Below are 57278 nucleotides of genomic sequence, written 5' to 3'. Positions count from 1 at the left end.
GAGCAGGTTGGCCGCCTTGTCCGGACCCAGCGCCTCCACCAGCACGTTGCGCAGATACTCGTCGGTCGCCCCGAAGTTGGCACGGGCCGCGCACTCCTCCTGGAACTGCGACACCACCTTCTCCACTTCCTCGTGGCTCAGGTTATTGAGCCCGGCCATGGCCAGGCTGAGTTTCTGCACCTCCTTGGGACCGAGGTACTTGAAGACCTCGATCGCTTCTGCCTGACCAAGACTGAACAGCAGTACGGAACTGCGGCGAACACCGACATCACTCATCAGAGCTGATCCATTCCTTGATAATCTGTGCGGCCATGCGAGGATCGGATTTCACGAGCTCGCGAACATTCTGCATATTAGCCTCGAATGCACGACGCTGAAGCTCTTTCGGTGACGGATTGTCACTGTCTTCCTCTACCTCGCCCTCTTCGCTTTCCTCTCCCGCTACCGCCAGCAGACGGCCACTGCTGGCGGCGGCCGCCGCCTCAAGATCATCCTCCGGCACAGGCGGTGGCGGCGGATTCACCACATCACGCATGATAGGCCGCACCACACCGAACAGCAGGTACAGAATGGCCAGCAGCAACAGGCCGTATTTCACCAGATCGGCAGCATTATTGCTGGCAAAATCCAGTACCTTATCCTGTACCGTCAGTACCGGAGCCGCATCGGCAAAGCTGGCATTGACCACATTGACCGAATCGCCACGTGCGGCATTGAAGCCGACCGCTTCCTTGACCAGATTATTGATCTGGCCGAACTCCTTTTCTGTCAGTGGTGTCGCCTTCAGCACCCCCTGATTGTCGGGCACCATCTTGTAGTTCACCACTACCGCCGCGGTCAGGCGCTTGATAACACCTTTCTGCGACTTGGTATGCTGGATGGTCTTGTCGACTTCGTAGTTGGTGGTGATTTCGCGGCTCAGCGAGCCGGAGGCGGTGCCCATCGGCAAGCCGGACAGGGTGGCTGTACCGGGGGCGGCGCCAGGCGGCAGTGTCAGCGGTGCCGAGGCGAGCGACGGCGGCTGATTGGTCAGCGCTCCGGGCACGCCGGACGGCAGGTTGGCGTCGCGCCCCAGCGTCTCGCTGATTTGCTGGCTGCGGGTTGCAGAAGGATTGGGTGTCGAATTGGGGCGGAAGCTCTCCGAGGTCTGCTCCGACTCGGAAAAATCCACGTTGGCCGTTACCTGGGCGCGGGCATTGCCCTTGCCGAAAATCGGCTCGAGAATGGTTTCGACCCGCTTGGTGTAGTCGGCCTCGATCTGGCGCACATAGTCCAGCTGACGGCGATCGAGCGAGCCGTTATTCTGGTCCGGCACCGTGGACAGCAGATTGCCGTCCTGATCGACGATAGATACATTGCGCAGCGGCAGGTTGGGTACCGAGCTGGATACCAGATGCATGATGCCGGCAATCTGCCCGCCATCCAGAATCCGCCCCGGGCGCAGGGTCAGCATCACCGACGCCGTCGGCTGCTGCTGGTCACGCACGAATACCGTCTGCTTCGGCATCGCCAGATGCACGCGCGCACTCTCGACCACGGCAACCGCCTCGATGGTACGGGCCAATTCACCCTCGATCGAACGCTGGTAATTGACCTGCTCGGCAAACTGGCTGATACCGAATTTCTGCTTGTCCATCAGCTCGAAACCGACGCCGCCGGCCTTGGGCAGGCCTTGTGTGGCAAGCTTCAGGCGGGTTTCATAGACGCGCTCGCTTGGTACTGAAATCACACCGCCATCACCGATCTGGTACGGCACGTTCATCTGCTGCAGGGCGGCGGTAACCTGGCCGCCGTCACTGTCGGCCAGACCGGTAAACAGTACTTTGTAGGGAGGTTCGCGATTGAATACCAGCAGGGCAAGCGCGATGGACAACACTGCGGCGATGGCAGTGAAGAACAGGATTTTCTTGTTATTGGGAAGGGCATTGAAACGTGTCAACATTTCGTTGACACGCCCCTTCCAGGCAGGCGCAGTATTATCGACCAATTCAGCCATACAGTGGTTATTTCATTATTGATCTTACCGCCGCAGGCCCGAAGCTCGAAACAGACGGCGCTACACTTGCGTATTCATGATTTCCTGATAGGCCGAAACCAGCTTGTTGCGGGCCTGAACCATGGTCTGGAAGCTCAGACTTGCTTTTTGCATCGACACCATGACGTCCTGGATGTTAACGCCTTCCTCTCCCAGCTCAAACTGCTTTTGCAGCTCAAGCGAAGTGCTTTGCACCTGGTTGACTTGCTCCAGCGTGCTCTTGAGTACATCAGAAAAATCGACTTCCGGAGCGGCCTTGTCTGCCGCTGGTGCCTGCCCCGCGGCCAGCGATGACATGGCGCGCAGCTCGCCCAGGAGCTGATTGATACCCTGCGTGGACATAGTAACCTCTTGCAGTGAGGCCGGCGGCGTCAGGCCGGACCGGCGTCTTCTTCACGATAACGTTGCAACTTGTAGCGCAACGTCCTTTCGCTAATGCCAAGGCGTTCTGCAGCCAGTTTCCTGACACCGCCGCACGCTTGCAGCGCATCAAGGATGTGACGCTTTTCCACCGCCTTCATGCCCAGATCGGACTCGTCGACGGTGCTGTCCGTTGTTACCGGCAGCACCATCGCCGATGGCGACAGCATCAGGTCGACGGCAGAAACTTCCGGCCCGGCGGCAAGAATTGCCGCCCGCTGCATCACATTGTCCAGCTCGCGGATGTTACCTTCCCAACTATAGGCCGTCAATTCACGCTCCGCGTCCTTGCCCAGAGCCAGACGCGGCTTGGAAACGGCATTAGCGTGCTTATCCAGCAATTTTCGCGCCAGCGGCAAAATGTCTTCAGTGCGCTCACCCAGCGCCGGTACTGCCAGCGGGAACACGTTGAGGCGGAAAAACAGGTCTTCGCGGAAGCGGCCGGCCGCGACTTCTTCCTGCACCTCGCGGTTGCTGGTGGCCAGCACGCGGATATCCAGCTTGATGGTACGCGTGCCGCCGACGCGCTCCACCTCGCGCTCCTGCAGCACGCGCAACAGCTTGGCCTGCAGGGGCAGCGGCATTTCGGTGATTTCGTCGAGCAGGATGGTGCCACCCTGCGCCTGTTCGAACTTGCCGGGCAGCACGTTGGCCGCACCGGTGAAGGCGCCCTTCTCGTGGCCGAACAGGGTCGATTCCAGCAGGTTGTCGGGAATCGCCGCACAGTTGACGGCGACGAATGGCGCCGCGCTGCGTCGCGAGTGGCGATGGATGAAGCGGGCCAGCACTTCCTTGCCGGCGCCGCTGGGGCCGCTGATCAGCACGCTGGCGTCGCTGGGCGCCACCTGCCGCGCGATGGCCAGCAAGCGTTTCATCGGCGCGGAATAGGCCTGCAGCTCTTCGTCGCCTTCCGGCTCCGGCAGCAGGTACTTCTCTACCTCGGCAATCAGCTGCTGCGGTTCGAACGGCTTCAGCAGGTAGTGGCTGGCACCGGCGCGCAGCAGGTCAATCGCGCGCTCGATCACGCCGTAGGCGGTCATCAGCACGAAGGGCAAGGCCGGATAGGCGGCCTTGACCTGCCGGAACAGGGTGTAGCCGTCCATCGGCTGCATCTGGGCATCCGACACCACCAGGCCGACCGCGTTGTCGCGCAACACCTGCAGGGCCGACTGACCGTCCGCCGCCTCCAGCACCGCGTAACCGGACAGCACCAGGGTATCGACCAGCGCTTCGCGCAGGTCGGCATCATCTTCCACAACCAGGACAGGCAAATATTTCATGGGTAACCGATGTAATTCATGACAGGACAGGACCAGCCGCCGGACAACAGCTCAGTCCTGATGCTGGCGCTGGCCGCACAGCGCGACCAGGCGCGCGGCAATATTGTTGAGTGGCAACACTTCATGGGCAGCACCGAGGGCAATGGCCTCCTTGGGCATGCCGAACACCACGCAGGACGCCTCGTCCTGCGCAATATTATGGGCGCCGGCTTCTTTCAGCTCACCCATGCCGGAGGCGCCATCACGCCCCATGCCGGTCAGGATCACGCCGATGGCATTGCGGCCGATAACGTTGGCCGCAGCGCGGAACATCACGTCCACCGACGGCTTGTGACGGTTGACCGGCGGCCCCTGGTGCAGGCCGATGGCGTAGCCGATGGTGCTGGCCGGCTTGATCAGCAGGTGGGAATGCCCCGGCGCGATATAGACCACGCCCGGTTGCAAGCGCTCGCCGTCTTCCGCCTCCTTGACCCGCAGCTTGCACAGCGAATCCAGCCGTGCGGCAAAGGATTTGGTGAACATTTCCGGCATGTGCTGGGTGATGATGATCGGCGGCATCTGCTCCGGCAGCGCGGTCAGCAACACCCGCAGCGCTTCGGTGCCACCGGTGGACGAACCGATGGCGATGACCGTCTGGCGCCCCAGAGCCAGCCGGCCAGGCTGGCGCGGCAGGATGGCGTCGGCAGTGTGACTGGGCGCGACTTCCAGCGGTTTGAAATCCAGCCCTTCTTTACGCGGCATGACCATGTTTTCCCCTTTTGGCGGCGCCTGGGCGCGGCGTCAGGTTTTGTTATATTGCAGGCAACTGCGCCCTGGCCTTGTCCAGCCAGTGGCGCGACGCCTGCTCCAGCAAGGTGAATACTGCATCAAAGCCGGCTTCCCCGCTGTAGTAGGGATCCGGCACCTCGGCATCCGCCAGCATCAGCGCCAGTTCGCCCGGCCAGTCCGCCGGCATTTGCCACCGCAACTGTGCCAAATGATCGTAACCGGCAACCAGGATCAGATCAAACTGCCGCCAGTCTTGCGGCTGGAACGGCCGTGCCCGCAACGCACCCATGTCGACGCCGTGGCGCAGCGCGGCCGCCACCGTGCGCGGATCTGCCGCTTCACCGGCATGCCAGGCCGAGGTGCCGGCGGAATCGACCACGATCTGCGCCGCCAGACCGGCGCGGCCAACGTCACGCACGAAGATGGCATGTGCGGTCGGCGAGCGGCAGATGTTGCCGGTACACACGAACAGCACCCGGAAACGGGCAGACGGCTGAGCATTGTTTGTCATGATTACAGCGGATTGATCCATGCCTGTTCTTTTAATACTTTCAACTGATCGCGCAGGCTGGCGGCTTTTTCGAATTCGAGATTGCGCGCCGCTTCCAGCATTTCCTTTTCGATACGCCTGATTTCCTTGGCCAGCGCTTTTTCATCGAGCACCACCGTCGACAGCGCGCTCTTGCGCTTCGCGACACCTGCATTATCACCGTAAACGCCGTCAATCAGATCACGTACTTTCTTGTTGATGCCCTGCGGCACAATACCGTTGGCCGCATTAAATGCCAATTGTTTATTTCGGCGACGCTCGGTTTCATCAATAGCCCGCTTCATGCTATTGGTAATTTTATCCGCATAAAGAATGGCGCGACCCTGCAAATTACGTGCGGCACGGCCGATGGTTTGAATCAGGCTACGCTCGCTGCGCAAAAAGCCTTCCTTGTCGGCATCCAGAATCGCCACCAGCGACACCTCCGGAATATCCAGCCCCTCGCGCAGCAGGTTGATGCCGATCAGCACGTCGAACATGCCCAACCGCAGGTCGCGGATGATCTCCACCCGCTCCACGGTGTCGATATCGGAGTGCAGATAGCGCACCTTCAGCGCGTGCTCGGTGTAGTAGTCGGCCAGCTGCTCCGCCATGCGCTTGGTCAGCGTGGTCACCAGCACCCGCTCGTTGCGGTCCATACGCAGGCGGATTTCCGACAGCAGATCATCGACCTGCGTCGCCACCGGCCGGATCTCGATCTCCGGATCGACCAGCCCGGTTGGCCGCACCACCTGCTCCACCACCTGGCCGGCATGGCTGGTCTCGTAGTCCGCCGGGGTGGCGGACACGAAGATGGTCTGCGGCAGCAGGCGTTCGAACTCGTGGAATTTCAGCGGCCGGTTGTCCGCCGCCGACGGCAGGCGGAAGCCGTACTCGACCAGGTTCTGCTTGCGCGCGGCGTCGCCCTTGTACATCGCGCCGACCTGCGACACGGTGACGTGGCTCTCGTCGATGAACATCAGCGCGTTCTTCGGCAGGTAGTCGATCAGCGTCGGCGGCGCATCGCCCGGTGCGCGGCCGGAAAAGTGGCGCGAGTAGTTCTCGATGCCCTTGCAGAAGCCCATCTCGTACAGCATTTCCAGGTCGAAGCGGGTGCGCTGCTCGATGCGCTGCGCCTCCACCAGCTTGCCTTCCTTCTGGTACCACTCGATGCGCTGGCGCAGCTCCAGCTTGATCTGCTCGCAGGCGCGCAGCACGGTGTCGCGCGGCGTCACGTAGTGGCTGCCGGGATAGACGGTAAAGCGGCCGACACGCTGCTTGGTGGCGCCGGTCAGCGGGTCGAACAGGGTCAGCGTTTCGATCTCGTCGTCGAACATGCTGACGCGCACCGCCAGCTCGGCACTTTCCGCCGGGAAGATGTCGATCACGTCGCCGCGCACGCGGAAACCGCCACGCGAGAAGTCGACATCGGCACGGTCGTACTGCATGGTCACCAGCCGCGCGATAATGTCGCGCTGCGTAATGGTCTCGCCTTCCTTCAGGTGCAGGATCATCTGGTGGTATTCGGCCGGATCGCCGATACCGTAGATCGCCGACACGGTGGCGACGATGATGCAGTCCGGCCGTTCGAGGATGGACTTGGTCGCCGACAGCCGCATCTGCTCGATATGTTCGTTGATGCTGGAGTCCTTCTCGATGAACAGGTCCCGGCTCGGCACATAGGCCTCCGGCTGGTAGTAATCGTAGTAGGACACGAAATACTCGACCGCATTCTCCGGAAAGAACTCGCGCATTTCTGCGTACAGCTGTGCGGCCAACGTTTTGTTGTGCGCCATGATGATGGCCGGACGGCCGGTGCGGGCGATGACATTAGCCATGGTGAAGGTCTTGCCGGAACCCGTCACCCCCAGCAGGGTCTGGAATGACAGGCCGTCATCCAGCCCCTCCACCAGCGAGGCAATCGCCGTCGGCTGGTCACCGGCCGGTGGAAACGGCTGGTGCAAATGGAACGGACTCTCCGGAAAAACAATATTCATCGACATTCACCCATTCGTCACGCCAGGGATAGCTGGTCCAATTGTTTTTCATGGCATAAATAGAAAATCAATCCGGACAAATCCATTCTGGCGATTTAAAATAAAATCTGATTTTGTTACGCACACACCACGCATCGGAGCCACAAAAAGATGCTGAAGAATTTATTTATTGCTTGCGTGCTGGCGCTTGGCAGCAGCGCCATCATGGCCGCACAGCCGACAAGCTATCACCCGTCGGAAGCCGCCCAGCCGCACTTAAGCTCGCACTCGGTCGCCATCGTCGACGGCACGACCGGGCAGATGGTATTCGAAAAGAATGCCCGGCAAAAGTTGCCGATTGCCTCCATCACCAAATTGATGACCGCGATGGTGGTACTGGATACCGGCCTGCCGCTGGATACCCCGCTGACCATCGGCGACGAGGAAATTGATCGCCTGAAGAATACCGGCTCACGGCTGGCCGTCGGCTCCACACTGACGCGCCGCGAGATGCTGCTGCTGGCGCTGATGTCGTCGGAGAACCGCGCCGCGGCCGTGCTGTCGCGCTACTACCCCGGTGGCCGTCCCGCCTTCATCGAGCGCATGAACCAGAAGGCACGCGCCATCGGCATGCAGAACGCCAGTTTCTACGATTCGACCGGGCTGGATGTACGCAACAGCGCCACGGCGATGGACTTGGTACGCATGGTCAAGGCCGCCAACCAGTACCCGCTGATCCGTCAGTTCACCACCACGACCGAGTACTTCGCCCAACCGACCGCCACCCGCACGCTGCATTACAAGAACAGCAATGCGCTGGTGCGTGAAGGACAGTGGACGATCGAGCTGTCCAAGACCGGCTTCATCAACGAAGCCGGTGGCTGCCTGGTGATGGAAGCCGAAGTCGGCAGCCAGAAGCTGGTTTTCGTGCTGCTGGCCGCCAACAGCACGGCGGCCCGGGTGCGTGACGCCCGCTCAATCAAGACCTGGCTGGAGTCCATTCCGCACACCTGGCTCGCGGGCTGAACCGCGCCAAGGTTGGCCGCAAGCAAAAACCCGATGCCTGGCACCGGGTTTTTTCATGCGCGCTCAGCGCGCAAAGGCAATCAGGTGGTCCAGCTCCAGGCGGATGCCGATCGCCTCGCCGATGGCGTGGTTGTGATGGCTAGGTACCTGCGCCAGCACCTGCTGCCCGGACGGCAGCTGCAGCGTGTACATGAACTCGGAACCCATGAACACCTTGCCCTTGACGGTGGCAGTCAGTGTGCTGTGGTCGTCGTGCACCACGTCATCCGGACGTAACAGCACGTCTACCTGCGCGCCGACCTGGTAGGCCAGCGGCGTCAGGCTGCAGTACTCGCCCACCTCCAGCGTCACGCACTGCGGTCCGCTGATCACCGCCGGCACGAAGGCACCCTGGCCGATGAAATCGGCGACATAGCGGCTGGCCGGTTCGTGGTACAGCTGGTACGGCGATGCCCACTGCTGCAGGTGGCCTTGGTGCATCACGCCGACCTTGTCGGCCATGGCGAACGCCTCCTGCTGGTCATGGGTGACCATGATCGCGGTCATGCCCTGCTCTTTCAGGATGCCGCGCACCTCGTGCGACAGGCGCTGGCGCAGGTCGACGTCGAGATTCGAAAACGGCTCGTCCAGCAGCAAGAGCCGTGGCCGCGGCGCCAGCGCGCGCGCCAGCGCCACCCGCTGCTGCTGACCGCCGGACAGCTCGTGCGGATAGGACCCGGCCAGCGCCGACAGGCCGACCACGTCCAGCATCAGCCCGACGCGCGCCTTGCGCTCGGCATCGGCAAGGCCGCGCAGGCCGAAGCCAACGTTGGCCGCAACGTCCAGGTGCGGGAACAGCGCATAGTCCTGGAATACCATCCCCACCGCACGCAAGTGTGCCGGCTTGCTGTAGCCGGGGGTGGCGATACGTTCGCCATTGAGCCGGATCTCGCCACTGCGCAGCGATTCAAAGCCGGCAATACAGCGCAGCACCGTGGTCTTGCCACAGCCGGAGCTGCCCAGCAGACAGGCGATCTCGCCCTCCGCCAACTGGAACGACATATTATCGATCACCGGTTTGCCGGCATAAGCCTGGCTGACCGCATTCAACTGAAGCAAAGCATCCATCAAGCAACATCCTTTTGACGTGACAGCAGCAAGGTGGGAACCAGGCCGACCAACACCAGCGCCACTGCCGGCAATGCCGCCTGGTCAAACACCCCTTCCGACGTCAATCCGTAAATCCTGACCGCCAGCGTGTCCCAGCCGAACGGGCGCGTCATCATGGTGATCGGCATCTCTTTCATCACATCGACAAACACCATCAGCACCCCGGTCAGCAGGCCGCCCTGCAACAGCGGCAGATGCACATGGCGCAACAGCACAAAGCCGGAATAGCCGAGATTGCGCGCCGCTTCTTCCTGGCTGCGCGTGATACGATTCATCGCCGCATCCACCGCCGAATAACCGACCGCCAGAAAGCGTGACACGTAGGCCAGCAACATTACGGCCAGCGTACCCTTCAGCACGGCGGTAATGCCCTGCCCGGCAAAAAAACGGTCGATCAGTACATTATCCAGCCAGGCAATCGGCACGAAGATGCCGACTGCCAGCACGGTGCCGGGCATCGCATAGCCCAGCGTTGCCACCCGTGCCAGCAGGCGCACCAGCGCGCCACCATCACGGCGGCGGGTATAGGACAGCAGCAAGGCAATGCCGACGATCATCAGCGCCGACATCATCGACAGCGTCACCGAGCGCAGGGTGTAGCCAAACAGCGCCTCGTTCCACTCCTGCCCCAACGCACCCCACGACCACACCAGCAGCTGGCCGAACGGCAGCACGAAGGCCAGCAGCAGCACCAGCAGCGCATAGCCGCTGGCCAGCCAGGCACGCACCCCGGCCAGCCGCAAGCGCGGCAGCGGCGCCGCGCGGCCGGCCTGCACATAGGCGCGACGACCGCGCGCATACTGCTCCAGCGCTACCATCACGAAAATCAGCACCACCAGCAGCGACGCCAGCTGCTTGGCAGTATCCAGCGAGAACAGCGAGAACCACGCCTTGTAGATGGCGGTGGTGAAGGCATCGAAGTTGAAAATCGACACGGTACCGAAATCGGCCAGCGTTTCCATCAGCGCCAGGATCAGGCCGCCCATGATCCACGGTCGCGCCATCGGCAGTGCGATGCGCCAGAAGCCGGCGCTGCGCGACAGGCCCAGCGTTTGCCCTACCTCCAGCGCGCGGCGCCCCATGGTGGAGAAGGCATTACGCGCCAGCAGGTAGACGTAGGGATAGAACGCCAGGCTCATCACCAGCACCAGGCCGCCGGTGGAGCGGATTGGCGGAAACCAGCGGCTATTGTCGAAATGCGTGCGCAGCAGGGTTTGCACCGGGCCGGAAAAGTCGAACAGCCCGACCTGGGTAAAGGCCATCACGTAGGCCGGCATCGCCAGCGGCAGCATCAGCGCCCAGTTGAAGTGCTTGCGCCCTGGAAAATCGTACACCGCCACCAGCCAGGCCAGCGGCACGCCCAGCAACAGCACGCCGATGGCCACACCCAGCACCAGCCACAGCGTGTTGTTCAGCAGCTCCGGCAGGGTATAGTCAAGCAGGTGCCGCCAGATCACCGGGTCCGGCGTCAGCGACGACAACACGATCACGGCGAGAGGGATCAGCGTCAGCAGGCTGATCAGCAAGGCGACAAGCGGCCAGCGCCAGCGCCGGAAAACGGATGGCATAGAGAAATGAAGGCGAAAATCAAAAGGCGGATTATCCGCCTTTAGTCCTTGCGGCTCAAACGGCATTCACGGGCCTCGCAAAGAAAAAAGGGCGCCACGGCGCCCTCGGATCGATACCACTGCGGGATTACTTGTAGCCGACGCGGTCCATCAGCATCACAGCTTCGGCCTGTTTCGAGCCAGCCACTTTGACGTTGATCAGGTTGTGCTTGAAGCTGCCCCACGATGCCACCAGCGCATCGGCCTTCACTTTCGGGTTGGCCGGGTACTCGAGGTTGACGTCGGCGAACATGTTCTGTGCCTTGTCGGACGACAGCCACTCCAGCAGTTTCACCGCGCCCTTCACGTTCTTGGCGTAGCGCACGACACCGGCGCCGGACACATTGACGTGGGTACCCTTGCCAGCCTGGTTAGCCCAGAACGGACTGACCGGGAAGCCCGGGTTCTTGGCAACGATACGGCCGTAGTAGTAGGTGTTGGCCAGACCGACATCACACTGGCCGACGGCGATCGCCTCCAGCATTGCGGTATCGTTGCCGAACGGTGCGGTCGCCAGGTTATTGACCCAGCCCTTGACCATGCGTTCGGCAGCAACCGGGCCGATATCGGCAATCATGGTGGCAACCAGCGACTGGTTGTAGACGTTCTTCGAGCTGCGCAGGCACAGCTTGCCCTTCCACTTCGGGCTGGCCAGGTCTTCATAGGAAGACAGCTCTGCCGGCTTGACGGCATTCTTGTTGTAGAAAATGGTACGGGCGCGAACCGACAGGCCGTACCAGTTGTTGTCCGGATCGCGCAGGTTGGCCGGAATGTTGCCGTTCAGCACTGCCGACTTGATCGGCTGGAACAGGCCCATGTCTTCGGCCTTCCACAGGTTGCCGGCATCCACAGTCAGGAAGATGTCGGCCGGGGAGTTGCTGCCTTCCGCCTTCAGGCGCTCCATCAGCGGGCCTTCCTTGTCGGAAATGACCTTGATGGCAACACCGGTTTCCTTGCTGTAGGCGTCGAACAGCGGCTTGATCAGCTGTTCGGCACGGGAGCTGTACACCACGATTTCTTCCGCAGCGGCGGATCCAGCGAAGACAGCCAGCAGCGAGGCAAGCAATACCTTTTTGTTCACAGTCACACTCCTTTAAAGCCCGTTGTCAGGCATGGCATAGATGATAGCGATTGTAATAAAGACAAGAATCGTTATCAACACCAATTTGCAACAAAACCATCTGCATCTGCCAGGCCCCGGTACGGAGCGCTGCACAGACAAAGGTTGGCCGCAAGGCGGCACTGCGGCCAACCTTGGCGCATGTGACACACTCAGCGCACCGGAAAACGCACCCAGTCACCGGCCTCCACCTTGCCACGGGCATTGCGCAGCAGTGCTACCGCCAGCCGTGGCTGCACCTGCAGCAGCTCGACATCGCCGATCACACGCTCCGGCAGACCCAGCACCACGCCGTCACCACGGCGGATCTCGGTCCGCGGTTGCTGCTTGTAGACGATGAGGCGATCGGCGCTGGCCAGCCCGTCCAGCGCACCGGCGCCCAGATAGATGCGATCACCATCCACCCGTACCACCCGCGCTGCGAACGGCAGACAGTGCATGGTGCTCGCCAGCTTGCCGGCGATGCCGTCCAGCAGCGTCGCCACGCTGCGGCCGTAGTCGTTCTGCTGGAAGCGGCCCAGGTCGAAAACATGTAGCGAGCTGTCGTGCACGGTGCCACGCGCGGTCGTGGCCGCCGTGACCGAGGCCAGCACGCCACCGGTCAGCGCGTCGTACAGCCAGTATTCGATGGCAAAGCGGCGCTCCACCGGCACTACCCGTGCCGAAGCGCCGAACAAGCCGGCCAGCGGCCCGGTGTAGTACAGCCCGGCCTCGCTACCGCTGCTGTTGCCAAACACGCCCAGTCGCGGCTCCTTGCGGCTGACGCCGGTATCCAGTACCCGCCCGGCCAGCACGAACTGCACCTCCTCGCGGCGACCGATGTCGCGCACGGCGTCGCTGGCCTGCCACGGCTCCTGTACCTTGCCACCGGGAAACAGCGACACGTTGCCGGCATCCAGCGCACGTACGTCGCGCAACGCATTCAGCCGCCGCGATAGCTCGGACGGTAACCAGGTCGCCAGATTGCCGAGATCGCCGGCATCCTGCGGTTGCGATACCTCGAAATAGGTGCTGACCAGCCGCCGCGTCAGGAAGCGCCCGGCCGGGGTCGCCGGGCGGGCGCAGACCTGGCCACCAGGCGTCATACTGCCGGGGGCGGCCACCGGTTCGTCAGTATCGACCTCCACCGTGACGAACAGCAGCCCGTCGCGCTGGTTTTCCCGCAGCACACGCGGCGTGCCGGGCAGTGTCAGCGGCCCGGTCATACCCGACTCGGCCAGCTCGCCGTTATCGAGCCGCGACGAGGCCTGCAGCGTGCCGGCATGGGTCATTGCCATCTGCCGCACGGCATCCTCGATTGCCTGCTGCCGCGCCGCAACGCGGCCGGACTCCAGCGAGGCGACGCCTTCGGCACGATACACCTCGGCAGTTGCCGGCCCTGCCAGCAAAAACGCCGCCCACAGGGCGGCGTACCAGAATGGTTTAGTCTTCATCTGCACCGTCAATGCGAAACATAGTAGTCGCCACCATAGACACAACCGCTATCGGTACATCCCAGCTTGCTGCCGTCGGCGGCAGGCAATACCCGCGCTGCGGTTGCCACGTTGCCGGTGGTCACCAGCGCACTACGATAAGCCTTGAAGAAGCCTTCGTCCAATACCACTTCGCCGATGGTCTCGCTGCTGCCGTCGGCCTTGAATTCGGTGGACAGCAGGCGCACGCCGCGCAGGTAGGCATCGACAAAGGTACGGTAGCTGTCGTTGGCCGCAATCATGTTGCCGACGGTACTGCTGCCGGACAGCTTGAAGCCCTGCACCTGTTCCGCCACCGCGCGATAGGCATCCAACTGCGAGGCGCGCATTGCCAGCAGGCGGCGCTGTACCGGCGACAGGCTGCGACTGGCAGGCGGTGCGCCATAGCCGACCACACGGATGCGCAGGGCATTGTATTTTTCCGCTTCCTTGGCCGGCGGCTCGGACAGCGGACCGACATAGCCGCCGCCCATCATCACGCCTCCGGGCGCCATCACCGGCTGTCGGGAGATGCCCGGCTGCTCATGGCTTCCTGCCACGGCAGGGGCATCGGCAACCACCATCCAGCCCTCGCCGGCAGCCGCCGGCGCCGCGGACGACGCGCAGGCAGTCAGGGACACCAGCGCCAGCAGACTTGCAGTCAAAACCGTTTTTTTCATTGCGTTCTCCGCCTACTGATTACATGTCGTGTTATTGCGTCATCGGTTTATCGGCCATTGCCGCATAATCTTTAATGAATGGCCGGATACGCCGCAGCCCGCGCCGGCTGGCACATCGCCGCCGGCCTCATGGTAAACTGCGCGCCTCAACTCTCCGGAAACCATGGCCATGAAGAAGATTGCCGCCCTCGCCCTGCTGTTGCTGCCCCTGCTGGCCAGCGCCGCGCCCAAAGTGGAGCTGCAGACCAACAAGGGTCTGATCACCGTCGAGCTGGCGCCGCAAAGCGCACCCAAGACCGTCGACAACTTCACCCGCTACGTCAAGGCCGGCCATTACGACAACACCGTGTTCCACCGCGTGATTGACGGCTTCATGATCCAGGGTGGCGGTTTTACCATCGACGGCGGTGCGCTGTCACAAAAACCGACACGCGCACCGATCGCCAACGAGGCCGACAACGGCCTGAAGAACGTGATCGGCAGCATCGCCATGGCGCGCACCAACGATCCGCACTCGGCGACCTCGCAATTCTTCATCAACCTGGTCAACAACGATTTTCTGGATTTCCGCAGCAAGACGCCGCCAGGCTGGGGTTACACCGTATTCGGCAAGGTGACCGCCGGCATGGACGTCGTCAACCGCATTGCCAAGTCGCGCACCGGCTACATCGGCGGCATGCAGGACGTGCCGATGGAACCCATCGTCATCCAGAAAGCCACTTACAAACCCTGATCCCCAAGGACTCCCATCATGATCAAACTGACTACCAACTTCGGCGACATCACGCTGGAACTGTTTGCCGACAAGGCACCGAAAACCGTCGCCAACTTTGAACAGTATGTGCTGGACGGCCACTACGACGGCACCATCTTCCACCGCGTGATCAACGGTTTCATGATCCAGGGCGGCGGTTTCACTGCCGACATGAAGCAGAAGGACACCCGCGACACCATCGAGAACGAAGCCAACAACGGCCTGTCCAACAAGACTTACACCGTGGCCATGGCACGCACGCCGGATCCGCACTCCGCCAGCGCCCAGTTCTTCATCAACGTGTCGGACAACGACTTCCTCGATTTCCGCAGCGAAACCATGCAGGGCTGGGGCTACGCCGTGTTCGGCCAGGTGGTGGCCGGCCAGGACGTGGTTGACCGCATCAAGGGCGTGAAAACCGGCCGCACCGGTGGTCACCAGGACGTGCCGGTCGAGCCGGTCATCGTCGAAAAAGCCGAGATCGTGGCTGCCGCCTGATCCCGTTCACGCAAGACCCGGGGCCGCTGCGTGCGGCCCTTATTCATGGTGCCGCACGATGGCCATACACCTGATCTCCGATCTGCACCTGCACGCCGACGCACCGTGGCTGGGCGAACTGTTCCGGCGCACGCTGCGGCAGTGGGCCGGCCACATCGACGCGCTGTACATCCTCGGCGACCTGTTCGAGTACTGGGTCGGCGACGACGACGATGACGCCTTCGCGCGCAGCATGGTCTCGGCGATGCGCGACTTCAGCCGCCACACGCCGCTGTACGTGATGCACGGCAACCGCGACTTCCTGCTCGGTGCCGGCTTTGCCGCCGCCAGCGGCGCCACGCTGCTGCTCGATCCGCACCCGCTGCAGGCCTACGGCCACCGCTACCTGCTCAGCCACGGCGACGCGCTGTGCGGCGACGACACCGCCTACCAGCAGTTCCGCGCCATGGTGCGGCAGCCGGCCTGGCAGCAGGCCTTTCTGCTCAAGCCACTGGCCGAGCGCCACGCCATCGCCCGCCACATCCGCGAGCAGAGCGAATCGCGCAAGCAGCAGGACGGACCGAACGAAATCAGCGACGTGAGCGAAGACGCCGTGCTCGCCCTGCTTGCGGCCAACCCTGGCTGCACGCTGATTCACGGCCACACCCACCGCCCGGCACGGCATCACTACCATCTGGCCGGCCAGCCGCGCGAACGCTGGGTGATCCAGGACTGGCACGACGGCCGCGCCGGCTACCTGCGCCTGGACGATCGCGGCGTCTCTGCCCATCCTTTGTCATAAGTAACCCCCGCCCGCCACAAGGTTGGCCGCAACGCCTGTCCGGCGCGGCGGCCATTTTCGTCTTTATTCATTATTTTCAACAACTTGACAAGAACATCAAGGGTTTACCCGCAAGGGCAAGCCCCCAATGACATGCTCTGACCGCAAAAATACAATCGCGACCATCCCCCTGCCAGACGTACCGTTTTCAGCCGGGGAAACAGAGCGACCAAAACAACACAACTGGAGTAAGCAATCATGAGCATGGGACTACAGGCGTTTCTCGCCTTTCTGCCGATCCTGCTTTCCGCGCTATTGCTGGTCGGCCTCAATTGGCCCGCCAGAAAGGCGATGCCGCTGGTTTTCATTGCAACCGCACTGGTTGCACTGTTTGCCTGGGACATGAGTCTTAACCGTGTCATTTCTTCCACCATCCAGGGCGTGCTGATTACCCTGTCGGTGTTGTGGATCATCTTCGGCGCCATTCTGCTGCTCAATACCCTGAAGCACTCGGGCGGCATCCTGGCGATCCGCGAGGGCTTCGCCAACATCAGCCCCGATCGCCGCATCCAGGCACTGATCATCGCCTGGCTGTTCGGCTGCTTCATCGAGGGCGCTTCCGGCTTCGGCACCCCGGCCGCCATCGCCGCACCGCTGCTGGTAGCGATGGGCTTCCCGGCCATGGCCGCCGTGCTGCTGGGCATGATGGTGCAATCGACGCCGGTATCGTTCGGCGCCGTCGGCACCCCTATCCTGGTCGGCCTCAACACCGGCATGGACACCAATGCCATCGGCGCACAGCTGGCGAGCAACAGCAGCACCTGGGCCGCCTACCTGAGCCAGATCACCGGCAGCGTCGCCATCATCCACGCACTGATCGGCGTGCTGATGCCGCTGTTCATGATCGCGATGATGACGCGCTTCTTCGGCCGTAACCGTTCGTGGAAAGAGGGCTTTGAAGTGGCGCCGTTCGCCATCCTCACCGGTCTGGCCTTTACCGTGCCCTACGCGCTCACCGGCGTGTTCCTGGGCCCGGAATTCCCGTCCATCATCGGCAGCCTGGTCGGCCTGGTCATCGTGGTCAGCGCCGCCAAGGCTCGCTTCCTGACCCCGAAAAGCCACTGGGACTTCGCCCCGGCCAAGGACTGGCCGGCAGAATGGCTGGGGTCGGTGGAAATCAAGCTGGAAAACATCGGCAGCAAGCGCAGCCTGTCGGTCATGACCGCGTGGCTACCCTACCTGCTGGTTGCCGCGCTGCTGGTGCTCAGCCGCACCAATGACAGTGTGAAGAACGCGTTCAAGGCCGTGGTCTACAAGAGCGGCGACATCATGGGCGAAGCCGGCATCAGCGCCGCCATCGACCCGCTGTACCTGCCGGGCGGCATCCTGGTGATGGTGGTGATGGCCACCTTCTTCCTGCACCGCATGAGCTGGAAGGAAATGAGCGCCGCCATCGGCGAATCGACCAAGGTGCTGCTCGGCGCCGGTTTCGTGCTGGTATTCACCATTCCGATGGTGCGCATCATGATCAACTCCGGGGTCAACTTCGCCCAGCTGGAGAGCATGCCGATCGCGATGGCACGCTTTGTCGCCGACACCTTTGGCGGCGTGTACGCCTTCATGGCCCCGACCGTCGGCGCCATGGGTGCCTTCATTGCCGGCTCCAACACCGTCAGCAACATGATGCTGGCCCAGTACCAGTTCAGCGTGGCCGAGAGCCTGGGCATCACCTCATCGCTGATCGTGGCCGCCCAGGCGGTCGGTGCCGCAGCCGGCAATATGGTCGCCATCCACAACGTGGTGGCCGCCTCCGCCACCGTCGGCCTGCTCGGTCGCGAAGGCGCAACCCTGCGCCGCACCATCATCCCGACCGTGTACTACCTGGTGATGGCGGGCCTGCTGACCAGCACCGGCATCTTCAGCCTCGGCATCACCGATGCACTGAGCAAATAACCAGCACTGACCAAGGCCATCCCCGGATGGCCTTTTTTGCTTTCTCCTTCCGGTTTTCCCGGCACCGGAAATCACTGCCAGCACATCCCCTCCCACCTGCTTTCATCAATCATCAAGAGCCACGCACAACAGCAATCGCCGGAACAGCGCGTTTTCCATGCCGGGCACGGCAATATCACCATGCGTCAGGAACTTGCCGGCCTGAAACAGTCAATCACCAAGCAGCAACATAACCCGCATACCGCAACCATACTGACTGTCAGTCCCTGCACCGGGTCAACAATCCTTGCCACTGGCTGTCCGATTCGTAAAAGGAAAGCGATGCCGCACGATATCTCCCTGATCTCCACCATCGCCGCCGGGCTGGGGCTGGCCATGCTGTTCGGCTATGCCGCCACCCGCCTGGCCATGCCGCCGCTGGTCGGCTATCTGCTGGCCGGGGTGCTGATCGGCCCTTCCACGCCCGGTTTCGTCGCCGATGTGGCGCTGGCAGGTCAACTGTCCGAGATCGGCGTGATGTTGCTGATGTTCGGTGTCGGCCTGCACTTCTCGCTATCGGACCTGATGGCGGTGAAGCGCATCTCGGTGCCCGGCGCCGTCGTGCAGATCGCGGTGGCCACCGCACTGGGCGCGGCGACCGCGCTGTGGTGGGGCTGGCCGGCGGGCGAGGCACTGGTGTTCGGCTTGTGCCTGTCGGTGGCCAGTACCGTGGTGCTGCTACGGGCACTGGAGGACCGCGGGGTGCTGGACAGCGTCAACGGCCGCATCGCCGTCGGCTGGCTGATCGTGGAAGACCTCGCCATGGTGCTGGTGCTGGTGCTGCTGCCGCCACTGAGCGGGCTGCTCGGTGGCGAGGCCGCAAGCGGCGCCGGCAACGGCGTGGGCACAACGCTGCTGATCACCCTGGCCAAGGTCGGCGCCTTCATCGCGCTGATGCTGATCGTCGGTCGCCGCCTGTTTCCGCGCCTGCTGTGGCTGGTGGCGCGTACCGGCTCGCGCGAGCTGTTCACGCTGTGCGTGATCGCCGCGGCACTGTGCGTGGCGCTGGGCTCGGCCAAGCTGTTCGACGTGTCATTCGCGCTGGGCGCCTTCTTTGCCGGCATGATGATGCGCGAGTCGGAATTCAGCCACCGCGCCGCCGACGAGTCGCTACCGCTGCGCGACGCCTTCTCGGTGCTGTTCTTCGTGTCGGTGGGCATGCTGTTCGACCCGGCCATCCTGCTGCAGGAGCCGCTGAAGGTGCTGGCGGTGGTCGCCATCATCATGCTGGGCAAGACGGTCGCAGCCATCGCGCTGGTGCTGCTGTTCCGCTATCCGCTCAATACCGCACTGACGGTCGGCGTCAGCCTGGCGCAGATCGGCGAGTTTTCCTTCATCCTGGCCGGCCTCGGCATGAGTCTTGGCCTGCTGTCGGCGGCCGGTCAAAGCCTGATCCTGGCCGGCGCGCTGATCTCGATCGCGCTCAATGCCGCACTGTTCGGCAGTATCGCCCCGCTGCAGAACTGGCTGCGCCGGCACTCGCCGCTGGCGCAGAGACTGGAACGGCGCGACGACCCGCTGGCCGAGCTGCCGATGTCGGTCGACCAGGCGCTGCTCACGGGCCAGGTGGTGCTGGTGGGCTACGGTCAGGTGGGGCAGCGCATCGCCAGCCAGCTCGACAAGCTGGCGATCCCGTACGTGGTGGCGGACGAGAACCGCGAGCTGATCGAAGCGCTGCGCGCCAACCACATTCCGGCAGTCTGCGGCGACGCCGCCGAGGCGGCGGTGCTGATCCAGGCGCATGTCGCCCGCGCCAGCATGCTGGTGGTGACCGCGCCGGACATCTTCAAGACCCGGCAGATGATCCGGATCGCCCGCACCCTGAATCCGGCGATCGAGGTCATCCTGCGTACCGGCAACGAGGAGGAAGGCATGCTGCTGGAGAGCGAGCACCGCGGCCACGTGTTCCTGGAAAACCAGGTGCTGGCCGACGGCATGGCGCAGCACATTGCCGGGCGCTTCCGGCCGGCGCCGCACTGAGGGCTCAGTGTTGTTGCAGGAACTGCGGCACCTTGGCGGCTGTGACGGCCTGCAGCTTGCACAGCAGCGCATGCGTCACCGGCTGGCGGCAGCTGCGCGCCATGGTCTGGCCGAGGTGCAGCAGCAGGTTGGCCGCCATCTCGGCATCGGCCAGCGCGCGGTGAGCGCGGCCGGTGGCCGGCAGCGCGGCCCAGCGCGTCAGCGTGCCCAGCTTGTGATCCGGCGCCTGCGGCAGCAGCCGGCGCGACAGCCGCAGGGTGCAGGCGAAGTCCTGCGTCCGCGTCAGCCCGCATTGCGCCAGCTCGAAATCCCAGAACTTGCGGTCGAAGCTGGCATTGTGCGCCACCAGCGGGGCACGGCCGACGAAGTTGGCCGCATCGCGCATCACACCCGCCGCCGGCGGCGCCGAACGCAGCATGGCATTGCTGATGCCGGTCAGCTGCTCGATCATCGGCGGCACGCGCACGCCGGCATTCATCAGGCTCTGGAAACGGTCGACGATGACGCCGCCCTCCAGCATCACGATGCCGATTTCCGTGGCCCGCCCTTCCCGCCCCGGCGTGATGCCGGTGGTTTCGAAGTCGATCACGGCCACACGTTCGATCATGCCAGCGCCGCCTTGGCGGCTTCTTCCGGGCTCAGGCCGTCGTAGAACTGGTCGGTGAACCACTCGGCCTGCTCCTCGATGTGTTCCTGCGCCTGCGCCAGGGTGGCACCACCGGCCACCAGGAAGCCTTCGACCTCCCCGCACCAGGCCAGCAGCGCCAGGGTTTCGTCATCCAGATCGTGGTCTTTCTTCTTGGCCATCGCCGTATCCTCTTGAATCGTCAGCATAAAAACAGCCGCGCATTGTACGCGGCTTTGGCGGAGACGGCTTAACTATCTTGCGGCAGCGTGACCTGCCACGGCACGTCGGTAACCGGCAGATGGCAGGCCAGCCGCACCGTCTGCGGCGTGTCCGGCCACGTTTCGGCTGCCGCCTGCGCGGCGTCGATCAAGCCGGCGCGCAGCAGCACGTTGCGCTCCTTGCGGCCAACCTTGACCGTAGCCGGCTGGCCGGCGTGCACGATGTGCACCGCGCAGGTGCCACAGGTGCCCTGCCCGCAGCGCCAGTGCAGCGGCACCTCGTGAAAGCGCGCCACGTCGATCAGCAGGTCGCCGGCACAGGCCTCGACCTCGGCCAGCGGCTGCCCGTCGCGGCAGAATTGCAGTGCGGTCACAGCGGATAGACTGGCAATACGTCACCCGGCTGTACGCTCTGCCCCGGCTGCAGTCGCACCAGGCCGTCGGCCCAGGCGCAGGAAGTCAGCACCCCGGAGCCCTGGTTGGCAAAGCGCTGCAGCTGCTGAATGCCGTCCTGCTCCACGATGCGCACGCGCAGGTATTCCTCGCGCTTCTGGTCCGGCTTGGGCCAGTCAAAGGCGGCCGGCAGCAGGCGCGGTTGCGGCCAACCTTGCACCGTCTCGCCCATGCGTGCGCGCAGAAAATCGCGCACCAGCACCATAAAGGTAACGTAGCCGGATACCGGGTTGCCGGGCAGGCCGACAAAGTCGGCATCGCCGATGCGGCCGCTGGCCAGCGGCTTGCCCGGCTTGATCGCGATCTTCCATAACGCCAGCTCGCCCTCGGCCTCTACCGCCGCCTTGACATGATCCTCCTCCCCTACCGACACCCCGCCGCAAGTCATCACCACGTCGGCACATGCGGCGGCATCGCGCAGCGCGGCGCGGGTGGCGTCCAGCCGGTCGGCGATGATGCCCAGATCGATCACCTCGCAGCCGAGCCGGCGCAGCGCCGGCACCAGCCAGTAGCGGTTGGAGTTGTAGATCTTGCCGGCCGGCGCCGGCTCGCCCGGCTCCACCAGCTCGTCACCGGTGAAGAACACCGCCACCTTCAGGCGGCGATACACCGCCAGCTGCGGCTGGCCGATGGCGGCGGCGACGCCGAGGTCGGCATCGCGCAAACGTTGGCCGCAGGCCAGCACCACCTGGCCGATGGCGATGTCCTCGCCGCGGCGGCGGATGTTCTGCCCGGCCTTTACCGGCGCGGTGAACAGCACGCTGCCATCGGCCTGCAGCTCGGCCTGTTCCTGCATCACCACCGCGTCGGCCTGCGGCGGGATCACCGCGCCGGTAAAGATGCGTGCCGCGCTGGCGGCGGCCAGTGCCTGCGGCAGCATGCCGGCCGGAATGCGCTGGCTGACCGGCAAAACGTTGGCCGCATCGGCGGCGCGCACGGCGTAGCCGTCCATCGCGCTGTTGTCATGGGGGGGCACGTCCAGCGACGAGACCAGCTCGCGCGCCAGCACGCGGCCGGCGGCGTCCAGCAGCGGCACCTGCTCGATGGTATCGACGACACGGGCGCGCGAAAGCAGCCAGTCACGGGTTTGGTCAACTGTTTGCATGATGGGAACACCGGACAAGGGAAAGCCGCATCTTCTCACAGACGCGGCATGGCGGACATCCACCGCTTGGCGGATCAGGCGGCGCGCTCCAGCGGCAGCGTCGCCGGCGGTTCCTCGAAGCGCTGCCAGTGGGTGATCAGGATAGTGCTGAGGCCGCAGTCGCGCGCGATGCGCGACTCGATCTCCTCCAGCACGCGATGGCTGTGGATGGTGCCGTCCAGCGTCACCTCGGCACGGCGGGTGGCGGCATCATCGGGACTGACAAACCAGATGCAGTAGTGGTTCATGGCCTTCCTCCCGGCCCGCCGCGCGCACGGCAGCGGGCTGCTTATTGAAGGATATATCGGCCAAGCACTTGCCACTCGGCAAGTTTTTTCTCGAACGGCGTGGTCAGCGCCGGACTGGACGACGGCAGCAGCAGGATGTCGAGGCCGCTGGCAGCCAGGGTCGGCGCCGCCTTGGCGGCGGTCTTGCCGTTGAAGGCCACCGCCTGCAGCGCCGGCAGTGTCACCAGCAGCTCGGTCAGCGGGTTGAGCGCCACCGCGCGGATGTCACTGTCGAGGCTGCCACGGCGCTGCGCCGAGGCCACCACGTCCCACAAGCCGACGCCCAGCGCCTGCAATGCTGCCAGCCGCTGCGGGTAGGCCAGCGCGCTCAGCTCCACCGCGCCGATCGCCGACAGCAACCGCCAGAACTGGTTGCGCGGGTGGGCGTAGTACTGCGCCGCCGCGAGCGAAGCATCGCCCGGCAGCGAGCCGAGGATCAGCAGGCGGGTGTCGGCGTCGACGACCGGAGGGAAGCTGGATTTGCGCATGACCTACGCGCTCTGATTGCAAATGTACGCAATGACTGGATCAAGCCAGTCATGCCCACTCCTCGCAACCTAGAGCACTACCACCTCATCGCTGAACTGATCCTCCATCCGCGCCCCCGCGCAAAGAACCGAGTAAATCGAGCAATCGAGCTGCTGTTTTCTCTTATTGACATGGCCTACAAACGCTTCGCTCAAATGGCAATCACCGTCCGAAATCATCAATACATCCGCTTTCTGGTACTGATCTTCCGTCTCGATGATGTCAAAGGCGCGGCACAGCGGCATCTCGAAGTCGGTGCCGCCACCAAACCCCTGCTGCAGAAACTGCAACAGGCCGGCCGAGCGCGAGGCATCGTTCATCGCATACTCGCGCAGCTCGCCACTCGCCCCGAACATCAGCACATGTAGTGAGCGCTGCTCCTGTTTCAGGATATTGGCCACTGCCAGCAGCAGCGCTCTGGCTTTCAGCATCGGCTGACCATCCATGCTGCCCGAAGTATCGAGACAGGCCACTACCGGCCCGGTGCGTTTGCGATTGGTCTCGGTTTCCTCTCCGTCAACCAGCGTGGTGCCGGATAGCTCGTAGCAGAGCAGGTTCCGTTCCAGCATCCGCGCGTAGAACAAGGCTTCCAGCACCTCGTCTTCCAGGTTCAGCAGCTCGCTGGGCAGCAGGCGCTGCAGATCGTCGCTGCGGTGCATGCCATGAACTTCGCTCTTGCTGGCCTGCGGAATACGGCACTGGCGTTTCTTTTCCTCGGCGATATACGCGCGGCCCAGCTTGTGCACCAGCTCCCTGATGCGCGTGTTGTCTTGCAGCTCCCCGGCAAGGGCCGCCCAATCCACATTGCCCGCCTGCAGATCGGCGTAACTGAAGCTGGCACCGGGGCATTGCCGTAGCAAGGCTTCTGCTTCGCTGTATTTGCGGTCGATATCCGACAGCAAGCCGGAAAATCCGGCCAGCCTGCCACGGATATTTTTGGGAATATCTTCGTCGGCGATCTCCGCCTCGTAGCCGCGCGCGGCAGCGAGTTCGGCGCGTATGTGTGCGATGGTCTTGGCATCGAGCGGCAGGTGCCGGAACTGCTCTGCAATGCCCTCCCAATCGGGCTCCGGAGGGGAATGGTCGCGCAGGTCGTTGTCCCAGTCCCACAATCGCCACTTGGTGGCGCCCAGCTTGTCGCGCGCCGCCCCCTTCAACATCAGGAGCGTCAACTCCCAGCTTTCCGGCAACAGATGGTCCGTAACGCGATCAAGCCACGATGCCGATGGCGCGGCGCCAGCGGCGTAGTTCACGCAACGCGTGGAGAACTGATGGCAGTTCTTGAACACCAGTCCGTAAAACGCCCGCTCGCCGACGTGCCCGTCGGCCCCCGTTGCCACCGTTTCGTTGCCGACCGCGCCATGCCGGTCGCACGACACGTAGATCTTGCGCCCCAGCGTGCTCTTGGAGGTAAAGCTGCCGGCGCTGCTACGCCGCACCGTGCTCTCGGCCACGCCGTCGACCACGATGTTGACGATCAGCCCATCGCCGACATAGATGCCCGAGTGCTCTACTGCCACCCACAGGTCGCAATACAGCACGCTACCCGGCAGCGGCGTGACCTGAGTGCGAAAGCTGCTGTCGATAAAGTACTTGATGCCCTTGAACCCGAGCGGCAGCAACGTACTCAGCGCGCCAAATCCGGAACGTACGACGTTTGTTATCCCACTCAACACGTCGCCACATCCCCGAGCCAGAGGTTGGCGCGCAGCTGCTGCGTCAACAGGTCGGCCTGCTTTGTCCCGGCAAGCGTGGCAGAGGCGATGGCGGTAGACGCGGCGGCGGCACCAACGCCGACCTGCCGCAACGCGGGGAGCCCGGTTTGATCGTTCCATGTCCAGACGCTATCGAAGTCCCAACCCAGCGTGTGCTCGAAGTAGTACTGATTGAAGCTGGCGGCCGCCACGCTGGCGCCATTTAAGCCATCCGGCTCGTTACTGTCGGATTCCGACCGAACGCTATCGACGGCTGCATTGTTGCGCAGCTCACCACCATTCAAGCGCTTCCCCGCAATGCGCTTTGCAAAAATCATTTCCGCGCCTACGCTAAAAATCGCTCTACCAGTCATTTTGATTAAGGAGCACTCAAACGGCCCAAGCGCGCAGTTGCTGATGTGGCTGTTATTGCAATTGCCAGCAAAGCCATAAAAGTGACCCCTACCTTCATATCTTCCGGTGACCAGGCAGCGCTCGACCACGCTGCCCTCGCCTAGCTTCTGAGCAATTCCCCCTCGATCCCCGTATCCACGGTAATCGAGTACGATCAGGCAGTCGGCAATGCGACAGTTTTTTGCAACCCCCGCATCGTTGTCGCCACCTATCAGGGTCGATCCCGCCCGGCAATGCGCAATGGTACACGCCTCGGCGTGGCAACCGATCAAGCTGCCTCCCGTACGGCACGCGGTGATCATACATGCAAACGCTCGTTCCTGAATAAGACCGAGATTGCTCTCGCAAGCCTTGATGGCTGTCTCTTTTGCCTCCACGGCGAGCGCCCAGTCTTGCAAGCGCAAATTCCGGATGCTGGAGCCTGCAGCGATGCTGCTAAACAGCACATCGCTAGTTTTATTTCCCACAATGCGGTGACCGCCGCCGTCGTAATGCCCCCGGAACGGTATCGCATGCCACGAGTTGAGTGCCGAGCAGTCGATAGCCGCCGTCTGCCGGAAATAATAACCTTTGAGCCCGACATCGGCGCGCGCCAAGCCCCGCAATTCGTCAATGTTGCCGATCAGCAGCGGGTCGTGCTCCGTGCCGCTGCCCTTATAACCCTTGACCACATCGCCGGCACCGCGTGGCCTCTCGATAGTGCTGACGGATGGCGAAAGAGCGGCACCCTCGCGGCAGGGCACCGCGTGGCTGAAGCGGCGCAGGGTGTCGAGTACCAGTTTCTGCACCTCGGCGGCATTGTCGTGGTGATTCCACAGGCAATGCTTGAGCAACAGCACGTCGGACAGATCGACCTCGCCGCGACCATTGCTGGCCGCGGAGACACGCAGCAAATGGAGGGCTTTCTTGAAGCGGCGATCCGACAATTGTTCGCGCCTGTCCTCCTTGAAGGTATCGCGGTGCTTTCGCCAGATGGTCTCGATGGCAGTACGCACCGTATCCGGGATGGTCACCCCCGCCGCAGCCTGCTGAAGGTCATGCAATTCGGACAGGTCGAGCTTGGGGTAGTCGCCCGGCGCAGCGTCGGCATCGAACAGCAGTGACAGACCGTCCTGGCTAACGTAATCGACAAAACCGCGCACCAGAAAGCGGTCGTAGAGTGCGCCGAGCTCTTCGTGGCCGACCGGTAGCTCGTTGGATGCGGCGATCAGCGCCCGCAGAGGGACAGCCTCGCGAACGCTGCCGTTGTGATAAACGCGCTCGTTGAGTATGGTCAACAGCGCATTCAGGATTGACGAATTGGCCTTGAAAATCTCGTCCAGAAATGCAATGCGTACCGTGGGTAAATAACCGCCGGTATTGCGCTTGAAACGGTCTGCCTTCAGCTCGGCAATCGAGAGCGGGCCGAAGATTTCTTCCGGTGTGGAGAACTTGGTCAGCAGGTACTCGAAATAGCCAGAGTTGCCCGGTTCAGCCTCGTGCGCGAAGCAGGCGGCAATACGACGGGCAAGCAGGCTCTTGCCGGTGCCGGGCGGGCCGATCAATACCAGGTTTTCTCCAGCGAGCACCGTAAGCAGCGCGAGGCGAATGACCTCGCCCCGTTCTACCAGTCCATGGTTGAGTGCATTCAGTATGGTATTCAGGCGTTGTTTCATGGCTACGCAGTCGACTAATGATGGACATTGGCAATTCCATCATTCTACACAATCCATACGTCACGACCAGAGCACTCCCAGTGCCCTAGAACAGGCTGCCCTGCTGCGCAGCCAGTTGCAGGCGCACCGGGGCGAAGCTGCGGCGGTGTTCGGCCAGCACCCCGGCCTGCTGCAGCGCGGACAGGTGTTCCGCGGTGGGGTAGCCCTTGTGGCGGGCAAAGCCGTACTGCGGATGCAGGCGGTCGAGCGCGATCATCTCCGCATCGCGCGCGGTCTTGGCCAGGATCGAGGCGGCGGAGATTTCCTGCACCTTGGCGTCGCCCTTGACGATGGCCTCCGCCGGCAGCGTCAGCGTCTTCGGGATCTTGTTACCGTCGATCAGCACCTTGCCCGGCGTGATCGTCAGGCCGTCGACGGCGCGCACCATCGCCAGCATGGTGGCCTGGAAGATGTTCAGCTGGTCGATCTCGGCGGCCGAGGCAAAGGCGATGTGCCAGGCCAGCGCCTTGTCCTTGATTTCCAGCGCCAGCGCCTCGCGCCGGGCTTCGCTCAGCTTCTTGGAGTCGGCGAGGCCGGCGATCGGTCGCGCCGGGTCGAGGATCACCGCGGCGGTGAACACCGAGCCGATCAGCGGCCCGCGCCCGGCCTCGTCCACGCCGCAGATCAGCATGCGGCCAACTTGAGGATGGCCTGCGCCGCCAGGCGTGCCGAGTCCTGCTGCAGCGAGCGGTGCAGCTCGGTGAAGGTGCTGATCACCTCGTCGCGCGCCTCGGTGTTCTGGTACAGGTTGGCCACCGCCGCGGCCAGCTTGGCCGGCGTCGCCTCGTGCTGCAGCAGTTCCGGCACCACGAAGCGCTTGGCGAGGATATTGGGCAGCCCGACGTAGGGCAGCTTCAGCTTGCGCTTGACCAGCTGGTAGGTCAGCCACGACAGCTTGTAGCTGATCACCATCGGGCGCTTGGTCAGCGCCACTTCCAGCGTCGCGGTGCCGCTGGTGACCAGCACCACGTCGGCAGCGATCATCGCCATCTGCGCGTGGCCGATCAGCTTGCGGATCGGCAGGTCCCACGCCTTGTGCTCGGTCAGCAGGCGGTCGAACTGGTCCAGGGTTGGCCGCGTCGCCAGCGGCACCAGGAATTGCGCATCGGGAAACTGCTGCAACAGCAGGCGCGCGGTCTCGATGTACAGCCCGCCCATGTAGTCCAGCTCGCTCTTGCGGCTGCCCGGTAGCAAGGCAAACACCGGCACGTCGCGCGGCAGGCCGAGCCGGTCGCGCATCGCCTCGCGGTCCGGTTGCATCGCGATCTCGCCGGCCAGCGGATGGCCGACAAAGGTGGCGTTGACGCCGGCGGCGTCGTACAGCGGCTTTTCCATCGGAAACAGGCACAGCACCTGATCCGCCGATTCGCCGATCTTCACCACCCGCTCCGGACGCCACGCCCACACCGACGGGCTGACGTAGTGCGCGGTGGGAATGCCGGCCTGCTTCAGCCATTTTTCCAGCTGCAGGTTAAAGTCCGGTGCGTCGATGCCGATGAACACGTCCGGCTTTTCCGCCAGCAGGGTGTCGCGCAGGCGGCGACGGATGCGCAGCAGCGCCGGCAGGCACTTCAGCACCTCGACATAACCGCGCACCGCCAGCCGCTCCTGCGGCACCTGGCTGACGAAGCCGCGCGCCAGCATGCGCGGCCCGCCGATGCCGGCGAAGGCGATGTCGGGATGCGCCGCCTTCAGCGCATCCATCAGGTGGGCGCCGAGCAGGTCGCCGGAGGCCTCGCCGGCCACCATGGCGACCTTGAGCCGGGCCGGACGGGCAAACAGCTTTTCAGTCATGTTTAACGGATGATGCCCCGGCCTGCGGTGTCAAAGAATTGCACGAACAGCGCCAGCTCGTCCCGGCCTTCCGCCGCCTGCGCGGTGATCTCGGCCTTGGCCTCGTCAAACGACAAGCCCTTGCGATACAGCGACTTGTAGGCGTTGCGGATGTTGCGGATCTGCTCGGCGGTAAAGCCGCGGCGCTTGAGACCCTCGGCATTGATGCCGGACGGCACCGCACGGTTGCCGTGCGCCATCACGTACGGCGGCACGTCCTGCGCCACCGCGCTGGAGAACGCGGTCATGGCGTGGGCGCCGATATGGCAGAACTGGTGCACGCTGGTGAAGCCGCCCAGGATCACCCAGTCACCGATGTGCACGTGGCCGGCCAGCGTCGCGTTGTTGGCGAAGATGGTGTGGTTGCCGACCTGGCAGTCGTGCGCCAGATGGACATAGGCCATGATCCAGTTGTCGTTGCCGACGCGGGTCACGCCGCCATCCTGCGCGGTGCCGATGTTGAAGGTGCAGAATTCGCGGATGGTGTTGTTGTCGCCGATCTCCAGTCGCGTCGGCTCGCCCGCGTACTTCTTGTCCTGCGGCATCGCGCCCAGCGAGCAGAACTGGAAAATGCGGTTGTTCTTGCCGATGCGGGTATGGCCTTCGATCACCACGTGCGGGCCGACCCAGGTGCCGCTGTCGATCTCGACGTTGGCGCCGATGATGCTGTATGCGCCGATCTCGACGTCGGGGGCGATCTGCGCCCCGTCAGCGATGATGGCAGTCGGATGAATGGCCATGCTTACACCTCGCGTTTTGCGCACATGATCTGCGCCTCGCACGCCACCTGGCCGTCGACCAGGGCGCGGGCGTTGTACTTGGCAATGCCGCGCTTCATCGACAGCTGTTCCACTTCCAGCACCAGCTGGTCGCCCGGCACCACCTGGCGCTTGAAGCGCGCGCTGTCGATGCCGACGAAGAAGTACAGTTCGTTCTCCGGGCGCTCGCCGACGCTGCGGATCGACAGGATGCCGGCGGCCTGCGCCAGCGCCTCGATGATCAGCACGCCCGGCATCACCGGATACTGCTCGAAGTGACCCATGAAGAACGGCTCATTGATGGTGACGTTCTTCAGCGCCTTGATGCGCGTGTTGGCCTCGAACTCGGTGACGCGGTCCACCAGCAGGAACGGGTAACGGTGCGGCAGGTAACGCATGATCTCGCGTACATCGATCGATACGGCGCAGTTTTCGGCAGATACGGCTTCAGTCATTCTGTTCAGTCCTTGTTCTGTTGCGCTGTGCTCAGCGCTTTTTCAAGTTGTTTGACACGGGTCACCAGGTCGTCCAGATGGCGGACATGGGCGGCGTTGGCCAGCCACTCCTTGTGCGTCGCCATCGGGTAGACCGCGGTGTAGGCATCCGCCTTGCGGATGGATTTGGAAATCAGGGTACCGGCGCCGACATGGGTGCCATCGGCGATCTCCAGATGGCCGATGATGCGCGCCGCGCCGCCGATGGTGCAGCGCGCGCCGATGCGGGTGCTGCCGGCCACGGCGGCGCAACCGGCCATCGCGGTGTGGGCGCCGACCGTCACGTTGTGGGCGATCTGGATCTGGTTGTCGAGCTTGGCGCCCTCGCCGATCACGGTGTCGGACAGCGCGCCGCGGTCGATGGTGGTATTGGCGCCGATTTCGACGTCGTCGGCGATCACCACCACGCCGGTTTGCGGAATCTTGAACCAGCGGTCGCCGTTCCAGGCGAGGCCGAAGCCGTCGGCACCGATCACCGCACCGGCATGCACCATCACCCGCGAACCCAGGCGGCAGCCGTGATAGACGACCACATTGGGATAGAGCACCACGTCGTCGCCAAGGCTGACGTCGTCGCCGATCACCACGCCGGGATGCAGGATGCAGCGCTCGCCGATGGTCACGTTGCGGCCGATGCTGACCAGCTCGCGCACCTCGCTGCTGGCGGCGATGTGGCAGCCCTCGGCCACCACCGCGCGCGGGTGCACACCGCCACTAGCCTGCGGCAGCGGGCTGAACAGCCGCGCCACCCTGGCAAAATACAGGTACGGATCCGCCGCCAGGATCAGGCTGCGGCCAACCTTGGCCGCCGCCTCCTCCGCCAGCGCCGGCTTCACGATCACCGCCGCGGCGGCAGTGGCGGCCAGCTGGCTGCGGTACTTGGGGTTGGCCAGGAAGGTGATGTCACTCGCCCCGGCCTCGTCCAGCGGCGCCAGGCACCGGATCTCGCGATCGTCGCCACGCAGCTCGCCGCCCAGGGCGGTCACAATTGCTGATAGTTTCATGGTGTGCATCAAGAACGAAGCCGACACGAGTCGGCTTCAGGTAACAAGGCGGACGGTGCCGGCTTACTTTTCCAGCTCTTTCAGGACCTTGCCGGTGATGTCGTGCCTGGGGCTGACGTACACCACATCCTGCAGGATCACGTCGTACTGCTCGCGATCGGCGATGGTCTTGATGATGCGGTTGGCCCGCTCCTGCACCGACGCGAACTCCTCGTTGCGGCGCTGGTTCAGGTCGTCGCGGAAGTCGCGCATCTTGGCGGCATACTCGCGCTCGGTGGCGGCCAGGTCACGCTCCATCGCCTTGCGCTCGGCTTCCGGCACCTTGTTGCGGGCGATGCCGGCTTCCAGCTCCTTGCCCCTGGCGGCCAGGCGCTTCAGATCCGCCTCGCGCACCGCGAACTCCTTTTCCAGCTTCTTCTGGGCATTGACCGCCGGTGCCGCCTCGCGATAAACGCGCTCGGTATTGACGTAGCCCATCTTGAAGTCGGCCGCCGATGCCGGCACCGCCAGCATCAGCCCAACACTGCAAAGCACTGCCTTCAGCATCATCCTTGCCACCCTGAATCCTTAGAAAACCTGCCCCAACGTAAACTGGAAGCGCCGCAATTTGTCGGTTTCTTTGCTGCCGATCGGGAACGCATAGCTGAACTTCATCGGTCCTACCGGCGACAGCCACGACAGCGCCAGACCGGTCGAGTAGCGCGCACCGTTCGAGGCCGTCACCGACTTGTCCTTGTCATCCCACAGCGTACCGCCATCGAAGAACACACTGCTGCGCAGGCTGCGATTATCCTTCATGCCGGGGAACGGGAACAGCAGCTCCGCCGAGAACGACAGCTTGCGGGTACCGCCCAGGGCGTCGCCGCTGCTGTCCTGCGGGCCGAGACTGCCGTTGTCGTAGCCGCGTACCGAGCCGATACCGCCGATATAGTAGTTCTGGAAGAACGGCAGACGGCTGGTCCGGCCGTAACCGTTGGCAAAACCGATTTCACCACCCAGCGCCAGCGTGTAGTTCTTCGACAGCGGCCAGAACCAGGTCTGGCTGTGCGACAGGCGGTAATACTGCATATCGCCGCCCGGCAGGCCGGCATCGGCATACACGCTCATGCTGGCGCCGCGCGTCGGCCACAGGGCACTGTCGCGGGTGTCGCGCGACCAGCCGGCGCTGGCCAGCAGCGTGCTGTTGCCCGACCCGTACTGTGCCACGAAGTCCTGGTAACGCTGCGGGCTGTCCTCGTACAGCGTGATTTTGGTGTGCTCGGCCCCAAGGCTGAAGCTGATACGGTCATATTCGGTAATCGGCACCCCGAAGCGGGCTGCAAAACCGGTGGTCTTGGTACTGTACTGGCTGATATCCGTCTTTTGCGGGTTGTAGCTGCGGCTGTACAGGTCGTAGCCGAGGCTGACACCATCGACGGTGTAATACGGATCGGTGAACGAGATCGATGCGTTCTTGCTGGTCTTGCCATTGGCAAAGCTGACCGACAGCGACTTGCCCGAACCCAGCACGTTGGCCTGCGACACCGAGGCGCTCAGCTGCAGGCCGTCGCCCTGGGCAAAGCCGATACCGGCCTGGATGGAACCGGTCGGGCGCTCCTTCACCGTCACGTTCATGTCCACCTGGTCCGGAGTATCGACCACCGGCGGGGTTTCGATGTTGACGCTCTCGAAGTAGCCGAGCAGCTCCAGGCGCTCCTTGCTGCGCTTGACACCGTCGCCGTTGTATTGCGCGCTTTCCAGCTGGCGCAACTCGCGGCGGATCACTTCGTCACGGGTACGGGTGTTGCCGGCGATGCTGACCCGGCGCACCGAGGTCAGACGACCCGGATCGACGAAGAAGGTCAGCGTCACCTGTTTGGTCTTGGCATCCACTTCCGGGGCGACGTTGACGTTGGCAAAGGCATAGCCCTCTGCTCCCAGCCGGTCGGACAGCGCGGTGACGGTCTCGTTGACCTGCTCGCGGTTGAACAGGTCGCCCTGCTTCACCAGCAGCAACTTGCGCAGCTCCGCCTCCGGCAGCTTCAGGTCACCGCCAAGACGGACATCGGCAATGCGGAACTGCTCGCCTTCGCGAATGTTGACGGTGACGAACATGTCCTTCTTGTCGGCACTGATCGCCACCTGCGTCGATTCGATGCTGAACTCGGCATAACCCTGGTTCTGGTAGAAGGCGCGCAGCTTCTCCAGATCGGCAGACAGCTGCTGGCGCGAATACTGATCGGAACGAGACAGCCACGACAACCAGCCCGACGGAGTCAGCGCCATTTCATCCAGCAGTTCGTCCTGCTCGAATGCCTTGGCACCGACGATGCGGATATCACGGATCTTGGCAGTAATGCCCTCGACGATATCAAGTGTCACCGCCACGCGGTTGCGCTCCAGCCGCGTCAGTTGCGGCTGGATCTCCACCGAATACTTGCCCTTGCTGAAATACTGACGCTTCAGCTCCTGTACCGCCTGATCCAGCAGGCCCTGGTCGAAGATGCGCGATTCGGCAAGACCGTTGTCTTTCAATGCCTTGACCAGCTGGTCCTTGCTGAACTCCTTGGAGCCATTGATCTGCAACTGTGCGATCACCGGGCGCTCGCTGACCGCCAGGATCAGCACGTCGCCCTCGGTCTCGATGCGCACGTCGTTGAAGAAGCCGGTGGCGAACAGCGCCTTGATGGCATCGGCGGCTTGCTGCTGGGTGAAGGTATCCCCCACCTTGAGCGGAAGGTAACTGAACACGGTACCGGGTTCGGTACGCTGCAGACCTTCAACGCGAATATCCTTGATCACAAAGCTGTCGGCAGCCCAGGCCGGCGACAGGAAAGTGGCGGCAAGCGCCGCCACAAGAAAGCGTTTGTTCATGGTTTTTTTAATCCTAGCCAGCAAAAAGCCGGCCGAAGTCATTGAACAGAGCCAGCAACATGACTGTCATGATGAAAGCCATCCCCAAACGCTGACCGATTTCATACACCCGATCGGGCAACGGCCGCCCGCGTATCCATTCGGCAGCATGATACAGCAAGTGCCCGCCATCCAGCACCGGCACCGGCAACAGGTTGAATACCCCCAGACTGACACTGATCAGCGCCATGAATTCCAGTAGCGGCACCCATCCCAAGCCGGCGCTTTTGCCGGCGTAGTCGGCAATGGTCAGCGGCCCGCTCAACGCATCCAGCGCCACCGTGCCGGTAAACATCGCGCCAATCATACGCAAACTGGATGCCATGAGGCTAGCCGTGCGTGCCAGCGCCTGCTGCAGCGCCTCCCCCGCCCCCACCGTGACCTGCTGTTCGATTTTCTGCTGCCACGCCACATCGGGCAGTGCGCCGGCACCGATGCGGCCAACCTTTTGCCCGTTGCGCTCGCTGCTGTCCGGCGTCAGCACCACCTCGCGCAGCTGGCCGTCGCGCCGGATGCGCAAGCGGATGGCCTGTCCGGGACGAGCCTGCACATAGCTGACCCACGCCGGCCACGACGTCAGCAGTCGGCCATCTGCACCCAGCAGGCGATCGCCCTGGCGCAGGCCAGCCCGTGCTGCTGCGCCGCCCGGTGCCAGTTCTCCCAGCGCCAGATGGTAACGCAGCGGCGACAAGCCGAGCCGGGCCAGACTCTGCTCGTCAAGCTGTTGTAGGCCGAATGCCGGCAAATCCACCGCCAGCGTCATGTCCACGCCATCACGGGTGAGGTACAGCACCATGCGGCCGTCAAGGGCGATGGCGTCGCCAAGGCCGCCACGCAGCGCGTGCCAATCGGCAACCTCGGTATCGTTGACCGCACGGATGCGGTCGCCGGGCAGCACGCCGGCCGCCGCCGCCGCCGATTGTGGCGCGACGCTGCCGACATAGGGCAACAGCCGGGTCTGCTCGCCCTGCATCACCACGAAGAACAGCACCACCGCCAGCAGCAGGTTGGCCAGCGGTCCGGCAATCGAGATCAGGATTTTCTGCCACGGCGGACGCTGGTTGAAGGCGCGCGGCAGCTCGTCTGCCGATACCGGCACCTCGCGGCTGTCGAGCATGCGCACGAAGCCGCCCAGCAGAATCCAGCCGATCTTCCAGCTGGTTTCACCGCGTTGCCAGGTCAACAGCGGCTTGCCGAAGCCGATGGAGAACTCCAGTACCTTGACCCCGCAATAACGGGCGGCGACATAGTGGCCAAACTCGTGAAAGGTGACCAGCACCCCGATCACCAGCAGGAAGGCCGGCAAGGCCATTATGCGGTCACCCAGGCCTGCACCTGGCGGCGGGTATCCGCATCGCGCTGCAGCAGGGTTTCCAGCTCGTGACAGGCGGACAGGTCCTGCGTTTGCAGCGCGCGCTCCACCAGAGCGGGAATATCGAGAAAGGCAATGCGCTGCTGCAGGAAGGCCTCGACGGCGATCTCGTTGGCGGCATTGAGCACCGCCGAGGCGGCACCGCCGGCGCGCAAGGCGTCGAACGCCAGCCGCAGGCAGGGGAAGCGCTGCAGGTCCGGCGCCTCGAACGTCAGGCCGGACAGGGCCAGGAAGTCCAGCGCCTTCACCGGCGCGGCGATGCGCTCCGGCCAGCCCATGGCGTAGGCGATCGGCGTGCGCATGTCGGGCGAGCCCAGCTGCGCCAGCACCGAGCCGTCCTTGTAGCGCACCATGGAGTGGATCACGCTTTGCGGATGCACCACCACGTCGATGCGGTCGGCCGGGGCATTGAACAGCCAGTGCGCCTCGATCACCTCCAGCCCCTTGTTCATCAGGGTGGCGGAATCGACGGAAATCTTGCGCCCCATCACCCAGTTCGGATGATTGCAGGCGTCGTCGGGGGTGACGTGACGCAGGCTGGCGGCGTCGCGCTGGCGGAACGGGCCACCGGACGCAGTCAGGATCAGCTGCTCGATGCCGTTGCGGTCGAGATTGCCGTCGTAGCTTGCCGGCAAGGCCTGGAACAGCGCATTGTGCTCGCTGTCCACCGGCAGCAGTTCGGCGCCACTGTCACGCACGGTACGCATGAACAGCTCGCCGGCGACCACCAGCGACTCCTTGTTCGCCAGCAGGATGCGCTTGCCCAGCCGCGCCGCGGCCAACGTTGGCCGCAGGCCGGCGGCACCGACGATGGCCGCCATCACCATGTCCGCCTCCGGCAGCGTCGCCGCCACCTCCAGCGCCGCCTCGCCGTACGCCACTTCGGTCGGGCACGCCGCGTCGCGCAGCCGCTGCTGCAACTGGCCGGCGGCATCGGCATCGGCCACCACCGCCAGCAAGGGGCGGAACTGCAGGCATTGCGCAAACAGCTTGTCGACCTGGCGATGCGCGGTCAGCGCCACCACGTGATAACGCTCCGGGTGGCACGCCACCACGTCGAGGGTGCTGACGCCGATGCTGCCGGTGGCGCCGAGTACGGTAATACCTTGGGAACGGTTCATGATTCAGACCAGCAAAAGACGGAGCGCATGGGACACCGCCAGCACGGCAATCAGGCTATCGATACGGTCGTACACGCCGCCATGTCCGGGCAGCAGCTGGCTGCTGTCCTTGATGCCGGCACTGCGCTTGAACCAGGACTCCAGCAGGTCGCCGATCACGCTGACCGCGGTCAGACCGATCGCCAGCGGCAGCAGCCAGAGCGGTGACAGCGGCACCTTGAGCCAGCCCCATTGCGTCACCAGCCAGCTGTACAGCGACACACCGACCACCGCGCCGGCGACCCCTTCCCAGCTCTTGCCGGGACTGATCGTCGGTGCCAGCTTGTGTTTGCCGAAGGCCTTGCCGGCAAAGTAGGCGGCGATGTCGGCCACCCACACCAGCCCCATCACCGCCAGCAGTTGCAGACCATCGGCGACGGTAGGCTGCGGCCGCCACGCGAGGAAGGCAAACCACGCCGGAAACAGAAGCAGCCAGCCCAGCAACATCGCCGGCCAGCCTGTGGGCAGCGGCCAACGCTTGGTCAGCCAGCACGGCGCCAGCAGCAACCACACCGGCAGCGACAGCGCCATCAGCGCCGCCGGCGCGACAAAGCCCTGCAGCCACAGGCCGGCGGCGACCGCGGTCGACGCCGCCAGGTAGGCGTAGCGCAGCACACCATCCAGCCTGGCCATGCGGGCGAACTCCCACAGCGCCAGCACGATGATCAGCCAGGAAAAACCGGCCCAGGCCATACTATTGAACAGGAACAGCGCCGCCAGCATCAGCGGAAGCAGCACCAGCGCCGTCAGAATACGCGTCTTGAGCATGACTCAGCCTCGGCGTTGGGTTTCGGGCAGTTGCTCGCTGGTACGGCCGAAACGGCGCTCACGAGACCGGAACGATGCCACCGCCGAGTTCAATGCCTGCGCATCGAAGTCCGGCCACAGCAGATCGGTGAAGAACAACTCGGTATAGGCCAGCTGCCACAGCAGGAAATTGCTGATGCGCTGCTCGCCACCGGTACGGATGAACAGGTCCGGCTCCGGGGCGTAGGCCATCGACAGGTTGGCCGCAAGGGCGGCCTCGTCCAGCCGGGTCACGCCTTGCGCCAACAGCCGGTTGGCCGCCTGCATCACATCCCAGCGGCCGCCGTAGTCGGCGGCGATGGTCAGCACCAGGCCACCATTGCCGGCGGTGCGCGCCTCGGCCTGCTCGATGCGTTCGACGATTTCGGCCGAGAAGCGTTCGCGCGAGCCGATCACGTGCAGGCGGATGTTGTTACGGTGCAGTTTGTCCACTTCGCGCTCCAGCGCGGTCATGAACAGCCCCATCAGGAAGCTGACCTCGTCCGGCGGACGGCGCCAGTTTTCGGTGGAAAACGCAAACAGGGTCAGATACTCGACACCCATCTCGGCACAGGCCCTGATAGTGTCACGCACCGACTCCAGACCGCGCTTGTGGCCGGCAACGCGCGGCAGAAAGCGCTTCTTGGCCCAGCGGCCGTTGCCATCCATGATGATAGCGACATGCCGGGGTACGGGACGTATTTCCGGCACATCCTGCGTGGAACTCGCGAACAAGCAATACCCCTTATACGGCCAGCAGTTCGGCTTCTTTGGTCGCCAGTGCCTTGTCGATCTCGGCGGTATACTTGTCGGTCAGCTTCTGGATTTCGTCCTGGCCGCGACGCTCTTCATCCTCGGTAATGGCCTTGTCCTTGAGCAGGTTCTTGAAGTCGTTGTTGGCGTCGCGACGCACGTTGCGCACCGACACGCGCGCGCCTTCGGCTTCGCTGCGCACCACCTTGATCAGATCCTTGCGGCGTTCTTCGGTCAGCATCGGCATCGGCACGCGGATCAGGTCGCCCATGCTGGCCGGGTTCAGACCCAGATCACAGTCGCGGATGGCTTTTTCGATCTTGCCGGCCATGTTCTTTTCCCACGGCTGCACGCCGATGGTACGGGCGTCGATCAGGGTCACGTTGGCCACCTGATTGACCGGCACGTCACTGCCATAGTATTCCACCATGACGTGATCGAGCAGACCGGTATGGGCACGACCGGTACGCACCTTGGCCAAGTCCGCCTTGAAGGTTTCAAGGGTCTTCTGCATCTTGTGCTCGGCCGATTTTTTCACGTCATTAATCATGATTACTCCCGTTGTATCTCTAAAAAACAAAGCGGAAAACAGCTGACGCCGCTTCCGCCCTATCCATATCCATCAGGCTCAGCAGTGTACCAGCGTGCCTTCGTCTTCGCCAAGCACCACGCGCTTGAGCGCGCCGTCCTTGAAGATGCTGAACACCTTGATATTCAGCTGCTGGTCGCGGCACAGCGCAAACGCGGTCGCGTCCATCACCTTGAGGTTGCGCGAGATGGCCTCGTCGAAGGTCAGCGTCTGGTAACGCACCGCATCCGGGTTTTTCTTCGGGTCGTCGGTGTACACGCCGTCCACCTTGGTCGCCTTCAGCATGATGTCCACGTTCATTTCCATGCCGCGCAGTGCCGCCGCAGTATCGGTGGTAAAGAACGGGTTGCCGGTACCGGCAGCAAAGATGACAACCTTGCCCTCTTCCAGATACTGCATCGCCTTGCCGCGCACGTAGGGTTCGGCGATCTGCTGCATGGTCAGCGCGGACTGCACGCGGGCGATGAGGCCAACCTTGGTCATCGCATCCTTCAGTGCCAATGCATTCATCACCGTCGCCATCATGCCCATGTAGTCGGCAGTGGCACGATCCATACCGGCAGCAGCAGGCGCCACGCCACGGAAGATATTGCCGCCGCCGATAACGATACCCACCTCGATCCCCATCGCCACCACATCCTTGATCTGCCCGACAATCTGTTCGATGGTGGCACGGTTGATACCGTAGCTGTCATCACCCATCAGGGCCTCACCGGACAGTTTCAGCAAGATTCGTTTATAGGCAGGGGCTTGGCTCATGATCACCTCGGACGTGGGGTTGGAATTCAATTTGCAAAACGGCACCCTGCAAGCAGGGTGCCGTCGGACCGTTCAGTTAACGGGTATTACAGTTTGGCAGCAGCAGCCACTTCGGCGGCGTAGTCAACCACGGCTTTTTCGATGCCTTCGCCAACAATCAGCATTGTGAATGCATTGACTTTAGCCGATTTTTCGGCCAGCAGTTTTTCCACGGTCACGTCCGGATTCTTGACGAAAGGCTGACCAACCAGGGTCACTTCGGCCAGGAACTTGTTGACGCGGCCTTCAACCATCTTGGCAACGATGTCGGCCGGCTTGCCGGATTCGGCGGCCTGCGCGGTGTAGATCTTGCGCTCCTGTTCCAGCGTCTCGGCCGGAACCTGGTCTTTCGACACGCAGATCGGTTTGGAAGCGGCGATGTGCATGGCAACGTCACGGCCCAGTGCCTCGTCGCCGTTCAGGTCGACGATGACACCGATCTTGGCGCCGTGCAGGTAAGTCGCAATGGTGCCTTCGGTGCTGTAACGAACGAAACGACGGATGGTCATGTTCTCGCCCAGCTTGGCGATGGCGGCCTTGCGGATTTCTTCAACCGATACACCGTCAACTTCAACGGCGGACAGGGCTGCAACGTCGGCAGGGTTGGCCGCAACAACAGCCTTGGCAGCAGCAGCAGCCAGCGCCAGGAAAGTCGGGTCCTTGGCAACGAAGTCGGTTTCGCAGTTCACTTCTACCAAGGCGCCAACACCACCTTCGATGCAGGAGCCGATGATGCCTTCGGCAGCAACGCGACCGGCCATCTTGGAAGCCTTGTTACCGGACTTGATGCGCAGGATTTCTTCGGCCTTGGCCAGATTGCCCTCGGCTTCAACCAGTGCCTTCTTGCATTCCATCATGCCCAGACCAGTCGCTGCGCGCAGGTCGGCAACCATTTTTGCGGTAATTTCCGCCATGACTTACTCCTTCAAAAGTATACGGTTACGTCTCGTCAGGGTTCGAAAAAAGGGGCTTGCGCCCCTTTTTCGCGTTGCCCTTCAGCTTATTCAGCGGCAGCTGGTTCAGCAGCAACGATTTCCTGCAGCGACTGGGCGCGGCCTTCCAGTACGGCGTCGGCGATGCCGCGAGCGTACAGACGGATGGCACGGCTGGAGTCATCGTTACCCGGGATTACGTAGTCGATGCCTTCTGGCGAGTTGTTGGTATCAACAACACCGATAACCGGGATGCCCAGCTTCTTGGCCTCAACAACGGCACCTTTCTGGTAGCCGGTGTCGATTACGAAGATCGCATCTGGCAGGCCCTTCATGTCCTTGATACCACCCAGCGAACGCTCCAGCTTTTCAACTTCGCGCTGCATGTCCAGCAGCTCTTTCTTGTTGAAGCCGGAATCGCCAGCCAGTTCCAGGGCAGCGCGCTTGTCTTCCAGGCGCTTGATGGACTGCTTGACGGTCTTGTAGTTGGTCAGCATACCGCCCAACCAGCGGTGATCCACGAATGGCGCGCCGGCACGGGTCGCTTCTTCGCGGACGATCTCACGCGCCTGGCGCTTGGTACCCACAAACAGCACGCTGCCCTTGTTGGCAGTCAGGCGACGCACATAATCCTGGGCGCCAACGAACAGTGGCAGGGTCTTTTCCAGGTTGATGATGTGAATCTTGTTGCGGCTGCCGAAAATGTACTGAGCCATTTTCGGATTCCAGAAGCGGGTTTGGTGGCCGAAGTGAACGCCGGCCTCAAGCATTTGACGCATGGTCACATTGTTGGACATTTGAATCTCCTAAAGGGTTATGCCTCCATCCGTACAGACAACCCTGCGTGCAAGGCACCCTTTGGTACGGATGTGCGTAATTTCCCCCAGATATTGAGGGAACTCGCAATTGTAGCATTGGCGAGACGACCGCTTCAAGCTGTCACCCACTCAAAATTCGGCGTCCGGGTTTTTCAGGCGCCGGATACGGCGGCGGCGCAAACGCAACACAAGCAGCGTCGGCAGGAAACCGAGGAAAAACAGCAAAATACCCGCACGAATCAGGCTGTCCTGCACCACAGCCAGCATCAGCACCACATACAGCCACGCAATTACTATCAGATACATATCAAACGACCGTTTGAAAAAAACGTACAAGTGTGTCAAGAATAGCGCATTCCCGCACTCAGGAGCCGCCCGATCATGCACACCCGCTTCACCGAAACCTTTGGCGTCCAGCTACCCCTGCTCTGCCCCGGCATGAGCTACATCGCCACCCCGGAGCTGGTTGCCGCAACCTGCAACGCCGGCGGCCTGGGCATCCTCGCCACCGGGCCGCTCACTGCGGAACAAACACGCAGCGCCATCCGCCGCATCCGCAGCCTGACCGACAAACCGTTCGGCATCGGCTGCACCCTGATGATGCCCGGCGCCAGGGAAAACGCCGAAGTGGCGCTTCAGGAACAGGTGCCGGTGATCAACTTCTCGCTCGGCAAGGGCGACTGGATCGTCAAGCGCGCCCGAAGCTATGGCGGCAAGGTCATCGCCACCGTGGTCACCGAAAAGCACGCCATTTCCGCGGAGAAAATCGGTGTCGATGCCTTGCTGGTCACCGGTCACGAGGCGGCCGCCCACGGCGGTGAAGTCACCTCGCTGGTGCTGATTCCGGCCATTCGCAAGGTCAGCTCGCTGCCCATCATCGCTGCCGGCGGCTTCGGCACCGGCCAGGGACTGGTTGCGGCACTGGCACTGGGCGCCGACGCCATTGCCATGGGCAGCCGCCTCGCCCTGACCCGGGAAAGCCCGGTGCACCACATCACCAAGGACATGATTTGCCAACGCGGCGTCGGCGACACCATCTATTCCAGCAATTTTGACGGCCTGTGGTGCCGGGTGATGGACACCCCGACCGCGCGCAAGCTGACCCGCAAGCCACTGAGCCTGCTGACGGCCGGCTGGCGCGCACTGGGCATGGCACACCGCATGAAACTGCCGCTCGGCAAGACGGTACTGGGCGGCCTGCTGACGCAGCCGCAAAACCTTCGCCAACTGGCACAATTCGGCGCGGCCACCGAATCAATCCGGCTGGCGATCGAGGATGGCAACCATCAGCGCGGAGTGCAACTGATCGGCCAGGTACAAGGCCTGCTCGACGACATTCCCACCGTCAACGAACTGTTCCAGCGCCTTCTGAGCGAAGCTCGCACCACCCGCGATCACCTGCCTGCCTGAGCATCGCCCGGGGCGCGGCCACCACCGCGCCCGCCACCACCCCACGCCCGTCCACCGACACGATGTAATTCGTCACGTCTTGATAATGATTCTCATTTGGTATATGGTTAAAGTATTGCCTGCAGGCATCCAGCCATGCCGCCACAAGCACGCTGGCCGCCAGCCCGCACGGCCATTGCATGCAATAACGCCCCCAGCCACCGATCCGCCAATTACCGAGGGAGTCCAGCCAATGCCAGATCTTGCCTACCAGATTGAGCGACTGCACGTTCACAACGGCAATCACAGCCTGCTTGATTGCCAGCAACTGCAAATCCCGGCCAATCGCATCACCGTCGTCTCGGCAGCCCACGCTCCCGAACACAGCCTGCTGCTGCAGACGCTGGCCGGCATGCACGGTCGGCAGCAAGGCACCCTGTTTGGCCAGGCGCTCCCCCGGGCAGGCTGCCACGACACACGCCTTGCCGGGCTGGCACCTGCCGCCGGCAATCCGCGACAACGGCTGTTTGACTATGTGCTGCAAGGCACCATGCCGGCATCGAACTGGCTGCAGCGCCCATCCGCCATAAACCGTGGCACTGCCACCCTGGCCTTGCGACTGGTGGCGCTGGAGAACAGGGCCGGACAGCGGCTGGCCAGTCTGAATGCCGGAGAACAACAACTGGCGCGCCTCGCCCGGACCCTGGCACAGCCGGCACCACTATTATTGCTGGACCAGTGGACAGAACACCTCACCGCCCAGCAACAGCAACTGGTGATGCAGCGACTGGCACGGCTGGCACCCACCGGGCGCACCATCGTGTGCACCCTACCCCGGCACAGCCCCGCCACCGGCCATGCCCAGTGGCTGATCCTGCTGGCCGGCGCCCGTTTACTGGCACAAGGCACCCCGGCACAACTGCAGTCGCACATGACCGTATCTCGCCATGCCGGCCCGCTGCAATTTTCCGGCCCGTCCGGTCACCCTTACCCGATGACGGCAACACCACAGTTAGCCGCCTGAAAATTGTGCATCACCGTTTCGCAAGGCGTGGCAACAGCATAGAATCGACATATCCATTCTCAGCCACCCGCCATGACACTCCATTTGCCCGCCGCCGCCAACCCTGCCCTGCCTACCCGCTGGTGCCTGTTTGACGGCCAGCAGGTGTGGCTCGATGCCGGCGCCTTCCCCGCACAACGCCCGGCACACAGCAGCAATCCGCACTTCATCGGCCACAACGGCCAGTTCAACCTGTTCAGCGCCGAGCTGATCGGCACGGCAGCGCCACAGTGGCAGGCCCACACCCTGCGCCAGGCGCTGCAAGGCCTCCCTGCCGACGCGGTGCCGCTGCTGGCCCGCGCCGCGCAGTTGCGGCGCTTCGAGCACAGCCACCGCTTTTGCGGCGCCTGCGCCCAGCCGCTGCAAGCGCACCAGCACGATCACGGCCGCGGCTGCCCGTCCTGCGGCGAGCTGTACTACCCGCGCCTGTCGCCGGCGATGATGGTAGCGGTCACCCGCGGCCGCGAAATCCTGCTCGCCCGCGGCCCGCACTTCAGCCCCGGCCTGTACAGCGCCCTCGCCGGCTTCGTCGAGCCAGGCGAAACGCTGGAAGCCTGCGTCGAGCGCGAAACGGCAGAAGAGGTCGGCATCCGTATCCGGCAGCTGCACTATGTCGGCTCGCAATCCTGGCCGTTCCCACACTCGCTGATGCTGGCCTTCACCGCCGAATACGCCGCCGGCGAGATCACGCCGCAGCCGGGCGAGATCGAAGCCGCCGACTGGTTCGACATCGACCACCTGCCGCCAACCCCGGCCGGGCACTCCATCGCCCACTGGCTGATCAAGCATGCCGTCGAGCAACTGCGCCGCCGCGAGCACTGAGCCGGGTTGCGGCAAGACCACCACATGTTGCGGCCAACGTTGGCCGCAACGGCAAGGCGGAGCGTGACAAAAATACGGGGATCCCCGTAAAGTCCCTGCACAAGGTGGCGATTATTACGCTAGGGATTCTAAAGAATCACGACTACATTTAATATCGACCACATCACAATGCGGCACACACCGTATGCGCCGCGCATCCGACCCTAATCTACAAAAACTCTGCAAGGACAAAATCATGGGGAAACTGAAACTGGCCCAGCGCCTGGCGCTGGGCTTTGGCGCCGTCATCACGCTACTGGTACTGGGCTCGGCCTTTACCCTGTTCCGCCTCGGCGGTATTCAGGAACGGGTCTCGGAACTGGTGGAATACCGCATCCCGGTAATCCAGAACTCCCGCTCACTCAGCGCGGCATTGCTGTCGGTGACCAACGCGGCGCGCACCATCCTGCTGGAAAGCGACGACAAGCTGGTTGAGGAAAAGCTCGACATCCTGAAGAAATCGGCAGCCAAGGCGCAGCTGGAATTCAAGGAAATGCAGACGCTGGCCAAGGACCCGAAAGAGGTCGAGCTGGTCGGCAAGATCGACAAGTCGATGAAGGAATTCAACGTCCTGGTCGACAAGCTGCTGCCCATGATTGTGCGCCAGAAATGGGACGCCTCGATCATCGTCTCGGAAAAGCTGGAACCGCAGGAACGTCTGCTCAGCATCCAGCTGGACAAGCTGATCGCCTACCATACCCAGGTAATGGAAGAGCAGAAATCCTCCACCACCAGCACCCTGCAAGAAACCATGCTGGCAGCCATCATCGCCATTCTTGCCAGCGTCGGCGCCAGCATCATGGTGGCGCTGCTGATCGCCCGCTCGCTGACGCGCCAGATCGGCGGCGAACCGGACTACGCGGCCGAAGTGATGAAGGAGATCGCGCACGGCAACCTCGGCGTCAGCGTCAAGATCGGCAAAGGCGACAACAGCTCACTGCTGTACAACCTGTCGCGCATGACCCACGAACTGAACGATGCCCTGCGCACCGTCGAGCGTAGCGTGCAGGAAAGCGGCACCGCCTCGGACGAGCTGCGCAACACCATGCAGCGGCTGGTCAGCCGCTCCGAAGAACAGAACCGCGCCGCCGACGAGATGGCCAGTGTGATCCAGCAGATGGCCGTCGGCGTACAGGAACTGCACCACCGTGCCGACAGCGCCGAAAACGTGGCCCGCACCGCCAGCGGCGATGCCCGCCAGGGCGTGGAAGTGATCCAGGGCGCGGTACGCGAAATGGACGCCATCAGCACCCTGATCAAGTCCACTGCCGGCAGCATTCACGAGCTGGGCCGCCAGTCGCAGACCATCGACAACATCGTGTCGGTGATCCGCGACGTTGCCGACCAGACCAACCTGCTGGCGCTGAACGCCGCCATCGAGGCTGCCCGCGCCGGCGAGCAGGGCCGCGGCTTTGCCGTGGTTGCCGACGAAGTGCGCAAACTGGCCGAACGCACCACCAAGGCCACCGGCGAAATCGCCGAGATGATCGGCGCCATCCGCATCAGCTCGCAACAGGCGGTGGAAGCGATGAACCAGTCGGTGGAACGCGCCCACACCAGCGCGGCACAGGGCCAGCGCGCCGGCGAATCGATCGTCGCGATCCAGAGCGGCACCGAGACCGTCGGCCAGAGCGTGCTGTCGATCGCCAGCTCGCTGTCCGATCAGGCCCGCTCCGGCGAGCAGGTGTCACGCGAAGTGCAGCGCATCACCGCCATCGCCCAGCGCAACCGCGAAGCTGCCGACGAGGCCGTCTCCGCCGCCGCGCGCATGAGCGAGCTGACCGAGGACATCCGGCAAAGCTTCAGCCGTTTCCACACTGCCAAGGGCTGAACAACGCCCGCACAACAGGCGCCACCCGAACACGACAGGGCGGCGCCTGCCGGCAGGTTGTCATATACGACAGCGTATTGCATATTGGTAGTGGATTACCCTGCATAAAATTCCACCGATCCCCACACCGCCGCCCGACCGACCACCAAGGAGCCACACATGAAAATGCCCCGCACCCTCATCGCCGCATCCCTGCTGTTGGGCTGCGCCCTGCCTGCCTTCAGCGCCGACAAGGTCATCCTGACCATCAAGGGCGCCGGCTGCTGCCAGGGTAAAAACGAACAAAGCTTCACACTGAAAGACCTGGCCGCCCTGCCCCAGTCCGAAATCATTACCCAGACGCCCTGGACCAAGGCCAAAAGCCGCTATCAGGGCGTATCGCTGGCCATGCTGCTGAAAAAACTGCAGATCACCAGCAGTTCGGTCAAAATCCGGGCACTCAATGACTATTGGGCCCAGGTGCCGGTCGCCGAAATCGACAAGTACAAGGCCATTCTGGCCACCCATGCCGACGGCAAGGCACTGACCATCCGCAACAAGGGCCCGGTCTGGCTGATGCTTCCGCTGAGCGAACATCCCGAGATCAACAAGGAGCAATACCATAGCTATATGGTATGGCAAGTACACTCCGTCGAAGCCGGATAAGCAAAATGGGTAGGATCAAGTTTCTGTTTCTGGCCACGATCATGTTCACCTTCGTCGCGGTGACAGCCTGGTCGACGTGGCGCTATGACCAGGCATTCCGCTTCGTCACCGGCCAGGCACAATTATCGGCATGGTCCCTGGCGCAGCTGGAAATCGAGCTGCGTAATTTCGAACAGCAGCTTGTCCTGTATCGGAGCGGCAGCACCACTGCGGATGACCTGAACCTGAGCTACGACATTGCCTGGAACCGGCTGGATACCTTCACCCAGGCAGAAGAAACCCGGGCAATCCGCAACCGCTTCGGTGCCGAGCAGATTACCCGCAATATTTTTGCCACTCTCCAGAAATACGAAAGCAGCATCTCCAGCCCCAAAGAAAACGACCCGGCGCTGCAGGCGATGAGCCGCGAGCTGAGCCGGCAAATGCCCCTACTACACGATCTCACGGTACAAAACTTTACCGGCCCCGGTGCCATGCAGGAAAGCCAGCTGCTGCAACAATCCAAAACCCAAAACCTGATCGCCCTCGGCATCCTGCTCCTGGTTGGATTGGCGATGCTGACTACCCTGTTCTACGAGGCCAAGCGTCAGCACTTTCTGGCCTGGAATGATCCGCTGACCGGCCTGCCGAACCGGGCCGCCTTTAACGACAGAATGCATGCACTGCTGGCAAAGCCGGACACGCAAGCCGTACTGTGCCTGATCGATCTCAGCCGCTTCAAGGAAGTCAACGACAGCTTCGGCCACGCCGCCGGCGACCAGCTGCTGACCCTGATTGCCAACCTGCTGCGGCAGCACCAGAACAGCGAAATCTATCTGGCACGCATCGGCAGCGATGAATTCGCACTGGTGATGTTCGGCAGCATGTCCGGCTACAGCAACTGGTTCACCTATTCCCGCAAGATCTACAACCAGCTTGAATGGCTGCTGCACAGCGAAGACCCGGCCCACCGCGTGAAACTGAACATGGGCATCAGCCAGTACCCGGAGCATGCCGGCTCGGTAGCGGACATGGTGCTGTTTGCCGACCTGGCGCTACTGAGTGCCAAGCAGGACAAGCAGCTGCGTTATCAGGTGTTCAACCGCTTCATGCTCGATCATTACCAACGCAAGCGGCTGCTGGCCGGCCGGCTGCAGGAATTGCTGGCCGAGCCGCACAATAGCGAGCTTTACCTGTGCTACCAGCCGATCATCGACATCAGCCAGCCACAGCGACTAGGTGCCGAGCTGCTCATCCGCTGGAACCACCCCGAGCTGAACTTCATCGACCCGCCGGACATCATCGAGATTGCCGAGGAAAACGGGCTGGGCGAAAAGCTGAGCGAGTGGCTGTTCCACCGCATGCAGCATGACATCGCCCGCTTCCCGGCCGATACCCTGCGCCACCTTCACCTCTCGATCAACCTCAGCAGCTCGATCTTCAACCATCACCTGGCCAACCATGTCTGTAACTGGCTGCAGGATGGCCCGCTGCCTGCCAGCCAGCTGATCCTGGAGCTGACGGAAAACATCGCGCTGGAAGACGTGCAGCTCAGCCGCAAGATATTCAGCCAGCTGCGGGAAAAGCAGATCCGCATCACACTGGACGATTTCGGCACCGGCTGGTCGTCGTTCTCCTACCTGAAGGACCTCAGTTTCGACAAGCTCAAGATCGACAAGTCCTTCATCCGGCATCTGGACCGTGACAAACGGCTGCCGCTGTTCGTGCAGGCCATTACCGGCCTGTCGCACCAGCTGGGCATTTCCGTGGTCGCCGAAGGCGTCGAGACCGAAAGCGAGCTGAGCAAGGTTCTCGAAATCGGTGCCAACGAAATCCAGGGCTACTATTACTCGCGGCCGCTCAGCGCCGACGCTTTCCTCGACTACGCCCGGCACTACCTCGCCAGCAGCGTGCGCGAAACCAGAACCGACCTCGCCTGACGCGCGACCGCGCCCATGAAAAACCCGCCAACCGGCGGGTTTTTTTCATGCTGCGTGCTTCCAGACTCAGGCACTGGCCGGCACCGCGGCCAGCACCGCCTGCAGCAATTGCCACGCCTTGCCGACCGAGGCCACCTCCACCCGCTCGCCCGGCGCATGCGCACCGCGGATATTGGGGCCGAACGACACCATGTCCATCTGCGGATACTTGGCGCCGATGATGCCGCACTCCAGCCCGGCGTGAATCACCTGCACGCCGGAGTCGGCACCGAACTGCTGGCGATACACCTGCCGGAATAGCGCCAGCAGCGCCGAGCCCGGATTCGGCGCCCAGCCCGGGTAGCCGCCCTCGGTGTCCACCTCGAAACCGGCCAGCCGGAACAGATCAACGATCTCGCCGGCCAGATTCCGGAAGCCGCTGTCCAGCAGCGAGCGCACCATCAGGTTGGTGAACACCTTGCCATCGGCAATGCTGATCACCCCCAGGTTGTTGGATGTTTCCACCACGCCGGCTACACGCTGGCTCATGCGTTTCACGCCGTGCGGTGCCGCGTGCAGCGCGCTGAAGATCGCCTGCTGGTCGGCCGGTGCCAGCACCTCGCCGGCACGGGCAAGGTTGGCCGCAACACTCACGCCTTCGTCAACGCCGGCCAGCTCGAAGCGCATCAGCGCCTGGAACGCGTCCAGATACGCCGCCAGCTTGTCGCCATCGGCGGCCGGATAGGCGACCACGGCAAAGGCTTCGCGCGCCAGTGCATTGCGTGCGGTGCCGCCATTGAACGAGGCCACGCGCAGGTCGGTGACCGCCTCCAGCTCGCGCAACAGGCGGATCAGCACCTTGTTGGCATTGCCGCGACCGAGGTGGATGTCGGCGCCGGAGTGGCCGCCGACCAGCCCGGCCACCGTCAGCTGGCGCACCTCGAAGTCCGCCGGCAGCGGCTGCGGCTGGTAGCTGCGCCGCGCGTTGACATCGATGCCGCCGGCACAGCCCATGTAGAACTCGCCCCACTCCTCGGTATCGATATTGATCAGCATCCGCCCCTGCAACAGCCCCGGCTCCAGCCCCAGCGCGCCGCCCATGCCGGCCTCTTCGTCCAGCGTCATCAGCACTTCCAGCGGGCCGTGCGCGATGTCGTCGCTGGCCAGCACCGCCAGCCCCAGCGCCACGCCGATGCCGTTGTCGGCGCCTAGCGTGGTGTTCTCGGCGATCAGCCAGCCGTCCTTCAGCAGCGGACGGATCGGGTCGTTGAAGAAGTCGTGCACGGTACCGGTATTGGCCTGACACACCATGTCGAGGTGGCCCTGCAGCACCACGCCGACACGGTCCTCCATGCCCGGGGTCGCCGCCTTGCGCACGATCAGGTTGCCGGCCGCATCGACCACCGTCTCCAGTCCGCGCAGTTCCGCCCAGCCTTTCAGATAGTCGCGCAGCGCCGCTTCATGCTTGGAAGGGCGAGGAATGTCACACAGGGTCTGAAAGTGTTCCCACACGATGGTGGGTTCGAGGGCTGCAATATTCACCACAACAAGACGCTCCTTTATTCCGCCGGCGGAGACATTTCATGCCAATAATTCCGCCAAAATAATCACAGGGTGACTCGTGATCACCCTTTTTGTAGACAATCCACTTTACCACGCTCCCCGGCGGGGCGTCCGGGATGCAAGCGTTTCGCGTTAGCGGCGGCGGTAGCCAGTCCGCCGCAAAAACGCGAGTGATTGATTACAATCACGAATCCGCTTGGCACAAAAACAACGCCCATGCCGCCATAGTCACAATTTATGCCATAACGCTGCCATGCAGCACCCCGCCATCCGCACCGGCAGGATGGCGGTTTGCGGCCAACCTTGTTGCGTCGTAATTTTATTACTGCTGTAGCCACTTAATTACAACGCCATTCCGTACCATAATTACAGGCACCCAATAACGGAGAGCAACCCCATGACCCGCCGCACCAAGATTGTCGCCACCCTCGGCCCCGCCTCCAGCGACCCGGCAACCCTGGAACGCCTGCTGCAAGCCGGCGTCAACGTCGTCCGCCTCAACTTCTCGCACGGCAGCGCCCAGGACCACCTCGACCGCGCCGCGCTGGTGCGTGCCACCGCGGAACGCCTCGGCGTACCGGTAGCCATCATGGTCGACCTGCAGGGCCCGAAAATCCGCGTCGGCAAGTTTGCCAACGGCAAGACCACGCTCACCAACGGCCAGCCGTTCATCCTCGACGCCGACTGCGAGCTGGGCGACGACGGCCGCGTCGGCCTCGACTACAAGGAGCTGCCCAACGACGTCGAAAGCGGCGTGGTGCTGCTGCTCGACGACGGCCGCATCGTGCTGACCGTGGAAAAGGTCGTCGGCAACCAGATCCACACCCGCGTCAAGGTCGGCGGCGTGCTGTCCAACAACAAGGGCATCAACCGCCAGGGCGGCGGCCTGACCGCACCGGCGCTGACCGGCAAGGACATCGACGACATCAAGACCGCCGCACGACTGGAAGCCGACTACGTGGCGGTGTCGTTTCCAAAAAGTAGCGCCGACCTGTACATGGCGCGCACGCTGATCCACGCCGCCGGCAGCCAGGCGCGCATCATCGCCAAGATCGAGCGCTGCGAGGCGATCGCCAACCTTGACGACCTGATCGATTCCGCCGACGGCATCATGGTGGCGCGCGGCGACCTGGCGGTGGAAGTCGGCGATGCTGCGGTGCCGGCCTTGCAAAAGCGCATGATCCGCCTCGCCCGCGAGCGCAACAAGCTGACCATCACCGCCACCCAGATGATGGAATCGATGATCTCCAGCCCGGTGCCGACCCGCGCCGAGGTCTCCGACGTTGCCAACGCGGTGCTGGACGGCACCGATGCGGTGATGCTGTCGGCGGAGACCGCCGCCGGCCAGTATCCGGTGGAAACGGTAGAAGCGATGTCGCGCGTCTGCCTGGAAGCGGAAACCTCGTCCGACTACCAGCTGGAACGCGCCTTCCTCAACCGCGAATTCAGCCGCGTCGACCAGTCCATCGCCATGGCCGCACTATTCACCGCCAATCACCTGCCGGTACGCGCACTGGTGGCGCTGACGCAGACCGGCTCTACCGCGCTGTGGGTGAGCCGCGTCAACTGCGGCGTGCCGATCTACGCGCTGACGCCGGAGGTGAGCACCTACCGCCGCCTGGCACTGTACCGCGACGTGTACCCGATGCTGCTGCCGACCGCTGCCGATTCGAAAAAGCTGCTCGCCGCCGCCGAGCGCAAGCTGCTGGAACAGGGCCGCGTACAGCCGGGCGATGTGCTGGTAGTCACCGTCGGCGACAGCGTCGGCCTGATGGGCAGCACCAACACCCTGAAGATCATCAAGGCCGGCGACGGCCGCTGAGCCGTCACGGGCCGGCGTGACGCCGGCCCGCATCCCACTCCCGGCGTGCGGCCAAGGTTGGCCGCATGCCACCGTACCGGCTGCGGCCCGCCCCGGCGATAATAGTGCCAAGCAGCTGATCCGCAATGGTTTCTGCCAAAAAACCACAGCCGATCCAGACGGCACCACAATTATCTTGCCTTGCTTTTTGAATTCGTACACAATCAAAAGCAAGGAGGAAACAAGATGTCATCGCAAGGAGGAAAGCGCGAAGGCGCCGGCCGCAAATCCCGCTTCGGTGGTGACAAGACCGTCGCCATGCGTGTACCGGAGCCGCTGAAACCGGTACTGGAAAACTGGCTGGACGAATACCGCAGCCTGCGCAGCATCAACCACAGCAGTGTCGGCGACATCGCCCTGCTCGGCGAGGCGCTGAAAAACCTGTCGCTGCCGCTGTTTGCCAGCCGCGTGCCAGCCGGCTCGCCGGTTGCCGCCGACGACCTGAAAGAAGCCGACATTGATCTCAACCAGCATCTGGTACGCAAGCCGGCATCGACCTTCCTCGTCACCGTCAAGGGCGACTCCATGATCAATGCCGGTATCCACGACGGCGACATGCTGGTGGTCGACCGCTCGCTGGAACCGCGTAATGGCAAGGTGGTAGTGGCGGTGATCAACGACGAACTGACGGTAAAACGGCTGGAACGCTCCGCCGGACGCATCCGCCTGCTGCCGGAAAACCCGGATTTCAAGCCGATCGAAGTACCCGAAGATGCCAGTTTCTTTATCTGGGGCGTGGTGACCAGCGTCATTCATGCCGTGGACTGACCACAAGGAGCAAGCCATGAACCGCTACAACGACCCGATCAAGATGATGTTCCGTGACTGGAAGCGCCTGCCACGCGCCTTCCGCACCGTGGTCGAAGGCCGGCCGCAGGTACTGCTGACCCGTATCGGCCACAGCTATTTCGTGCCGGTGGAGTTCGTCGGCTGAGCTCCCGCCGCCGGCATCCCCGCCCCATCAGACATTGCGGCCAACCTTGATCCCCAAGGTTGGCCGCAATCACATCCACCATTACCGGCAGGCACGCCCGGCCAAACAACACTCAGCCGAAGCGGCGCATCGCGTCCAGTGCCAGCCCGCTGCCGATGCTGCCGTAACGGTCGCCCTCGACCTTGGCCGCCTGCGGCAGTAGCGCCGCCACCCGCTCGCGCAGCAAGGGCACCGCGCTGGCGCCGCCGGTAAAAAACACGGTATCGATCTGCGCCGCACTGATGCCGGCATCCTGCAGCAGGCGGCCGATGGTCTGCGTCACGCTGTCGATCTGGTGCACGATCGCCTCGTCGAACTGGCTGCGTGTCAGCTGGTGCGTGAGACCGTCGGCAATCTCGTCCAGCGCCAGCAGATGCGCCTCGCTGTCGGACAGCGCGATCTTTGCCGCCTCCACCTGGATCGCCAGCCAGTGGCCGGCGCGCTTGTTGATCACCGAGAACAGGCGGTCCAGCTTGTCGCGCTCCAGCGCGTCGGCGTACACCCCCTGCAGATCGGCCAGCGTCTTGCGGGTATAGGCAAAGTTGATGGTGTGCCAGGTGGCGAGGTTGAAATAATAGCCGGACGGCACCTCGGCGTTGTTCTTCAGCCGTGTGCGATAGCCCAGCAGCGGCATCACGCCGTGCAGGCTCAGCTGCTTGTCGAAGTCGGTGCCGCCGATATGCACGCCGCCGTTGGCGAGGATGTCGTCACGGCGATCCAGCAGGTGGCGGCGCTGCGGCGACAGCCGTACCAGCGAAAAATCCGAGGTACCGCCGCCGATATCGACGATCAGCACCAGCTCTTCGCGCTCGATGCGGCTTTCGTAGTCGAAGGCCGCGGCAATCGGCTCGAACTGGAAGGCGACTTCCTGAAAACCGGCGCGGCGCGCGACATCGGCCAGCGTGTCCTGCGCCAGCTGGTCGTCGACCGGGTCATCGTCGATGAAAAACACCGGCCGGCCGAACACCGCGCGGCTGAACGTCTGCCCCGCCTGCTGCTCGGCGCGCTGCTTGAGGGTGCCGATGAAGGAGGACAGCAAGTCGATGAAACGCAGCGCGCGGCCATTGACCTCGGTCTGGCCGTTCATCAGGCTGGTGCCGAGCAGGCTCTTCAGCGAGCGCATCAACCGCCCCTCGTAGCCGTCCAGGTATTCACCGATCGCGGCGCGGCCAAAGGCAGTGCTCTCCTCCTCGGCATTGAAGAACACCACCGACGGCAGGGTCGCCTTGTCGTCTTCCAGCATCAGCAACTGGCTCTGCCCGGCGCGGAAACAGGCGACCGTGGAGTTGGAGGTGCCAAAATCGACACCGCATGCCGGAATAACCATCGTGCAACCCGTTCATTCGATAAGGAGGGGGCAGGATTGTAGCAGAAGCGCCGCTGACGCCTGCGATAAATGCGGCGCCACAGCGCGCGCCGGATGTGCCCTTGCGGCCAACCTTGACGCCCTTTTATCTCATTGCCGGCAGCAAGCGGCGGCGAACCGCGTCATACGGCACGCAGTTGGCCGCAATAGCGTCATTCGAAACGCGCATTCCACTGCGGTGTGCGCGCCACCAGAAAATCGACAAACACCCGCACCGCCGGCACCAGATGGCGACGTCCGGTAAAGGCCAGGTGCAGGATGCCGCCCGGCATGGAGAAAGTCGGCAACAGCCGCCGCAGCCGGCCGTCGGCCAGCGCCTGCTGGCAGACCAGCATTGGCAAGGCCGCCACGCCGCAGCCATCGATCGCCGCCTGCGCCAGCACCACCAGGTTGTCGCTCATCAGCCGCGGCGATGCCAGCTGCACGCTGTACAGCTGGCCGACCTCGTCGTGCATCGTCCACTCGCCGCGCCCGTCCGGCCGCGACATCACCAGCGCCGGCCATGACGCCAGCTCGGACGGATGCTGCGGCAGGCCGCGCTCGGCCAGCAGCGCCGGGCTGGCCACCAGGAAAAGCGGAGACTGCCCCAGCGGGCGCGCCACGATGCTGGCACTGTCCTCCAGCCGCGAACGCACCCGCAGCGCGACATCGATGCCGTCATTGATCAGGTCGACACGGCGCCCGGTCACCTCCAGCAGGATGCGCACCTCCGGATACTGCGCCATGAATTCCGGCAGCAAGGGCGCCAGCAGCGACTGCGCCAGCAGGTCCGGACAGCTCACCCGCACCAGGCCGCGCGGCACGTCGGTGGCGCGCGCGATCGCCTCCTGCGCCGCCTCCGCCTCGGCCAGCATCGCCTGGCAGTGACCAAAGTAGGCCTGCCCCACCTCGGTCAGCGCCAGCCGCCGTGTCGTCCGCTGCAGCAACCGCACTCCCAGCTGCGCCTCCAGCTCGGCAACACGGCGCGACAGCCGCGACTTGGGTACCCCGATCTGCCGTGCCGCAGCCATGAAACCGCCGTGCTCGGCCACCTTGGCAAAGAAATACAGGTCGTTCAGGTCATGCATCGAGTGCACTCCGTCGGAATTGGTATCAAGTTCAGGACAATCATTCCCGATTTCGCAGTCTAGTCCGATATTGTCGCAAAAACTATCATGCACTCCATTGCTACTGCCAACCGGCACTCACCCGAAACGGAGCCCACCATGAAAATCCTGCACCTTGATTCCAGCGTCCTCAATGACAACTCGATTACCCGCCAGCTGACCCGCGCGCTGGTCGACGGCCTGCAAGCGCAACACGGCAGCACCAGCGTCATCTACCACGACCTGGCCAGCAACGAAATTCCGCACCTGTCGGGTGAGATCCTCGGCGCCGCCTTTACCCCGGAAAGCGACTGGAGCGAGCTGCAGCGCAGCGAGCGCGCCCGCAGCGAACAGCTGATCGGCGAATTCCTCGGCAGCGAGATCCTGGTCATCGGCGCACCGATGTACAACTTCTCCATCCCGTCGCAACTGAAAGCCTGGATCGACCGCGTTGCGGTCGCCGGCCGCACCTTCAAGTACACCGAAACCGGCCCGGTGGGCCTGGCTGGCGGCAAGACCGTTTACGTGGTCTCCGCCCGCGGCGGCGTCTACAGCAACGAACAAGGCCAGGCCATGGACTTCCAGGAAGACTACCTGAAGACCGCACTTGGCTTCCTCGGCATCAGCGACGTGCGCTTCATCCGTGCCGAAGCCGTCAACATGGGTGACGATGCCCGTAGCAACGCCCTGAGTGCTGCCAAAGAAGCAATTACCCAAACTACGAGCTACGCCACTATCCACTCCGCCCCCTGCTGAGCCCATTCGCCTCGAGTTGCGGCGTGGCGATACCTGGCTGAATGTCACCTGGCCGGCTTCGCAGGCCGAAGCCTGTGCCCGGTGGCTGCGGGAGTTGTTGCCATGATCCGGCCCGAGCAGGTGTTTCTTGCCGTCGAACCGCTGGACATGCGCTGGGGCGCCGAGCGGCTGTCGCAGCATGTGCAGCAGTTGGTCGGGCGCTCGCCGTGTGACGGCACCGCCTACGCCTTTACCAACCGGGATCGGACTCGCCTGAAGCTGCTGATCTGGGACGGCACCGGTGTCTGGCTCTGTCAGCGCCGTCTGCACGCGGGACGCTTTCGCTGGCCAGCTCCCGGTGACCAAGGGCGTCGTTACCAAGTATGTCGGTCTGGCCGACGCTGCCGGACTCGACTGGCCCACCGTCATTTCCTCGAAGGTGTCGTTGTCCGACAGCACCGCGCAGATGGCGATCACGAGAATTTCGCGGAAGTCGTGCAAGGTGCCATTGCTGGGCTGGCGGGGATCGTCAATGTGTTCAAGGGCTTGCATCAGGCTGACTCCAGGCGTGCTCACATCCATGCGGGCAAAGCTGGGAAGTAGACGCGATTCCGGGCCGCTTATGCAAGTCTCTGACCATCCGAATGGTTAATCATGTCATCCGAGTGCGGAGGCCCTAGCAGCCTGTCGGACTTAACGAGCCGTATGAGATAATTCGGATCATCCAAAACACA

At 63.3% G+C, this 57278-nt stretch carries 55 protein-coding genes and 2 pseudogenes (1 of these 57 running past the window's edge); 17 read left to right on the top strand and 40 right to left on the bottom strand.

Features of this window, described 5'->3' with window-relative positions:
• The 7 genes from fliG to uvrB form a co-directional block, all read right to left on the bottom strand.
• A protein-coding gene (gene fliG, locus IE083_RS08565; RefSeq protein WP_189353190.1) for a flagellar motor switch protein FliG crosses the window boundary here: on the bottom strand, positions 1-276 show its beginning. 723 nt of this gene lie to the left of the window's left edge; only the first 276 of its 999 coding nucleotides appear in the window; the start codon lies at positions 274-276; the stop codon falls past the left edge of the window.
• Positions 269-1942 carry a flagellar basal-body MS-ring/collar protein FliF gene (gene fliF, locus IE083_RS08560; RefSeq protein ID WP_229799666.1) on the bottom strand — a complete coding sequence of 558 codons (1674 nt, stop codon included), beginning with the start codon at positions 1940-1942 and terminating at the stop codon, positions 269-271. The genes fliG and fliF overlap by 8 nt, the downstream gene beginning before the upstream one ends.
• A 114-nt stretch (positions 1943-2056) precedes the next feature.
• Entirely contained in the window at positions 2057-2377 is a 321-nt protein-coding gene (fliE, locus tag IE083_RS08555) for a flagellar hook-basal body complex protein FliE (RefSeq protein ID WP_189353188.1), read from the bottom strand.
• Between the two features lie 29 nt (positions 2378-2406).
• Positions 2407-3735: a sigma-54-dependent transcriptional regulator gene (locus IE083_RS08550; RefSeq protein WP_189353187.1), complete on the bottom strand. Its 1329-nt coding sequence runs from the start codon at positions 3733-3735 to the stop codon at positions 2407-2409.
• A 51-nt stretch (positions 3736-3786) separates the two neighbouring features.
• The gene (locus IE083_RS08545) at positions 3787-4476 is read right to left on the bottom strand and encodes a chemotaxis protein CheB (protein WP_229799665.1); all 690 of its coding nucleotides are present in this window, start codon (positions 4474-4476) and stop codon (positions 3787-3789) included.
• 49 nt (positions 4477-4525) lie between these two features.
• Positions 4526-5014, bottom strand: coding sequence for a low molecular weight protein-tyrosine-phosphatase (locus IE083_RS08540; RefSeq protein WP_189353185.1), 489 nt, complete (start codon positions 5012-5014; stop codon positions 4526-4528).
• Between the two features lie 2 nt (positions 5015-5016).
• Positions 5017-7029 carry an excinuclease ABC subunit UvrB gene (gene uvrB / locus IE083_RS08535; protein ID WP_189353184.1) on the bottom strand — a complete coding sequence of 671 codons (2013 nt, stop codon included), beginning with the start codon at positions 7027-7029 and terminating at the stop codon, positions 5017-5019.
• 150 nt (positions 7030-7179) lie between these two features.
• Between uvrB and IE083_RS08530 the strand changes: the two genes are divergently transcribed.
• Positions 7180-8034, top strand: coding sequence for a serine hydrolase (locus IE083_RS08530; RefSeq protein WP_189353183.1), 855 nt, complete (start codon positions 7180-7182; stop codon positions 8032-8034).
• 63 nt (positions 8035-8097) lie between these two features.
• Here IE083_RS08530 and IE083_RS08525 read toward each other — a convergent pair whose 3' ends face one another.
• From IE083_RS08525 to IE083_RS08505, 5 genes are all read right to left on the bottom strand, one after another.
• Positions 8098-9141 carry an ABC transporter ATP-binding protein gene (locus tag IE083_RS08525; protein WP_189353182.1) on the bottom strand — a complete coding sequence of 348 codons (1044 nt, stop codon included), beginning with the start codon at positions 9139-9141 and terminating at the stop codon, positions 8098-8100.
• Entirely contained in the window at positions 9141-10751 is a 1611-nt protein-coding gene (locus IE083_RS08520) for an ABC transporter permease (RefSeq protein WP_189353181.1), read from the bottom strand. Before IE083_RS08520 ends, IE083_RS08525 begins: the two co-directional genes overlap by 1 nt.
• A gap of 127 nt (positions 10752-10878) precedes the next feature.
• Complete coding sequence (locus IE083_RS08515; protein ID WP_189353180.1) at positions 10879-11871, bottom strand: extracellular solute-binding protein; 993 nt, start codon at positions 11869-11871, stop codon at positions 10879-10881.
• A 191-nt stretch (positions 11872-12062) separates the two neighbouring features.
• Positions 12063-13343: a flagellar assembly protein T N-terminal domain-containing protein gene (locus IE083_RS08510; protein WP_189353179.1), complete on the bottom strand. Its 1281-nt coding sequence runs from the start codon at positions 13341-13343 to the stop codon at positions 12063-12065.
• 8 nt (positions 13344-13351) lie between these two features.
• Positions 13352-14041, bottom strand: a complete 690-nt coding sequence (locus IE083_RS08505; protein ID WP_189353178.1) for an LPP20 family lipoprotein — start codon at positions 14039-14041, stop codon at positions 13352-13354.
• A gap of 169 nt (positions 14042-14210) precedes the next feature.
• Between IE083_RS08505 and IE083_RS08500 the strand changes: the two genes are divergently transcribed.
• From IE083_RS08500 to IE083_RS08480, 5 genes are all read left to right on the top strand, one after another.
• Positions 14211-14774: a peptidylprolyl isomerase gene (locus IE083_RS08500; protein WP_189353177.1), complete on the top strand. Its 564-nt coding sequence runs from the start codon at positions 14211-14213 to the stop codon at positions 14772-14774.
• A gap of 18 nt (positions 14775-14792) precedes the next feature.
• Entirely contained in the window at positions 14793-15293 is a 501-nt protein-coding gene (locus tag IE083_RS08495; RefSeq protein WP_047967390.1) for a peptidylprolyl isomerase, read from the top strand.
• A 58-nt stretch (positions 15294-15351) separates the two neighbouring features.
• Positions 15352-16074 carry a UDP-2,3-diacylglucosamine diphosphatase gene (locus IE083_RS08490; RefSeq protein WP_189353176.1) on the top strand — a complete coding sequence of 241 codons (723 nt, stop codon included), beginning with the start codon at positions 15352-15354 and terminating at the stop codon, positions 16072-16074.
• A gap of 237 nt (positions 16075-16311) precedes the next feature.
• Positions 16312-18006 carry an L-lactate permease gene (locus IE083_RS08485; protein ID WP_189353175.1) on the top strand — a complete coding sequence of 565 codons (1695 nt, stop codon included), beginning with the start codon at positions 16312-16314 and terminating at the stop codon, positions 18004-18006.
• 321 nt (positions 18007-18327) lie between these two features.
• The gene (locus IE083_RS08480; RefSeq protein WP_189353174.1) at positions 18328-20025 is read left to right on the top strand and encodes a cation:proton antiporter domain-containing protein; all 1698 of its coding nucleotides are present in this window, start codon (positions 18328-18330) and stop codon (positions 20023-20025) included.
• A 4-nt stretch (positions 20026-20029) separates the two neighbouring features.
• Here IE083_RS08480 and IE083_RS08475 read toward each other — a convergent pair whose 3' ends face one another.
• From IE083_RS08475 to IE083_RS08360, 24 genes are all read right to left on the bottom strand, one after another.
• Complete coding sequence (locus IE083_RS08475; RefSeq protein WP_229799664.1) at positions 20030-20632, bottom strand: 3'-5' exonuclease; 603 nt, start codon at positions 20630-20632, stop codon at positions 20030-20032.
• Positions 20629-20859: a hypothetical protein gene (locus IE083_RS08470; RefSeq protein ID WP_229799663.1), complete on the bottom strand. Its 231-nt coding sequence runs from the start codon at positions 20857-20859 to the stop codon at positions 20629-20631. The genes IE083_RS08475 and IE083_RS08470 overlap by 4 nt, the downstream gene beginning before the upstream one ends.
• A gap of 41 nt (positions 20860-20900) precedes the next feature.
• Positions 20901-21245, bottom strand: coding sequence for a 2Fe-2S iron-sulfur cluster-binding protein (locus tag IE083_RS08465; RefSeq protein WP_189353173.1), 345 nt, complete (start codon positions 21243-21245; stop codon positions 20901-20903).
• Positions 21242-22429, bottom strand: coding sequence for a molybdopterin molybdotransferase MoeA (locus IE083_RS08460; RefSeq protein WP_189353172.1), 1188 nt, complete (start codon positions 22427-22429; stop codon positions 21242-21244). The genes IE083_RS08465 and IE083_RS08460 overlap by 4 nt, the downstream gene beginning before the upstream one ends.
• Before the next feature lie 74 nt (positions 22430-22503).
• The gene (locus tag IE083_RS08455) at positions 22504-22716 is read right to left on the bottom strand and encodes a hypothetical protein (RefSeq protein ID WP_189353171.1); all 213 of its coding nucleotides are present in this window, start codon (positions 22714-22716) and stop codon (positions 22504-22506) included.
• 41 nt (positions 22717-22757) lie between these two features.
• On the bottom strand, positions 22758-23243 hold the full coding sequence (locus IE083_RS08450; RefSeq protein WP_189353170.1) for a DNA-deoxyinosine glycosylase: 486 nt from the start codon (positions 23241-23243) through the stop codon (positions 22758-22760).
• A gap of 69 nt (positions 23244-23312) precedes the next feature.
• Complete coding sequence (locus tag IE083_RS08445; protein WP_229799662.1) at positions 23313-24905, bottom strand: VWA domain-containing protein; 1593 nt, start codon at positions 24903-24905, stop codon at positions 23313-23315.
• 47 nt (positions 24906-24952) lie between these two features.
• Positions 24953-27046 (bottom strand): AAA family ATPase, encoded by a 2094-nt coding sequence (locus tag IE083_RS08440; protein ID WP_189353168.1) that lies wholly within the window; start codon positions 27044-27046, stop codon positions 24953-24955.
• A gap of 85 nt (positions 27047-27131) precedes the next feature.
• Positions 27132-27716 (bottom strand): ribonuclease HII, encoded by a 585-nt coding sequence (rnhB, locus tag IE083_RS08435; protein WP_189353167.1) that lies wholly within the window; start codon positions 27714-27716, stop codon positions 27132-27134.
• The gene (gene lpxB, locus IE083_RS08430; RefSeq protein ID WP_189353166.1) at positions 27710-28879 is read right to left on the bottom strand and encodes a lipid-A-disaccharide synthase; all 1170 of its coding nucleotides are present in this window, start codon (positions 28877-28879) and stop codon (positions 27710-27712) included. The genes rnhB and lpxB overlap by 7 nt, the downstream gene beginning before the upstream one ends.
• A gap of 2 nt (positions 28880-28881) precedes the next feature.
• Positions 28882-29658, bottom strand: a complete 777-nt coding sequence (gene lpxA, locus IE083_RS08425; RefSeq protein WP_189353165.1) for an acyl-ACP--UDP-N-acetylglucosamine O-acyltransferase — start codon at positions 29656-29658, stop codon at positions 28882-28884.
• Between the two features lie 2 nt (positions 29659-29660).
• On the bottom strand, positions 29661-30131 hold the full coding sequence (gene fabZ / locus IE083_RS08420; protein WP_189353164.1) for a 3-hydroxyacyl-ACP dehydratase FabZ: 471 nt from the start codon (positions 30129-30131) through the stop codon (positions 29661-29663).
• A 5-nt stretch (positions 30132-30136) separates the two neighbouring features.
• On the bottom strand, positions 30137-31174 hold the full coding sequence (gene lpxD, locus IE083_RS08415) for a UDP-3-O-(3-hydroxymyristoyl)glucosamine N-acyltransferase (protein WP_189353163.1): 1038 nt from the start codon (positions 31172-31174) through the stop codon (positions 30137-30139).
• Between the two features lie 63 nt (positions 31175-31237).
• Entirely contained in the window at positions 31238-31723 is a 486-nt protein-coding gene (locus IE083_RS08410) for an OmpH/Skp family outer membrane protein (protein ID WP_189353162.1), read from the bottom strand.
• An 18-nt stretch (positions 31724-31741) separates the two neighbouring features.
• Positions 31742-34027 (bottom strand): outer membrane protein assembly factor BamA, encoded by a 2286-nt coding sequence (bamA, locus tag IE083_RS08405; protein ID WP_189353161.1) that lies wholly within the window; start codon positions 34025-34027, stop codon positions 31742-31744.
• Between the two features lie 13 nt (positions 34028-34040).
• Positions 34041-35378, bottom strand: coding sequence for an RIP metalloprotease RseP (rseP, locus tag IE083_RS08400; RefSeq protein ID WP_189353160.1), 1338 nt, complete (start codon positions 35376-35378; stop codon positions 34041-34043).
• Entirely contained in the window at positions 35378-36559 is a 1182-nt protein-coding gene (gene ispC / locus IE083_RS08395; protein WP_189353159.1) for a 1-deoxy-D-xylulose-5-phosphate reductoisomerase, read from the bottom strand. The genes rseP and ispC overlap by 1 nt, the downstream gene beginning before the upstream one ends.
• Positions 36560-36562: 3 nt before the next feature.
• On the bottom strand, positions 36563-37366 hold the full coding sequence (locus IE083_RS08390; RefSeq protein ID WP_189353158.1) for a phosphatidate cytidylyltransferase: 804 nt from the start codon (positions 37364-37366) through the stop codon (positions 36563-36565).
• Positions 37367-37369: 3 nt separating this feature from the next.
• Complete coding sequence (gene uppS, locus IE083_RS08385; protein WP_189353157.1) at positions 37370-38119, bottom strand: polyprenyl diphosphate synthase; 750 nt, start codon at positions 38117-38119, stop codon at positions 37370-37372.
• 10 nt (positions 38120-38129) lie between these two features.
• A complete protein-coding gene (gene frr, locus IE083_RS08380) occupies positions 38130-38687 on the bottom strand; it encodes a ribosome recycling factor (RefSeq protein WP_189353156.1) in 558 nt (185 codons plus the stop codon).
• A 78-nt stretch (positions 38688-38765) separates the two neighbouring features.
• The gene (gene pyrH, locus IE083_RS08375; RefSeq protein ID WP_189353155.1) at positions 38766-39485 is read right to left on the bottom strand and encodes a UMP kinase; all 720 of its coding nucleotides are present in this window, start codon (positions 39483-39485) and stop codon (positions 38766-38768) included.
• Between the two features lie 86 nt (positions 39486-39571).
• Positions 39572-40438 (bottom strand): translation elongation factor Ts, encoded by an 867-nt coding sequence (gene tsf / locus IE083_RS08370; RefSeq protein WP_189353154.1) that lies wholly within the window; start codon positions 40436-40438, stop codon positions 39572-39574.
• 86 nt (positions 40439-40524) lie between these two features.
• Positions 40525-41253, bottom strand: a complete 729-nt coding sequence (gene rpsB, locus IE083_RS08365; RefSeq protein WP_189353153.1) for a 30S ribosomal protein S2 — start codon at positions 41251-41253, stop codon at positions 40525-40527.
• A 150-nt stretch (positions 41254-41403) separates the two neighbouring features.
• Positions 41404-41619 carry a hypothetical protein gene (locus tag IE083_RS08360; RefSeq protein WP_189353206.1) on the bottom strand — a complete coding sequence of 72 codons (216 nt, stop codon included), beginning with the start codon at positions 41617-41619 and terminating at the stop codon, positions 41404-41406.
• Positions 41620-41655: 36 nt separating this feature from the next.
• On the opposite strand from IE083_RS08360, the gene IE083_RS08355 reads away from it, so the two are divergent.
• The 6 genes from IE083_RS08355 to IE083_RS08330 all read left to right on the top strand — a co-directional run bounded on the left by IE083_RS08355 (position 41656) and on the right by IE083_RS08330 (position 48982).
• A complete protein-coding gene (locus IE083_RS08355; protein ID WP_189353152.1) occupies positions 41656-42684 on the top strand; it encodes an NAD(P)H-dependent flavin oxidoreductase in 1029 nt (342 codons plus the stop codon).
• 232 nt (positions 42685-42916) lie between these two features.
• Entirely contained in the window at positions 42917-43687 is a 771-nt protein-coding gene (locus tag IE083_RS08350) for an ATP-binding cassette domain-containing protein (protein ID WP_189353151.1), read from the top strand.
• Positions 43688-43759: 72 nt separating this feature from the next.
• The gene (gene nudC / locus IE083_RS08345; protein WP_189353150.1) at positions 43760-44548 is read left to right on the top strand and encodes an NAD(+) diphosphatase; all 789 of its coding nucleotides are present in this window, start codon (positions 43760-43762) and stop codon (positions 44546-44548) included.
• A gap of 235 nt (positions 44549-44783) precedes the next feature.
• On the top strand, positions 44784-46418 hold the full coding sequence (locus tag IE083_RS08340) for a methyl-accepting chemotaxis protein (RefSeq protein WP_189353149.1): 1635 nt from the start codon (positions 44784-44786) through the stop codon (positions 46416-46418).
• A gap of 159 nt (positions 46419-46577) precedes the next feature.
• Positions 46578-47063: a putative pterin-binding protein gene (locus IE083_RS08335; RefSeq protein WP_189353148.1), complete on the top strand. Its 486-nt coding sequence runs from the start codon at positions 46578-46580 to the stop codon at positions 47061-47063.
• Positions 47064-47104: 41 nt separating this feature from the next.
• Positions 47105-48982 carry a putative bifunctional diguanylate cyclase/phosphodiesterase gene (locus tag IE083_RS08330; RefSeq protein ID WP_189353147.1) on the top strand — a complete coding sequence of 626 codons (1878 nt, stop codon included), beginning with the start codon at positions 47105-47107 and terminating at the stop codon, positions 48980-48982.
• A gap of 66 nt (positions 48983-49048) precedes the next feature.
• Here IE083_RS08330 and IE083_RS08325 read toward each other — a convergent pair whose 3' ends face one another.
• Complete coding sequence (locus IE083_RS08325) at positions 49049-50503, bottom strand: aminoacyl-histidine dipeptidase (RefSeq protein WP_229799661.1); 1455 nt, start codon at positions 50501-50503, stop codon at positions 49049-49051.
• Positions 50504-50921: 418 nt separating this feature from the next.
• Here IE083_RS08325 and pyk point away from each other — a divergent pair, with 418 nt between their 5' ends.
• The 3 genes from pyk (at position 50922) to IE083_RS08310 (ending at position 53319) form a co-directional block, all read left to right on the top strand.
• The gene (gene pyk, locus IE083_RS08320; protein ID WP_189353145.1) at positions 50922-52346 is read left to right on the top strand and encodes a pyruvate kinase; all 1425 of its coding nucleotides are present in this window, start codon (positions 50922-50924) and stop codon (positions 52344-52346) included.
• 225 nt (positions 52347-52571) lie between these two features.
• Positions 52572-53153, top strand: coding sequence for a LexA family protein (locus tag IE083_RS08315; protein ID WP_189353144.1), 582 nt, complete (start codon positions 52572-52574; stop codon positions 53151-53153).
• A gap of 16 nt (positions 53154-53169) precedes the next feature.
• Positions 53170-53319, top strand: coding sequence for a hypothetical protein (locus tag IE083_RS08310; RefSeq protein ID WP_189353143.1), 150 nt, complete (start codon positions 53170-53172; stop codon positions 53317-53319).
• Positions 53320-53431: 112 nt separating this feature from the next.
• Here IE083_RS08310 and IE083_RS08305 read toward each other — a convergent pair whose 3' ends face one another.
• On the bottom strand, positions 53432-54685 hold the full coding sequence (locus IE083_RS08305; protein WP_189353142.1) for an Hsp70 family protein: 1254 nt from the start codon (positions 54683-54685) through the stop codon (positions 53432-53434).
• Positions 54686-54876: 191 nt separating this feature from the next.
• Positions 54877-55791, bottom strand: a complete 915-nt coding sequence (locus IE083_RS08300; RefSeq protein ID WP_189353141.1) for a LysR family transcriptional regulator — start codon at positions 55789-55791, stop codon at positions 54877-54879.
• A 138-nt stretch (positions 55792-55929) separates the two neighbouring features.
• Here IE083_RS08300 and IE083_RS08295 point away from each other — a divergent pair, with 138 nt between their 5' ends.
• Complete coding sequence (locus IE083_RS08295; RefSeq protein WP_189353140.1) at positions 55930-56565, top strand: FMN-dependent NADH-azoreductase; 636 nt, start codon at positions 55930-55932, stop codon at positions 56563-56565.
• Positions 56566-56667: 102 nt separating this feature from the next.
• Positions 56668-56892 (top strand): annotated as a pseudogene (gene tnpB, locus IE083_RS15800) (IS66 family insertion sequence element accessory protein TnpB); the annotation flags it as partial.
• A gap of 75 nt (positions 56893-56967) precedes the next feature.
• Here the strand turns inward: tnpB and IE083_RS08285 are convergent.
• A pseudogene (locus IE083_RS08285) lies at positions 56968-57096 on the bottom strand (transposase family protein); the annotation flags it as partial.
• Between the last annotated feature and the right edge of the window lie 182 nt (positions 57097-57278).

This window comes from Vogesella fluminis, from assembly GCF_014652335.1.
In the GTDB taxonomy this organism is placed as follows: domain Bacteria; phylum Pseudomonadota; class Gammaproteobacteria; order Burkholderiales; family Chromobacteriaceae; genus Vogesella; species Vogesella fluminis.
Note: the sequence above shows the minus strand (reverse complement) of the source record. Positions and strands in the feature narration are given on the sequence as shown.

What these genes read in the sequence shown, in the direction of transcription:
- IE083_RS08505 (WP_189353178.1), bottom strand. Translation starts at nt 14,041, where the DNA reads ATGAAAAAAACGGTTTTGACTGCAAGTCTGCTGGCGCTGGTGTCCCTG.
- bamA (WP_189353161.1), bottom strand. Translation starts at nt 34,027, where the DNA reads ATGAACAAACGCTTTCTTGTGGCGGCGCTTGCCGCCACTTTCCTGTCG.
- lpxA (WP_189353165.1), bottom strand. Translation starts at nt 29,658, where the DNA reads ATGGCCATTCATCCGACTGCCATCATCGCTGACGGGGCGCAGATCGCC.
- IE083_RS08310 (WP_189353143.1), top strand. Translation starts at nt 53,170, where the DNA reads ATGAACCGCTACAACGACCCGATCAAGATGATGTTCCGTGACTGGAAG.
- IE083_RS08410 (WP_189353162.1), bottom strand. Translation starts at nt 31,723, where the DNA reads ATGATGCTGAAGGCAGTGCTTTGCAGTGTTGGGCTGATGCTGGCGGTG.
- IE083_RS08440 (WP_189353168.1), bottom strand. Translation starts at nt 27,046, where the DNA reads ATGAAACAACGCCTGAATACCATACTGAATGCACTCAACCATGGACTG.
- uvrB (WP_189353184.1), bottom strand. Translation starts at nt 7,029, where the DNA reads ATGAATATTGTTTTTCCGGAGAGTCCGTTCCATTTGCACCAGCCGTTT.
- IE083_RS08495 (WP_047967390.1), top strand. Translation starts at nt 14,793, where the DNA reads ATGATCAAACTGACTACCAACTTCGGCGACATCACGCTGGAACTGTTT.
- IE083_RS08335 (WP_189353148.1), top strand. Translation starts at nt 46,578, where the DNA reads ATGAAAATGCCCCGCACCCTCATCGCCGCATCCCTGCTGTTGGGCTGC.
- IE083_RS08540 (WP_189353185.1), bottom strand. Translation starts at nt 5,014, where the DNA reads ATGACAAACAATGCTCAGCCGTCTGCCCGTTTCCGGGTGCTGTTCGTG.
- rnhB (WP_189353167.1), bottom strand. Translation starts at nt 27,716, where the DNA reads ATGCTGATCTGCGGCGTGGACGAGGCCGGGCGCGGGCCGCTGATCGGC.
- lpxD (WP_189353163.1), bottom strand. Translation starts at nt 31,174, where the DNA reads ATGAAACTATCAGCAATTGTGACCGCCCTGGGCGGCGAGCTGCGTGGC.
- IE083_RS08315 (WP_189353144.1), top strand. Translation starts at nt 52,572, where the DNA reads ATGTCATCGCAAGGAGGAAAGCGCGAAGGCGCCGGCCGCAAATCCCGC.
- IE083_RS08355 (WP_189353152.1), top strand. Translation starts at nt 41,656, where the DNA reads ATGCACACCCGCTTCACCGAAACCTTTGGCGTCCAGCTACCCCTGCTC.
- IE083_RS08450 (WP_189353170.1), bottom strand. Translation starts at nt 23,243, where the DNA reads ATGCGCAAATCCAGCTTCCCTCCGGTCGTCGACGCCGACACCCGCCTG.
- lpxB (WP_189353166.1), bottom strand. Translation starts at nt 28,879, where the DNA reads ATGACTGAAAAGCTGTTTGCCCGTCCGGCCCGGCTCAAGGTCGCCATG.
- IE083_RS08295 (WP_189353140.1), top strand. Translation starts at nt 55,930, where the DNA reads ATGAAAATCCTGCACCTTGATTCCAGCGTCCTCAATGACAACTCGATT.
- IE083_RS08490 (WP_189353176.1), top strand. Translation starts at nt 15,352, where the DNA reads ATGGCCATACACCTGATCTCCGATCTGCACCTGCACGCCGACGCACCG.
- IE083_RS08485 (WP_189353175.1), top strand. Translation starts at nt 16,312, where the DNA reads ATGAGCATGGGACTACAGGCGTTTCTCGCCTTTCTGCCGATCCTGCTT.
- frr (WP_189353156.1), bottom strand. Translation starts at nt 38,687, where the DNA reads ATGATTAATGACGTGAAAAAATCGGCCGAGCACAAGATGCAGAAGACC.
- IE083_RS08340 (WP_189353149.1), top strand. Translation starts at nt 44,784, where the DNA reads ATGGGGAAACTGAAACTGGCCCAGCGCCTGGCGCTGGGCTTTGGCGCC.
- fliE (WP_189353188.1), bottom strand. Translation starts at nt 2,377, where the DNA reads ATGTCCACGCAGGGTATCAATCAGCTCCTGGGCGAGCTGCGCGCCATG.
- IE083_RS08480 (WP_189353174.1), top strand. Translation starts at nt 18,328, where the DNA reads ATGCCGCACGATATCTCCCTGATCTCCACCATCGCCGCCGGGCTGGGG.
- fabZ (WP_189353164.1), bottom strand. Translation starts at nt 30,131, where the DNA reads ATGACTGAAGCCGTATCTGCCGAAAACTGCGCCGTATCGATCGATGTA.
- tsf (WP_189353154.1), bottom strand. Translation starts at nt 40,438, where the DNA reads ATGGCGGAAATTACCGCAAAAATGGTTGCCGACCTGCGCGCAGCGACT.
- nudC (WP_189353150.1), top strand. Translation starts at nt 43,760, where the DNA reads ATGACACTCCATTTGCCCGCCGCCGCCAACCCTGCCCTGCCTACCCGC.
- IE083_RS08470 (WP_229799663.1), bottom strand. Translation starts at nt 20,859, where the DNA reads ATGCTGACGATTCAAGAGGATACGGCGATGGCCAAGAAGAAAGACCAC.
- IE083_RS08455 (WP_189353171.1), bottom strand. Translation starts at nt 22,716, where the DNA reads ATGAACCACTACTGCATCTGGTTTGTCAGTCCCGATGATGCCGCCACC.
- IE083_RS08390 (WP_189353158.1), bottom strand. Translation starts at nt 37,366, where the DNA reads ATGCTCAAGACGCGTATTCTGACGGCGCTGGTGCTGCTTCCGCTGATG.
- IE083_RS08475 (WP_229799664.1), bottom strand. Translation starts at nt 20,632, where the DNA reads ATGATCGAACGTGTGGCCGTGATCGACTTCGAAACCACCGGCATCACG.
- rpsB (WP_189353153.1), bottom strand. Translation starts at nt 41,253, where the DNA reads ATGTCCAACAATGTGACCATGCGTCAAATGCTTGAGGCCGGCGTTCAC.
- IE083_RS08550 (WP_189353187.1), bottom strand. Translation starts at nt 3,735, where the DNA reads ATGAAATATTTGCCTGTCCTGGTTGTGGAAGATGATGCCGACCTGCGC.
- IE083_RS08300 (WP_189353141.1), bottom strand. Translation starts at nt 55,791, where the DNA reads ATGCATGACCTGAACGACCTGTATTTCTTTGCCAAGGTGGCCGAGCAC.
- IE083_RS08350 (WP_189353151.1), top strand. Translation starts at nt 42,917, where the DNA reads ATGCCAGATCTTGCCTACCAGATTGAGCGACTGCACGTTCACAACGGC.
- IE083_RS08530 (WP_189353183.1), top strand. Translation starts at nt 7,180, where the DNA reads ATGCTGAAGAATTTATTTATTGCTTGCGTGCTGGCGCTTGGCAGCAGC.
- pyk (WP_189353145.1), top strand. Translation starts at nt 50,922, where the DNA reads ATGACCCGCCGCACCAAGATTGTCGCCACCCTCGGCCCCGCCTCCAGC.
- IE083_RS08460 (WP_189353172.1), bottom strand. Translation starts at nt 22,429, where the DNA reads ATGCAAACAGTTGACCAAACCCGTGACTGGCTGCTTTCGCGCGCCCGT.
- ispC (WP_189353159.1), bottom strand. Translation starts at nt 36,559, where the DNA reads ATGAACCGTTCCCAAGGTATTACCGTACTCGGCGCCACCGGCAGCATC.
- IE083_RS08525 (WP_189353182.1), bottom strand. Translation starts at nt 9,141, where the DNA reads ATGGATGCTTTGCTTCAGTTGAATGCGGTCAGCCAGGCTTATGCCGGC.
- IE083_RS08520 (WP_189353181.1), bottom strand. Translation starts at nt 10,751, where the DNA reads ATGCCATCCGTTTTCCGGCGCTGGCGCTGGCCGCTTGTCGCCTTGCTG.
- fliF (WP_229799666.1), bottom strand. Translation starts at nt 1,942, where the DNA reads ATGTTGACACGTTTCAATGCCCTTCCCAATAACAAGAAAATCCTGTTC.
- IE083_RS08510 (WP_189353179.1), bottom strand. Translation starts at nt 13,343, where the DNA reads ATGAAGACTAAACCATTCTGGTACGCCGCCCTGTGGGCGGCGTTTTTG.
- IE083_RS08305 (WP_189353142.1), bottom strand. Translation starts at nt 54,685, where the DNA reads ATGGTTATTCCGGCATGCGGTGTCGATTTTGGCACCTCCAACTCCACG.
- IE083_RS08330 (WP_189353147.1), top strand. Translation starts at nt 47,105, where the DNA reads ATGTTCACCTTCGTCGCGGTGACAGCCTGGTCGACGTGGCGCTATGAC.
- IE083_RS08500 (WP_189353177.1), top strand. Translation starts at nt 14,211, where the DNA reads ATGAAGAAGATTGCCGCCCTCGCCCTGCTGTTGCTGCCCCTGCTGGCC.
- IE083_RS08545 (WP_229799665.1), bottom strand. Translation starts at nt 4,476, where the DNA reads ATGCCGCGTAAAGAAGGGCTGGATTTCAAACCGCTGGAAGTCGCGCCC.
- rseP (WP_189353160.1), bottom strand. Translation starts at nt 35,378, where the DNA reads ATGGCCTTGCCGGCCTTCCTGCTGGTGATCGGGGTGCTGGTCACCTTT.
- pyrH (WP_189353155.1), bottom strand. Translation starts at nt 39,485, where the DNA reads ATGAGCCAAGCCCCTGCCTATAAACGAATCTTGCTGAAACTGTCCGGT.